At 56.4% G+C, this 57,671-nt stretch carries 26 protein-coding genes (2 of these 26 cut by a window edge); 18 read left to right on the top strand and 8 right to left on the bottom strand.

The features are described 5' to 3' along the window. On the top strand, positions 1 to 1,749 hold the 3' portion of the coding sequence (ftsH, locus tag CEE69_RS08525) for an ATP-dependent zinc metalloprotease FtsH (protein WP_099260461.1). 441 nt of this gene lie to the left of the window's left edge; the window shows 1,749 of its 2,190 coding nt (coding positions 442-2,190); its start codon lies off the left edge, out of view; its stop codon occupies positions 1,747 to 1,749. A gap of 196 nt (positions 1,750 to 1,945) precedes the next feature. Further along, the gene (locus CEE69_RS08520) at positions 1,946 to 2,812 is read left to right on the top strand and encodes a hypothetical protein (RefSeq protein WP_233215054.1); all 867 of its coding nucleotides are present in this window, start codon (positions 1,946 to 1,948) and stop codon (positions 2,810 to 2,812) included. Between the two features lie 81 nt (positions 2,813 to 2,893). On the opposite strand, the gene trpA is transcribed toward CEE69_RS08520, so the two are convergent. The 4 genes from trpA to CEE69_RS08500 all read right to left on the bottom strand — a co-directional run bounded on the left by trpA (position 2,894) and on the right by CEE69_RS08500 (position 7,926). Then, positions 2,894 to 3,730, bottom strand: coding sequence for a tryptophan synthase subunit alpha (gene trpA, locus CEE69_RS08515; protein ID WP_099260267.1), 837 nt, complete (start codon positions 3,728 to 3,730; stop codon positions 2,894 to 2,896). Positions 3,731 to 3,793: 63 nt separating this feature from the next. Further along, entirely contained in the window at positions 3,794 to 4,273 is a 480-nt protein-coding gene (locus CEE69_RS08510; protein WP_099260460.1) for a hypothetical protein, read from the bottom strand. A gap of 91 nt (positions 4,274 to 4,364) precedes the next feature. Continuing rightward, on the bottom strand, positions 4,365 to 5,666 hold the full coding sequence (locus tag CEE69_RS08505) for an outer membrane protein assembly factor BamB family protein (protein ID WP_099260459.1): 1,302 nt from the start codon (positions 5,664 to 5,666) through the stop codon (positions 4,365 to 4,367). A 328-nt stretch (positions 5,667 to 5,994) separates the two neighbouring features. Continuing rightward, positions 5,995 to 7,926: a hypothetical protein gene (locus tag CEE69_RS08500; protein WP_233215053.1), complete on the bottom strand. Its 1,932-nt coding sequence runs from the start codon at positions 7,924 to 7,926 to the stop codon at positions 5,995 to 5,997. Positions 7,927 to 8,323: 397 nt separating this feature from the next. Between CEE69_RS08500 and CEE69_RS08490 the strand changes: the two genes are divergently transcribed. Beyond that, on the top strand, positions 8,324 to 9,496 hold the full coding sequence (locus tag CEE69_RS08490; RefSeq protein ID WP_099260264.1) for a hypothetical protein: 1,173 nt from the start codon (positions 8,324 to 8,326) through the stop codon (positions 9,494 to 9,496). A gap of 5 nt (positions 9,497 to 9,501) precedes the next feature. On the opposite strand, the gene CEE69_RS08485 is transcribed toward CEE69_RS08490, so the two are convergent. From CEE69_RS08485 to CEE69_RS08470, 4 genes are all read right to left on the bottom strand, one after another. Next, complete coding sequence (locus CEE69_RS08485) at positions 9,502 to 11,061, bottom strand: hypothetical protein (RefSeq protein ID WP_233215052.1); 1,560 nt, start codon at positions 11,059 to 11,061, stop codon at positions 9,502 to 9,504. Between the two features lie 301 nt (positions 11,062 to 11,362). Further along, entirely contained in the window at positions 11,363 to 13,402 is a 2,040-nt protein-coding gene (gene metG / locus CEE69_RS08480) for a methionine--tRNA ligase (protein ID WP_099260262.1), read from the bottom strand. A 152-nt stretch (positions 13,403 to 13,554) separates the two neighbouring features. Continuing rightward, positions 13,555 to 14,322: a PIG-L family deacetylase gene (locus tag CEE69_RS08475; RefSeq protein WP_099260261.1), complete on the bottom strand. Its 768-nt coding sequence runs from the start codon at positions 14,320 to 14,322 to the stop codon at positions 13,555 to 13,557. 69 nt (positions 14,323 to 14,391) lie between these two features. Continuing rightward, entirely contained in the window at positions 14,392 to 37,533 is a 23,142-nt protein-coding gene (locus tag CEE69_RS08470) for a tandem-95 repeat protein (RefSeq protein ID WP_099260260.1), read from the bottom strand. Positions 37,534 to 38,280: 747 nt separating this feature from the next. On the opposite strand from CEE69_RS08470, the gene CEE69_RS08455 reads away from it, so the two are divergent. The 15 genes from CEE69_RS08455 to CEE69_RS08385 form a co-directional block, all read left to right on the top strand. After that, on the top strand, positions 38,281 to 38,760 hold the full coding sequence (locus CEE69_RS08455) for a type II secretion system protein GspG (protein WP_099260458.1): 480 nt from the start codon (positions 38,281 to 38,283) through the stop codon (positions 38,758 to 38,760). A gap of 5 nt (positions 38,761 to 38,765) precedes the next feature. Beyond that, complete coding sequence (locus CEE69_RS08450; protein WP_099260258.1) at positions 38,766 to 39,497, top strand: prepilin-type N-terminal cleavage/methylation domain-containing protein; 732 nt, start codon at positions 38,766 to 38,768, stop codon at positions 39,495 to 39,497. Between the two features lie 23 nt (positions 39,498 to 39,520). Further along, complete coding sequence (locus CEE69_RS08445) at positions 39,521 to 40,012, top strand: type II secretion system protein (protein WP_099260457.1); 492 nt, start codon at positions 39,521 to 39,523, stop codon at positions 40,010 to 40,012. A 40-nt stretch (positions 40,013 to 40,052) separates the two neighbouring features. Next, the gene (locus CEE69_RS08440) at positions 40,053 to 41,099 is read left to right on the top strand and encodes a prepilin-type N-terminal cleavage/methylation domain-containing protein (RefSeq protein ID WP_099260257.1); all 1,047 of its coding nucleotides are present in this window, start codon (positions 40,053 to 40,055) and stop codon (positions 41,097 to 41,099) included. Next, positions 41,083 to 42,888, top strand: coding sequence for a type II secretion system minor pseudopilin (locus tag CEE69_RS08435; protein ID WP_099260256.1), 1,806 nt, complete (start codon positions 41,083 to 41,085; stop codon positions 42,886 to 42,888). Before CEE69_RS08440 ends, CEE69_RS08435 begins: the two co-directional genes overlap by 17 nt. Positions 42,889 to 42,903: 15 nt before the next feature. Then, a complete protein-coding gene (locus CEE69_RS08430) occupies positions 42,904 to 44,523 on the top strand; it encodes a type IV pilus biogenesis protein PilM (protein ID WP_099260255.1) in 1,620 nt (539 codons plus the stop codon). After that, entirely contained in the window at positions 44,520 to 45,923 is a 1,404-nt protein-coding gene (locus tag CEE69_RS08425; protein ID WP_099260254.1) for a hypothetical protein, read from the top strand. The genes CEE69_RS08430 and CEE69_RS08425 overlap by 4 nt, the downstream gene beginning before the upstream one ends. 128 nt (positions 45,924 to 46,051) lie before the next feature. Beyond that, positions 46,052 to 47,542 (top strand): transcription termination factor NusA, encoded by a 1,491-nt coding sequence (gene nusA, locus CEE69_RS08420; protein ID WP_099260253.1) that lies wholly within the window; start codon positions 46,052 to 46,054, stop codon positions 47,540 to 47,542. Between the two features lie 260 nt (positions 47,543 to 47,802). Continuing rightward, on the top strand, positions 47,803 to 50,916 hold the full coding sequence (gene infB / locus CEE69_RS08415; protein WP_099260252.1) for a translation initiation factor IF-2: 3,114 nt from the start codon (positions 47,803 to 47,805) through the stop codon (positions 50,914 to 50,916). Between the two features lie 152 nt (positions 50,917 to 51,068). Continuing rightward, a complete protein-coding gene (rbfA, locus tag CEE69_RS08410) occupies positions 51,069 to 51,482 on the top strand; it encodes a 30S ribosome-binding factor RbfA (protein WP_099260251.1) in 414 nt (137 codons plus the stop codon). A 13-nt stretch (positions 51,483 to 51,495) separates the two neighbouring features. Continuing rightward, positions 51,496 to 52,791 (top strand): hypothetical protein, encoded by a 1,296-nt coding sequence (locus tag CEE69_RS08405; protein WP_099260250.1) that lies wholly within the window; start codon positions 51,496 to 51,498, stop codon positions 52,789 to 52,791. Between the two features lie 84 nt (positions 52,792 to 52,875). Further along, the gene (locus tag CEE69_RS08400) at positions 52,876 to 53,616 is read left to right on the top strand and encodes a YebC/PmpR family DNA-binding transcriptional regulator (RefSeq protein WP_099260249.1); all 741 of its coding nucleotides are present in this window, start codon (positions 52,876 to 52,878) and stop codon (positions 53,614 to 53,616) included. A 38-nt stretch (positions 53,617 to 53,654) separates the two neighbouring features. Continuing rightward, positions 53,655 to 54,980 (top strand): glycoside hydrolase family 55 protein, encoded by a 1,326-nt coding sequence (locus tag CEE69_RS08395; RefSeq protein ID WP_099260248.1) that lies wholly within the window; start codon positions 53,655 to 53,657, stop codon positions 54,978 to 54,980. Positions 54,981 to 55,236: 256 nt separating this feature from the next. After that, on the top strand, positions 55,237 to 56,940 hold the full coding sequence (locus CEE69_RS08390; protein ID WP_099260456.1) for an efflux RND transporter periplasmic adaptor subunit: 1,704 nt from the start codon (positions 55,237 to 55,239) through the stop codon (positions 56,938 to 56,940). After that, positions 56,937 to 57,671, top strand: the beginning of a protein-coding gene (locus CEE69_RS08385) for an efflux RND transporter permease subunit (protein ID WP_099260247.1). Its footprint extends 2,520 nt past the window's final position; only the first 735 of its 3,255 coding nucleotides appear in the window; its start codon is at positions 56,937 to 56,939; its stop codon lies beyond the right edge, outside the window. Before CEE69_RS08390 ends, CEE69_RS08385 begins: the two co-directional genes overlap by 4 nt.

Raw genomic sequence — 57,671 nt, 5'->3', positions numbered from 1 at the left:
AAAGCGTATACACCAAACCATCCCAGCGAAAAGGAAGCCGCCGAAGAGGTCAACTTCCGAACGATTCGCGGGTATCCCAACGACGTCATCGCGGCGGAACTCGAAGCACTGCTCCAGCGATCGGGCGTCTCGTGGGACAACGATCGACCCAGTCGCTTCCTCGAAAACCACTGGCCTGAATTGCTGATGATCGGTGTTTTGGTGGCACTCGGCATCGTGATGCTTAAACGCATGGGCGGCGTCGGTTCGCCGATGTCGTTCTCGAGAAGTCGCGGAAAGCTCTACAGCGAAGACGATCTGCCGACCACATTCGACGATGTTGCCGGGATCGAAGAGGCTGTCGATGAAGTTCGCGAGGTCGTGGACTTCCTTAAAAACAGCGACAAATATCAGAGTCTCGGTGGCCGCATTCCCAAAGGTGTCTTGCTGGTCGGTCCTCCCGGAACCGGAAAAACGTTGCTGGCGAAAGCGATCGCGGGAGAGGCCGGCGTGCCGTTCTTCAGCCTATCCGGAAGCGATTTTGTCGAGATGTTTGTCGGCGTCGGTGCCGCTCGTGTCCGCGACATGTTCACCCAAGCCGTCAATCGTGCTCCCTGCATCATCTTCATCGATGAACTGGATGCACTCGGCAAAAGCCGTAGTGGAAGTGTCGTGGGCGGACACGACGAACGCGAACAGACGTTGAACGCCTTGCTGGTTGAAATGGATGGTTTTGATTCCAACTCAGGCGTCATCGTTGTCGCTGCCACCAACCGTCCGGAAACCTTGGACCCAGCCTTGCTGCGTCCAGGACGTTTCGATCGTCACGTTTTGGTCGACCGTCCCGATGTGGCTGGTCGCGAAGAGATTTTGGCGGTTCACGTCAAAAACGTGAAGCTGGACGAGACAGTCGAGCTGAAAGGCATCGCTTCGATCACCAGCGGTTTCGTGGGAGCCGATCTTGCGAACTTGGTCAATGAAGCCGCTTTGTTGGCCGCTCGCAATGGAAAACCCGCGGTTGCGATGGAAGAGTTCAACGAAGCGGTGGAACGTGTCACCGCTGGTTTGGAGAAGAAGAAGCGGGTGATGAACGAAGACGAGAAGATTCGCGTGGCATATCACGAGTCGGGACACGCGCTCGTCGCGGCAGCACTTCCCAACACCGACCCGGTGCACAAGGTCAGTATTATCCCTCGTGGGTTGGCGGCACTCGGGTACATGATGCAGCGTCCCGAATCAGAACGCTTCTTGATGACGAAGAGTGAACTCGAGAGTCAAATGAAAGTCATGCTAGCGGGCACGCTGGCGGAGGAAATGATTTTTCAAGACATCAGCACAGGCGCTCAGAACGACCTGGAACGCTGCACCGAAACGGCTCGCAGCATGGTGATGGACTACGGCATGAGTCGGCTTGGTCGAATCAATCTTCGTCGCAACACACGCAGCCCGTTTCTTGCTGGTTCAGGTGGCGGTGACTACCAGATCATGCACAGCGATGAGATGGCCAAGATGATCGACAAAGAAGTTTCACGAATCGTCGATGACATGTTGGCGCAGACTCGCGAAATTTTGGAACAACGTCGGGATGTCTTGGAAGCGGTCACGCAGCGATTGTTAGAGGTCGAAGCGATCGACAGCGAAGAGTTGTTGCGTTTGATCCAGGAAAACAGTCGCGGGCCGTGGTTGGTCCCTGGAACCGTCACGGAAAAACCAAAAGCGAAAATTGTGGCGAGAGAAGATTCGGAATCTGCACAGTCGAATCGCTCGTAGTTTGCGGGTGATTTTTGCAGCTTTGAAGCCCACGCGGCACTGCTGAACGAGAGTGCGTGATTGTGAATCCGGTCTTTCGAAAAAGATCGCGAATTTGTTAAAGCCCGATGCGGCAAGCGACGACATGCGTCCGCCTTGCCGTTTTTTCATAAGCAGATGACACGCAATCGGGCGTTCCAAGATGCGATTCAATTGGATGGCGAAGAATACTATCGGGCGGACGTGTGCCGGCCTCTCGGCGGTCACCGTGCTCGGTCTGTTGACTGGTTGCCAGCAAACCAACGGAACCACCGGCGCTCCGATCAGTATGCTTCAGCCTGGCCAGACTCCCGTTCAGAGTCCAACGTTGCCGACCCTCGGTGCGTTTGGCGCCTCGGCACGTGTGCCACCTCCCGCAACCGGTTCGTACGGCCAAGTGAGCGGGACCCCTGCGGCTGCGGCCAACTACGCCCCGACCGGAAATTACAACTCCAGTTCCGGCAGCGTGATTCCGATAAGTCACAACTCTGGTGATACCGTCGGATCAGGGATCGCACAGGCGGGCGGGGTCGTGCCCGGCTCGATGACATCGGCGGCACAGAATCCAAACCAACAGTGGGTCGAAACGAACGCCGTTCAGTCAAACCCAATGATGCCCGCTGCAACCGATGCCTCCACTGGAGTTCGCAGCGGCGGCATGCCGGTGATCGATTTGACGGGCGCTCCACCGCCACCGGGTTATGTCCCGCAAGTTGCGAACTCGTATCCCAACACAGGCTCGTACCCGGCCGCGAATGTGATGGGAGCAAATAACATCGCGTCGCAAATGAACGTGGGTTCGACGTCGTTACCCGGGCAATTGCCAGTCAGCCAATTGGTGCCATCCGCTCCTCCTGCTGTGCAAGCGTTGCAATGGAACACCGCGTCAGCACCCGTGCAGTCGCCTCAGGATTCGTTTCAAGGGAACGTCGCGGTTCAGAGCAACGGGAACATGAACACGGCAGTGTCGGGACAAGCCGCCGCCAATCAGCCAAGCTTTTCGACAGCTGATCGCCCTGTTCAGTGGCGCACACCGAACCGCTGAAGTTGGATCGCACATGCAGGTGCCGTTCCCGCGAACACCTTCGGTGAAAACAAATTGAAGCATCGCGAAGAGCGAGAAAGCCTACGCGGCGTCGATCGCACTTCGCAACGAGCGACAGAACTCGCCAGCTTCTTCGGCGCCCGCTTTGACAGGATCGTTGCCTGACTCTTTCGCGTTGGCGACCGCATCGGCAACTCGCCGGACAATCGCGGAGCCAACAATCAAACCGTCCGAGACGGGAGCCAACTGGGCTGCTGTTTCTGGTCCGCTGATCCCGAAACCGATGCAGATCGGCAGTTCGGTTTGCTCTCGGAGCCAGCCGACATTGTCAACCAAATTGGTCGGCAACGCGGTTCGTTCTCCGGTGATCCCGGTCACGGAAACGTAGTACAGGAATCCGCTGGACAATTCCGCGATTCTGCATTGGCGGTCTCGCGTCGTGGTCGGCGTGACCAACTGGATCAGGTCGAATCCTTTCTCACGACAGATCTTGCTCAATTCGTCAGCTTCTTCGACCAACAGGTCCGGCACGATTGCACCGCAGTATCCCGCTTGCATCGCTTGATCGACGTACTTGGCCATCCCGATCCGGTAGATGATGGAATAGCTGACCATCGTCACACGAGGCATCGCATCGACGTCGGAGTTTGCTATCAGCCGTTGGCCCAAATCCCAAACGTGTTGCAATTTGAATCCGGAATCGAGCGCCCGCTGATAGGAGGCTTGGATGACGGGGCCATCGGCGATCGGATCGCTGTACGGGACACCGATTTCGCAAAGGTCTGCGCCGGCCCGGCTTGCTGCCGCGATGACCGCTTCTGTTGTCTCGATATTAGGGTCGCCCGTTGTCAGGAACGGCATCAAGGCTTTGCGGTTTTGTCCACGCAGAGATTCAAAAAGGCTTTGCAGAGGCGTCATGGATGGCGGATCGGCGTCAGGATGTGCGGGCGAAACTGGTCACGGCGAATTCTGCCGCCAAGCCTAGATTCCCGCGTGCGGATCGGCAACCAAGCCGCCTCCGAAGACCGGCCGGGTCGGGACCGGATGAAACCGTGGCCAAGGCACTTCGGGTGGCTTTTCTGGTTCCGACTGAACGCCGCCCGTGATCGGGTCCAGATCCAACGGCATGGTGCCGTCGATCACACCGGAGCCAATATTCCCATCGTGCACAGTGCCGGTCGTGTCGCACATCACGCCATGTCCATCTGTGGGGACAATCACGGCACCATCTTCGATCAGACTTTGAGTGTGCTGAGCCGCCGTGTGAGGTCGCCCACGACGCCAATCGCCGAGCAATCCGCCGTGGTCGTCTGGATCGTGCATTCGCTGGCTGGGGACTCCCAACGCCACACATCCGCTCATGCTAGCCAGTACGCAGACCACCAAGCATCGCGTTAGCGAGCGAGCGATCCGGACGCGGCTGGTCCGAGCGGGGCAATCCTGGCGATTGGAATGTGGCATAGCCAGTTGATCGACCGATCCATCCAACTTCTTTAGAAAAAATTACCCAATCAGAAAAGTCGGACTGGGGCTCTCACGCGAGCGAGTGGGCTCAGCGAATGCCGACGGCAATCAAATATTCCTGACGCTCAGCACCTTTTCCGACACCCGTTCGAATCACAAGTCGGTCATCGACTGGGACCGGCGTCGCGAAAATGGAATCACCCGTTTTGTTTTCGGACATCAGCTCGAATCTATCCGGGCTGGCTTTGAAGACGAAAATGGTTCCGTCCTCTGACCCAACGTAAACGCGATCGTTGACCAACATGGGAGACGCGCTGATTCCACCGCCGAACATTCGTGATCGCCACATTTGTTTCCCATCCATGGTTCTCCAGCAGTAGGCCACTCCCGTGTCCGCCACCGCAAAGACGTAGTTGGGAATCGTCAGCAACGACTGCTCGTAGCATTTGACGTTGTTTTCCCACTGCACGTTGTTTGAGCTTCCATCACCCAGGATGCACCACGTTCCCGATCCGGGATTGCCGCCACTGGTCATCACGCGGCGGTCGTCCCAAACAACGGTTCCACAAATCGCGGCGGTGGTCGTGTCAACTCGCCAGAGTTCCTTTCCCGTAGCGGGGTCGTAGGCGTTGATCATGCCGGCACCCGAAATCAAGACCATTGGTTGACCACCGATGGTTGTCGCGATCGGTGTTGCGAAGTTCAGATTGGATGGCCGATCGACTCGCCACACGATGCCACCGGTTTGAGTGTCGAGTGCAGCCAAGCAACTGTCGGCACCGTCATACTCGGCAGCGACGATCAACAAGTCATCCACCAAGATGGGACTGGATCCGTATCCAAACTGAAAACGAGAAGGACGGAAGTTGGCAACCTTCTTTTGCCAATTCTGCTTGCCGTCCAGGTTCAGCGAAGTGACGACGATCGCATCGTCCGTGTGGAACGAGACATAAACATTTTGTCCGTCCGATGCGGCGCTCGGCGAGGCGTAAGAATTATTCGAATGGATCCGATCGGGCAACGTTCCACGATGGATCACCCAGTTGTTGACCATCCGACCATCGGCTCGATTGCATTTGACCAGCCGTTGGGTCTCGTCGTCGGCCACGGCCGTGGTCAGGAAGAGATGATCGCCGACCACGATTGGTGTTGAGTGCCCTCTACCCGGAATCGCAGTTTTCCAAACGACGTTTTCGCCACGTTCCAAGTCCCAACGTACGGGAGCGTCGGCATCGGCGGCGGCATGGTTGTTCCCATCTGGGCCTCGCCACTGCATCCAGTCCTGCGCGTTGCTGTGCGAAGCAGAATTCAGATTGGATGTCGCGAACAGCAGCAACGTGATGACGTTCCAAGTGCGAGTCGAGCGCGGACCTTGAGCGATGCGGTTCATATTCGAATCCAATGTCGAAGAAGAGGTCGAAAAAGAGCTTGTGAAGAGAAGGTGCACGCCAAAGGCTCGCGTGCGGTGTCGAAGGCGGATGCACGCTGCCATTGGAGCACCAACGAAAATTCGCTCAAGATCATTTGGAGCTAAACAAGACGGAGCCAGACTGAAGTTCTGTGTCGAACGCATGTGTGAGTCGGCGGACTTTTCGAGAACGACCGCATCGCCGGCGTTTGTTGCGTGATCCGGCAAACTGCAACGTCAAAACGAACCGAGGTTGGTGAGCTGCTGCTACCAACCTCGCGATGGACGATTCGTTCGTTACGAAGAGAACTCAGTTGACCCCTGGTAGGCCTTCACCGGGCAAACCAGCATCAGGGCCTTGGCCGCCAGGCAATCCAGACGGAATACCCGCAGCTGGTAGATCATTGGAAGGCAAACCATCGCCGAAACCTGGCAGACCGATGGAGCCACGATCAAATCCGCCTTCATCGTCTTGGTCGCCCGACAGTTCCACTCCGGCAAGTTTGGCCAATGCGACACGTTGTTCTTCAAGAGATTCCATCCACTTCTTTTTGTCGTCCAACATGTCGTCGTTGATGGCTTCTGCAATGGGACGAACATCGTCCATCCAAGACGTCAAGACGCTCTTGTCCTCATCGGATGCCGCGGAGATCAGTCCTTTCGGGTCGCTCGGAATCTCTGCCTCACGCGATCCAACCGCTCCTTGCATCAATTGTTGCAGGACGTAAGTGATCCGCCGGCGGGAAAGCGCTACTTCAGGTGGTTGCGGTTTCGCCGCTGCCATGCCGCCCATCATTCCCATGCCTCCCATCATCATTGATTCCATTCCCCTGTCCATGTCCATGTCCATGCCACTCATCATCGATTCCATGCCCATGTCCATGTCCATACCACCCATCATCGAGTCCATGCCCATGTCGCCGCCCATCATGCCGCCGCCGGTGCGGCTCTTGTCTTTCTTCTTCTTTTTCTCTTCTTTCACGCCCAAGAATGTATCCGGACTTGGGGGTTGCTTGACGGCCATCTTGGCCGTCCGGTCGAGGGCCTTCAAGCGTTTCAATTCTGATTCGACGGTGTCAAAGGCACGCCGTGACCAGCTCTTCAAAACGCCTTCCGTGTCAGCGACTTGACCGTTGAGTTGTTCGGTCATGTCACCCAGTTGCGCCGCCGAATACAACGCAATCAAGTCAGGCTTTTCTTCGTCGGTGCTGATCGAAATCAGTTGCTTGCCGAGGGATGTGTCATCGGGCGTGCTGACGTAGTGCAGGATGTCGACAGCGGACCGCTGCAAGTAAGCGTGTGCCTTCGGATCCCGTCCTTCGGGAGCTGGTGCATCCAACAGGTCTGTCATCAACTGAGTCAACTTGGCTTTTGGTTCGGCCGCCAACGAGGTGAACCCGTACATGGCAACTCGGTGCAAGGATTGCAAGGCTGCCGCGCGAACGCCGTCCACTTCTTCTTCGTTTTCGTAAAGTCCAACCAAGGTGTTGAAGAGGTTTGGGTAGACCGCCGCCAAAGGAGTTGGTGGCCGTCCAGTTGCACCATCGTAGGGCCTGCTGTCCAAACGGCCCAGGACTAGGACGGCATTGATGCGAGCGGCAGGGATGTGATTGCCCGACGCAACCTTCGACATCCCACCGTATACATACCCAAGCAGGGATTTGCTGCCGGGATTGTTAATTCGCTGAGCGTTGGTGAGTGACTTCTCCAGCGAAGCCAACATCGGTCCCATCTCGTTCAGGTTCTCCTTGCGTACCATCCGGTAGGGAACAATTCGTTCAACGTAAATCCGTGCGTTGTTCTTCAAGCTGGCAGTGAGTTGCTCTGGTTTTCGCGTCGTCGCAAGAGTTTTCGCAGCCCGTTCAAAATTGGAAATTTGTTCTGGCTTTGCTCCTGCGACCGCTGCGTCTTCAATCACCTCGTACTTCTGAGCCGACGCAATCCCGCTGAAGAGCCAGCACAGCACCATGACCACGCACAGGATCCAAATTCGTTTGGCGCGTTGGTGGTTCGATTCCTGGCCTGAGGCGGCTGAATTCGAGTGCGCCGAACCCAATTGCGCAACGGCAGCAATCGGTCCAGATGAATCGGAAGGAGACGAGGTCGATGTGGCGTGTCGCAAAGGAACACCTTCGGTGAGAAGAGCACGGCCGAATAGGATCGAAACACGAACGTTTCGCGGATTCTTATTATTCACCGAGTCACCGTCTCCCGTCAACGAAAATCCCGAATGTGAGCGCATTTGGGCATTTCGCATGGCTCGTCGCCGTCTGTCGGACACTTCGGTTCGAAGGCAACAAAAAAAGGCGAGGCCGGCTCCGAAGAACCGACCCCGCCTCGCACGGGGGGACGCTTAATATTTGGGTAAATCATGGTGCAGAGTGCGTCCCTCCGACACAGATAACCATAGTTCCGTTCCTGCGAATTTCGAGCAAACGGGCCACGGATTCTGGCGTTCTGAAGCACTCCATCCGTGACAGTGCTGGTTTGTAACGATGGAATCGATTTTGACGATTGAAGCCGCCGCTCAGCTTGTTTGATCGGAGTGTCCCGCCGCAAAAGTTTGCCAGGGCAAACCGGATCGATTGGAGTGCCGGTGAAAATGTGCCGATTGTTCCGGTTGGAGGGGGGCCTCCGTCATGGATCATCGTTTCGCCCGCGACACCGTCGTTCAGGCCGCGATCCATGTCCATTTCAATCCTTTGGGAACGGAAGTGACGGAAGTAGCAATGCAGAGCAACACCAACCGTTGGGTCGGCCATTTCGCACTGCGAACTGTGGGGCCGGTGGAAAATCAGGAGCCGGTGGCAAGACGCTGGCGAACCGCCTTCGTCGCAGGCGTCGCAGCTTTGGCAAGCGTGTGTGGCGGAGACGCCAACGCACAACGTCCGGTTGTTCCCGGAACGGGAACGGAACTGGTCGGCGTCGCCGATGACTTCGAAGACGAATCGTGGCGTTATGTGCCAAACAATCCCAAAAGCACCGAGGACATTGATGAGAATCAACGTTCGCCGATGGGAAAGAGCACCAACGGTCGTTGGTACGAAGGCATCAAACGCGGCCATCCAGATGTGGTCGAACGCGTCAGCACGCCCGCCGGTGGATTGCCCGGCAGCAAAGGCGCTCTGCTGATGCGGAGCAAGTTCACGGGCATCCCTGGCAATGCCAGCGGAACAATGCACCAAGATGACTTCATCGCCAATGTTCAATATCGATTGAAACGACGCATCGACGTGTCGGAAGTTCCAAGTGTCACGACGCGAGTTTTCCTGCCGCCAGTGGCCGAGTGGGAAAAACGTAGCGGTCCACACTTCGGTTTCCGATTGGCTCTCGAAACAACCGCGATGATCGAACAGGAAACAGGGTTCTTCAAGCTCAAACGAAAAGAGATGGGCAACGAGATCTACTGGCCCGGTTTGTTCATCGAGTTCGAAAGCAAAGCTGACAGTCGAAGCCGCAGCGACGACTACGCTTACCTGCGTGTTCGTAGCAACCAACGGGGATCTGATTTCCGCGGCCCGCAGATCACCACGACCGGTTGGTGGACGTTGGGAATGAGCGTCACTCCAGACGGAATGGTGCACTACTACGCTTCGCCGGGTGTCGAGGATCTAACGGAAGAAGACTACATCACCAGTCAGTTTCCGTACGGTTACGAAGCCGAACGCATGCGGACGTTTTTCTACAACGTGTGCAGTGCGGATGACGGGCGTCGATGGAGCACTTCCTTCGTCGTCGACGATCCAAAGGTGTTCTTAGTTCGCCCCAAGGGCAAGCAGATGGCACGACGCTCCAGCAGCAGTCGACGCTGAGAAGCTCAGTGGAGTTGTTCAACGCGGCACGGATAGAACGGCCGCGAATGTTCGACCAAGTCCAACATGGTCTGGTCGTTCATCGAGCCAGACACCGGAACGCTCTCATTGCTGATCGCTTTTCGATAAGCGTTCAGCAATTGTTGCCTTTGGTTTTCTGAACCATACTTCGTTGCGACAATGTTTCGGTTGTGATCGATCGTGGCTGAGCTGCCCATCATCACCAATGCATCATGCAAAGCTGCATTGCGTTCGCAAATTTCTTTTGCGAATCCAGCGTCGGTCGCGAAACGCTTGAGCACGTCAGTTTGCAACGAAGGAGTCAATCGAGCGAAATCGATCCAGTCGGCCGCGACTCCGGTTTCTCGTTCGCAAGCGGTGCCCGAGTTCTCAACTTCGGCTTGGGAGCGGACGCCCTTCCATGCGTTGATTTTCGCTTCTCGGAACTGCTGTTCGGAGTCGGCGATCCATGACTTCGTTCCTGGAATTTGGATCGCTTCGTAGAGGTGATCCAGTCGCATTCCACGGTCGACAAAATCCCTGGTCACTCCCGGCAGATTTCGGGCGACGACGCTGCGGGATGCCAGCCAAGGTTCGAGGAAGACCATCCCGAAACCTTCCGCTACGCTGGAAGAAACGACGACGCTCGCGGCTGATAGATTGTCAACGAATTGAATTTCTTCGTGATGAGCGGCATCGAAAACAATGTTGTCGACGCATTGCTCCGCAACGGATTTCCACCGTTCGTAGGATTTCTTTTCCATGGGTGTGTCTGGCATCAACGTCATCGCACCGACGGTCGGTCCTCCGGCCAGTTGGCACATCAACAGGAACTCGCCCAAGTTTTTTCGGCGGATTCCGCGAACCGGATACAGCATCCAACGAAAGTCAGAAGGCAGGTCGAAAGCTCGCTGCAGCTTTTGAGTCGCAACGTCGAAATCGGGTAAGTCGTCGCTGGGAAGACGCACGCTGTTCGGCAACACATCAATCCGAGATCGATGAATTCCAAATCGCTCGAGTGTTTCCGCATCACCGGTCGTCAACGTCGCGTACGACAATCGATCTCCGTTGGGGTACAGAATCGCGTCGAGATCTTGTGGACGATCGCAACCGTGGGCCTCTTTCAAATACGCCCAATTCTGCGGGCGTTGATCCTCGGCAAAGTCATGGATCTGCATCAAGCAGGAGTAGCCCAATGAAGCCAGCTCTTTGATGACTAAAGGCGAAGCAGCGTTTTTACCAAGACTGTGATTGTGCCAGTGAACGACGGTCTGCTGACGAGACCATCCTACATGTTGGCAGCACTCGTCCAATTCCCGTGCCATCTGGTCAGCTTGAGCTTGAACACTCAGCGATGCGTCACGAAGCGAATCGTATTCCAAGGACGGAATGGTCCAGAGCAAAGCCGACGAACGAGTCGCGTCTTGCAAACCAGATTGGCGAGGTCCGCTAACAAGAGCCACCTCATCAATTTCACTGGATTCTTGCAGACAGTGAGCATGATTGTCGACCACCTGGGTCACGCCGCCCCGTTCGAAATGACAATGCACAATGAGAATGTTCATCGCGGGAACTTTCATCGGCTGTCTGGCTCAAAAGGGCAAGGCGTATCAGTGACGGAGGTCGCGCAGCGTTGCTGGGCTCTTCGACTCGCTTCGCTCACCCTCTCGGAGGTCGTGCAGTTTAACTTCACCCTCCCTTTGGGAGGGTCGGACCGCTTCGGGCCGGGGAGGGTTACGCGATGCATTCAATGCTGGGCCCTCCCCTCAACCATCACCCTCCCAAGGGGAGGGTGATGGTTGAGGGGAGAAGCCGCTCGCTTGGTGCGATCTTCTTCACAGGCTGGAAGCCTATGCCACACCGGGGTCAGTGCACTCGTTGACCCGGCAGTGCGCCGTCGTCGATCCCGAGCACAAAGACTTCTTCGCCGCCAGGACCGGCAGCGGTGACCATGCCTTCGCTCAAGCCAAAACGCATTTTGCGAGGTTTGAGGTTGGCGACCATCACGACCAACCGACCAACGAGCTTTTCAGGGTCGTAGGCCGCTTTGATTCCGGCGAAGACTTGGCGGGTTTCGTCGCCGCCCAAACCCAACGTCAACTTCAGAAGCTTGTTGGCTTCCGGCACGTGCTCGGCGTTGAGGACGCGAGCGACACGCAGGTCGACCTTCATGAACTCATCGATCGTGATTTCATCAGCGAGCGGTTCATCCTTGAGCGGTTGATCATTGTCGTTGAACGGGTTGGTGGTAACAGCCTCGGTGTCTTGAGCTGCTTCGTCTTTGCTTTCTTCCATCATCGCTTCGAGATCCTCGGTTTTGACACGGTCCATCATACGTTGAAATTTATTGACGCCACGATCGGTCAGTGGCGTTTGGCTTTGTTCCCACGACGTGATCGGTTCCCCGAGCAAGTCGCCACATTTTTTTGCCAGTTCGGGAAGGACTGGGGCCAGGTAAACGGCCAGTTGCCGAAACAAGTTCAATGCGACCGTGCAAACGTCTCGCAGTTCATCTTGTCGATCAGCGTCTTTGTTCATCTCCCATGGCTTGGCGTGTTCGACAAACGGGTTTGCCGCGTCGGCCAATTCCATGATCAAACGCATCGCTTTGGAATATTCGCCGTCTTCATAGGCGGATGCGATTTCGTTGCCTTTGTCAGCACCGGATTGAAACAGCCCACCATCTTCGGGATACGACGGTGACAATCCCGTGCGGCCGGCGAATTTCCCAACGCGGCTGGCCAAGTTGACGACTTTGCCAACGAGGTCGGAATTGACCTTCTCGACAAACTCGTCGACTCCCAGGTCCAAGTCTTCGACTCGCGATGACAACTTGGTGGCGTAGAAGTAACGCAGTGCCGACGGATCGATGTGCTTCAAAAATGTTTCGGCTTTGACGAAGGTGCCATCGCTCTTCGACATCTTCTTGCCGTTGACGTTCAGGAACCCGTGAATGTGAACTTTGGTGGGCAGTGAGAACCCAGCCGTTTTCAACATCCCAGGCCAAAACAGCGTGTGGAAGTAAGTGATGTCTTTGCCGATGAAGTGGTGGACTTCGCAGTCATCGCTCTTCCACCAATCGGCCAAGTTTTCTCCGTTGGCATCGCACCATTGTTGAGTGCTGGCGATGTAGCCAATTGGCGCGTCGAACCAGACGTACCAGTAATTGCCCGGTGCATCGGGGATTTCGAAACCGAAGTACGGTGCGGGACGACTGATGTCCCAATCGCGAAGTTCTTCGGCTAAGAAGTGCCCCTTCAAATAGTTGGCGGTCTCAGGTTGCAGAGCCCCCGAACCGGATACCCATTCGGAAAGGAAACCGTGCAGCTTTTCCAGTTGCACAAACAGGTGTTCGGCTTCTTTGATGACTGGCGTGGCACCGCTGAGCGTGCTGACGGGATCGATCAGTTCGATGGGGCTGTAAGTGTGTCCGCAATTGCAATTGTCACCGGCTTGGTCGGGCGTGCCACACTTGGGACATGTGCCGCGAACGAAACGATCGGCCAAAAACGTTTCGGCTTCCGGGTCGTAGAGTTGCTCCACACTTCGCTGGACGACCAGATCCGCATCGCGAAGGGATTGCCAAATTTGATGACAGAGCGTGCGGTTTTCTTCGCTGTTGGTGCTGCCGTAATGATCGAATTCGATTCCAAAGCCCGCGAAATCTCGTTGGTGGGCTTCGCTGGTTTCTTCGATCAATTCAATCTCGGAACGACCTTCGCTGCGAGCACGAATCATGATCGCGGTGCCGTGGGTGTCGTCGGCACAAATGTACAAACAACGATTGCCGCGCAGTTTTTGAAACCGGACCCAGATGTCGGTCTGCAGGTATTCCACCAAGTGACCGATGTGGATCGGGCCGTTGGCGTAGGGCAAGGCAGCGGTAACGAGCAGACGACGCGTCATGAAAGCAGTTGTCGGTGAGTGGATCGAGGGCTTCAGCGATACCCACGACTCATTTTCGCGACGTGGGGTTCACCATCCGAGGTCGCGATTGTGACAAACGACCGCTGGATCGAACAGCACCAGCCACCGAAGACGCGTTTGTCACGTTTCGATCAGAGGTTCATGACCGTCTTGACCAAATCACTGACCGAATACGGGTGAGCCGAGGCAAAAGCTTCTCCAGCCCAACATCCGGCTTGCGATCCGGTGACCAAAGCTGCGGCTCGCACCCGTTCGGCAATTTTCGGTTTGTGAGCAAATTGGCTCTCGTAAGCCGTGATCGACGCGAGTTTCTGCTCCAGGCAATCTCCAATGTCAACGATCAAATGATGAGATTCACCCGGCATCACGTCGGGCTCGAATGCCAATCGGAAATACAACTGACGAGCAACGGCGTGGACGGGGACCCCGTCAAAGTGTTCGTCCCAACGACAAAGTCGGCTGTAGAACACGGCCGCGTCGGTGATCTGCATCGCTTGCCAATGGTCCGGGGAAGCCATCGGAGTCTTTTGACCAAAGCCAATCACAATTCGCGGCCGGAAACGACGGAACTGCCGAGCCAAAGCGATGCGAGGGACGAACCCGTCCATCAGAATTCGATTGGGGAGGTTCAGTTGAACTCGCGCGTGAACGCCAAGGCACTCTGCCGCTCGAACTGATTCTGCCATCCGAGTTTCGACGTCGGGGCAATTCGGCGTCGGTTCTCCATCGGTCAAATCAATGATGCCGACGTGGTAGCCCTGGCGGACCATCTTTGCCAGCGTTCCACCACAAGCTGATTCGACATCGTCCGGATGAGCACCCACCGCAATCACATCGAGTGACTGCGCCGGGTCTTCTGGCACGAGAAGATCGCTCGGTTCGGGAATGGCTTCGTTCATGCCAACCAGCTTAGAGCCACGGGCATCGTCGAGACAGGTCCCAACGACGCCCGCTTCATATGTGCTGGACTAGAACAATTCTCGCACAGCGGCATCCAAATTCGATTCCAAAGAATCTGAATCATCGCTTTCACGATTGGACTGCTCGTTGGCGATCAAATCAATCAAGTCAACTTCCGATCCGGCTGCAGCTGATCCGACGACCTTGGTTGTTGCTGAATCAACCGATTCAGCAGCGATCGAGGTTGAAGCACCCAATCCAGCGGATGCACTGAAGTCGCCAACCAGAAGGTCAGTGGCTTCACCGGCAGGTTCGCCGAATCCAGATTGGCTTTGTGCGTTGATCTCGTTGATCACTCGCAGAGCATCCAACGACGAGATGAAGCCGTCACCACTTTGGTCGTAGTAGAACTGCTCATTCACGCCATCGTTGGTTCCGATTCCGAAGTCATCGTCAGTGACCGGAATGTTCTCGCCACCGGAGTTGCCGCTGACTTCATTCAAGCGGTTGATGACCAACAATGCGTCCAATGCGGTGACTTCGCCATTGCGGTTGACGTCGGAGAAGCTGACCGGGTTCTGCAAACGACTTTGAACCGTGTTGAGGTTCATGCGAGTCGGTGCACTGCGGTTTCCGTTGACGTCCGCGACAGTGAAGATCAAGAAATCCGCTCCGACGTAACCGTCGTCTGGCGTGTACATGATCATGCCATCGACCACTTCCGCACTGCCGTTGGTTGGCTGGGTCGTGATCAGAATGGACGACAAGTCCAGGTCAAACGCAGTGTTGAAACTATCGGAGATGTCGATCGCACCGGTGCGTCCCACGGATGTTCCCGCGGTGATGTCCGAAGCCGTTGGGCGTCCCTGAAGTTCAACCGAGGCTTGAGCACTGGCTTGGCCCAAGTCATCCGCGATTGTGTAGGTGAACGTGTCCACACCAGCGAAGTCAGGTCCGGGCAAATACGTCAGCACGCCGTTATCGTCGGACAGCGTTCCGAACTGAGGTTCGACCACAATCGTCAGCGATGAGCGATCCAGCGTTCCGTCGATGTCCGAATCATTGAACAACGGGTCTCGCATTTGATCCAACACGGTCGTGCCAACCGACTCGATGAATACGCGGTCGTCGACAGCAACCGGTGCATCGTTGCGACCTTGAATGGTCAGCGTGACATTCGCGGTCACGACGCTGGTCACACCACTGTCGTCTTGCAGACCGTACTCGAACGTGTCCGTTGCAGTTTCACCTGGACGGAGTGACTGAATCGTGTCCGATCCCATCGGCGTGTAAGAGATTTCGCCGGTCGTCTGATTGACATTCACGATCGCACCCAAAGCTGTCGTGGTTTGCAATTCCACGAAGCTGAGGATGTCGCTCAAGTCAGGATCGCTGTCGTTGGCGAGCAAATCTTCGATCGTGAAGAACAGCACTGCGTCTTCGGTGGTGGTGAACGAGTCATCCACAGCGACCGGAAGGTCGGGCTGGTCCGTGATCGTGATCGACAAAGTGACCGGCTGGGAACTGCCAGCGAAGACACCATTGTCGAAGTCTTGCAACGTCACGGTGACGTCAGTGCTGCCCGCCGCATCGGGAGCTACGCTGAAAGTCAGCACACCGCTCGGGTCGATCGATGGCAGCACTGTGAACAAATCTTGATCTTCGGCCGGTACTTGGACCAAGAACGCAACCGTTTGATTGCCTTCGTTGCCTGGGCCGGCGGAGACATCCGTCGCCCATGGCTGTGAGTAGGCGCCACTATCTTCCAGCACGGTCACGGCCGGACCGGCGGTGAAGGTTGGCAAGTCGTTCACGTCGGCGACGGTCAGAGTGAACTGAACCGGATCGCTTTCCCAAACGTCTCCGTTGGCAAGATTGTTCGGGCCACTGTCGACGGCGACCAATTCGTAAGTTGCCGAACCACTGTTTTCGTCCGAAGTCATGAACTGCAACGATCCATCCGACAGGATCTGCAACCCAGTTGGATTGCCAACCGAGGTGGTGAGCAGATCGGCGTCGCCACTGACATAGGAGAATCGATATTCAGTGATTGTCTGAGGGGCTGAGGTTCCCGTTCCGTCGAACTCGTCCACCGCACGGCCACCAGAGCCGGTTCCGGGAGGTCCGACCAAGACGGTGCCGAGCCAATCGGGAAGGGTGACCGTTCCAGCACTTTCTTCGACAACGATTGGTGCCAGTGGCGAAATGATCGGCGCGTCGTTGACCGGAGTCACCACCAACGAAATCGTTGCCATGGTGGTTCGCGAAGCGTCGCCATCGCTGACTTCATAGACGAACTGATCGGTGCCAACGAAGTTCAATGGTGGCGTGTAAACGTAAGACGTGGCACCTGCACCGTTTGGCGATGGTGTCAACGAACCGCCCATCGCAGTTTGCAATGGCACGTTGACCGCGGACAAAGTTTGCGAATCGTTCTCGTCCGGCAACCCATCCACTGGCGATTCAGGGCCAGCGATAAAGTTGCCGAGCAACGAACCATTGATCACACCATCAACTGGAATGTTCAGCGTGATGTCTTCGCGGCTCACGATCGTGGTCGTGTCACCCGTTCCATTGGCTGGGATAGGTGCATCGTTGACCGCGAGCACGTTGATGGTGATTCGGCGAGCCAAGGACTCATTCAAATCGCCACGGCCGAAGTTCGGGCCTTGTCCGTTGTCTTGGCCATAAATGTCAAACACGAATTCGCCGAACACGCCCGGGGCGGCTTGGAAAGTCAGGTGGCCAGCAGGCACGATGGTCGGAAGCGTCGTGAACGCTTGCGTCGCCTGGGTGCCAGTCACGTTGACGGGTTCGATCCGATTGAACGATACGGTCTGAGCCGCAGTCAAGCTGAACTCGTCGTTCGCGGTCGGTGTTGGTCCGCCGAACACGTTGAACGCAAAGTCATTGCGGACAAACATATTCGCGTCCTCGCTGACATTGATCACGGTTTGTGCAATGTCAAATACGGGACGGTCGTTGACCGGATTCAGAACAAACTGAATGCGGCCTGTGCGTGTCAGCGGTGACGTGTCCAGGACTTGGTCGCGAATGTTGAAGTTCGTGCCGTCATCAATCACCTGGTAGGTGAACGAGTCGGGCAGGTTGTTCAACGAGTTGACGTTGGTCGGTGGCGTGTATTCCAGCGAAGCCGGCGTCGTACCGTTCTCTGGAATGTAGGTCACCGATCCGCCCAGCGTGGTTGGCAGGGTCGTGAACGGAACCAAGGCAACCGTTTGTCCGCCACCGAGAGTGCCATCCGATTCGTTGTCTGGCCCGGCGGTGTAGATGTCTAGCAAGCCTGGGCGTGCACCATCGGCTTCCAATGGAATCGAGTAGGTCGTTCCAGTGGTTCCGTCGTTGGCAGTGTTGTCCTCTTTCATCGTGACGATCAGGGTGCCGTCCGCAGCGATTTCATAAGCGTCGTCGATGGACCCGGTCTTTGGTGTCGGTGCGATGTCGGACAAACGAGGTTGGTCGTTGACCGGACGAACGTTTACTGTGACCGTCATTTCGGTCGACTTCGGAGTGAATGGATCGGTGTCCGACACTCGGTCTGTCGCTGTTATGACGAACACGCCCGTTCCAACCGCATCAGGTGATGGGTAGACCGTCAGTGTTCCGTCATCAGAAACTTCCGGAGTGAAGCCGGGACGGAACAGATCGGTGACGCTCTGGCTGACGTATTCTTTGAAAGTGAAGAAGACGTCTTGGCGATCGAATTCATCCAACGCTGTGGTTTCGGCCGGATCTCGTCGAGTCGCCCAATCAGTCAAACTCGTCCCACGGTTGTCGTCGCGTTCGCGAATGTCAACCGTTTCACGGAATTCAACTCGAGGAGCATCGTTGACCTGGATAGTTCGGATCGTCACACGACGTGATTCCGAACGGTTGTTCGATCCAACACCACCAACAGTCGTGTAATCCGCTTGTTGGAATCCAGCGACCGGGGGAGCCATTTGTCCGTTGATGTAATCGGAACCCGGCACCGAGGTTGCTCCAAAATCTTCGACGATGTAGCTGAATCGCTCGAAGTCCAAAAACGGGTCTTCTTGGTTGTAGTCAACACTTGGCAAGTATTGGCCACTGACGAACGCGCCCGAGGCGTCGAAGTTGAACGTGACCGTGCCAGTTGCGAGAGGAATCTCGATACCGTCCAGGTTGTCTCGGCTGACGACTGTCGGTGTGCCACTGGAATTGGTGACGGTGAACTGAACGACCCGGAGGTCTTGTTCGTCTTCGTCAAACTCGTTCGTCGTGACGACGCCATCGGCAAAGTCTGCTGTCTGAGCGTCACTTGGATTGCCTTCCAAGAACGTCTCTGGAGTCAGGTCGAGAACGGCAACCCTGCCGGTTGGTTGACCAGTGATTGGGAAGTACTCCTCGACTTCGTTGACTGTCAATTCGCGATCGTAAGCGACCGGTTGATCGTTGACCGGAGTGATGTTGACCGTCAGCGTTCGAGTGATGCTGCGTGGATCATCTTGGATGGAACCCGAGATGTAAGACTGACCATCGTCGGTCATCGTCAGAGCAAACACAGCGTAGCCGTAGGCGTCCGCGTTGGGTTGCAATTGCAGCACGCCAAATCGATCCAAGATTGGATCACTGGCGAACATGCCCGATGGCGACGAGATGACGCTGACGCTGTAGCTCAGTTCTTGAACCGAACGTTCGTCCAACGCGGTAGCCCGCCCTGGATGAATAGCCTCAGGCAAGCCGTGCACCAACGGGTTGTTGCTGCCGATGACTTCTCCACCGTAGATGTCATAGAAGACGGTGTTGAATGCACCACCGGCATCGTTGATGTCTTCGGCGAACGTGACGGTGTCGAAGACGGGGAACTCAGGCACATCGTTGACCGAACGTACTGTCAGAGTCATGTCGCGAGGCTGAGAACGATTGTTCGATCCGACGCCGCCCACGGTGGTGTAATCGATCGATCCAGTTGCATCCGGTGTTGGCCGATCGCTACCAGGGATCGAAGTTGGACCGAAGTCCTCGACAACGTATTGGAAGACCTCTGTTGGCTCGAAAGGCAGCTGGTCGTTGACGTCGATGCTCGGCAAGTATTCGCCTTCGAGGAATTCGCCGGTCGTCGAATCAAATTGGAATGTGATCGTACCGCTGAGCAATCCGATTTGTGTTCCATTGACGTAGTTGCCAGCGTTGACGACTAGCAGAGAGTTGTCGTCCAGCGTGACGGTGAACTCGACCACACGAAGGTCTTGCTCGTCTTCGTCGTATTCTTCAAAGCTGACGACGTCATTGGAGAAGTCGCTCGCTTTGGCGAGTTCAGGATTGCCTGTTGTTCCGCCCAGGAAATCTTCTGGCAAAATTTGCAAGCGAGCGACCGAGCCTGTTGGGAGATCATTCGGTGAGGAGAACTCCTCCACTTCAGTGACTTCCAGATCTCGGTCGAAGCTCACGGGAGCGTCGTTGACCGGGGTGATGTTGATGGTCAACGTTCGCGTGATACTGCGAGGCGAACTGATCAGGCCTGCGGCACCAGCGTCGTAGCTTGCACCGTCGTCTGTCGCGGTGACTTCGAAGACCGCCCAGCCGTATACGTCGGCCCGCGGTGTCAGCGTGAGGACACCGAAGTCATCCATCGTTGGCAATGTTTCAAACATCCCCGAAGGCGATGAGCTAGCCAGTGACGTAAAGGTGTAGGACAGCGATTGAGTCGGGTCGAACCCGAGTCCGTCGCCACGCTCGTCAAACGCAGTGTCGCGGCTGACGAAGATCGCTTGCGGACGCATTGGGTCGGCGGCGTCGTAGTTCGCAACCAAGCCACCGGCGTAGACGTCGTAGAAGACCGTGTTGAAGGAGGCACCCGTGTCGTTGACATCTTCGACGAACGTCACCGTGTTGAACACTGGGAACTCGGGCACATCGTTCGTTGCCCGTGTCGTCAACGTCATCGTTTGTGGAACCGAACGATTGTTCAGCCCAACTGGAGGCATCGCACCATCGTTGGTGTAGTCGACTTCGTCGGTCGCACCGCCGTTGATGAACTGCGATCCTGGGATCGAAGTCGTTCCATAGTCTTCGATGACGTAGGTGAACTGTTCGTTGGCGGCGAACGGGCTTTCTTCGTTGTAGTCCACGTTCGGATAGTAGATGCCGCCTGTGTAAGCACCGCCTGCACTGATGTCATCGAAGTTGAACGTGATGCGTCCGGTCGCCAGTGTCAGTTCGACGCCGTTGTTGTTTTCGGCGTCGACAACTGCAGTGGAACCATCGGCCAGCGTGACCGTGAACTCGACGACTCGGAGGCTTTGTTCCTCTTCATCGAATTCATCGACGGCGGCAACGTCATCGGTGAAGTCGCTTTGTTCTGCCAGTTCTGAATTCTCAGTGGTTCCACCGAGGAATTGATCTGGAGTGAGGTCGATCGAGGCAACGTCACCGGTCGGGCGGCCGGATCCGTTGGCGAATTCTTTGGCTTCAGTAACTTCCAACGCGCGGTCAACCGTGACCGGTGCATCGTTGACTGGTGTGATGTGTACCGTCAGGGTTCGAGCGACACTGGCGGGGGGGGCGTCGTCGACCAACATGCCAGTGTCTGGATCGTAGGACTGCCCATCGTCCGTCATTGTGACTGTGAAGACGGCGTAACCGTAAGCATCGGCCCGCGGAGTCAGCGTGAGAACGCCGTACTCATCCAGGACGGGAGCAGATTCGAACATTCCGGCTGGTTCATACAGCGTGGTGTAGCTGTAGGTCAGCGCCTGAGTCGTGGGAGCACCGCTGCTGTTGCCACGCTCGTCTTCGGCGGTTGCCCGGCTGACGAAGATAGCTTGCGGCAGGTTGTGGACAGCCGGGTCGGCCGACGCGATGACGGCTTCCCCGTAGATGTCGTAGAAGACCGTGTTGAACGCGTCGCCAGCGTCGTTGATGTCTTCGGCAAACGTCACCGTGTTGAACACTGGGAATTCAGGCACATCGTTCGTTGCCCGTGTCGTCAACGTCATCGTTTGTGGAACCGAACGATTGTTCAGCCCAACTGGAGGCATTGTACCATCGTTTGTGTAGTCGACTTCGTCGGCCGCACCGCCGTTGATGAACTGCGATCCTGGGATCGATGTCGTTCCAAAGTCTTCGACGACGTAGGTGAACTGTTCGTTGGCGGCGAACGGGCTTTCCTCGTTGTAGTCGACGTTGGGGTAGTAGACACCGCCGGTGTAGGCACCGCCTGCACTGGTGTCATCGAAGTTGAACGTGATGCGTCCGGTCGCCAGCGTCAGTTCGACGCCGTTGTTGTTTTCGGCGTCGACAACTGCAGTGGAACCATCGGCCAGCGTGACCGTGAACTCGACGACTCGGAGGCTTTGTTCCTCTTCATCGAATTCATCGACGGCGGCAACGTCATCGGTGAAGTCGCTTTGTTCTGCCAGTTCTGAATTCTCAGTGGTTCCACCGAGGAATTGATCTGGAGTGAGGTCGATCGAGGCAACGTCACCGGTCGGGCGGCCGGATCCGTTGGCGAATTCTTTGGCTTCAGTAACTTCCAACGCGCGGTCAACCGTGACCGGTGCATCGTTGACTGGTGTGATGTGTACCGTCAGGGTTCGAGCGACACTGGCGGGGGGGGCGTCGTCGACCAACATGCCAGTGTCTGGATCGTAGGACTGCCCATCGTCCGTCATTGTGACTGTGAAGACGGCGTAACCGTAAGCATCGGCCCGCGGAGTCAGCGTGAGAACGCCGTACTCATCCAGGACGGGAGCAGATTCGAACATTCCGGCTGGTTCATACAGCGTGGTGTAGCTGTAGGTCAGCGCCTGAGTCGTGGGAGCACCGCTGCTGTTGCCACGCTCGTCTTCGGCGGTTGCCCGGCTGACGAAGATAGCTTGCGGCAGGTTGTGGACAGCCGGGTCGGCCGACGCGATGACGGCTTCCCCGTAGATGTCGTAGAAGACCGTGTTGAACGCGTCGCCAGCGTCGTTGATGTCTTCGGCAAACGTCACCGTGTTGAACACTGGGAATTCAGGCACATCGTTCGTTGCCCGTGTCGTCAACGTCATCGTTTGTGGAACCGAACGATTGTTCAGTCCAACTGGAGGCATCGCACCATCGTTGGTGTAGTCGACTTCGTCGGCCGCACCGCCGTTGATGAACTGGGATCCCGGGATCGATGTCATTCCGAAGTCTTCGACGACGTAAGTGAACTGTTCGTTGGCGGCGAACGGGCTCTCTTCGTTGTAGTCCACGTTCGGATAGTAGACACCGCCGGTGTAGGCACCGCCTGCACTGATGTCATCGAAGTTGAACGTGATGCGTCCGGTCGCCAGCGTCAATTCGACGCCGTTGTTGTTTTCCGCGTCAGCGACTGCGGTGGATCCATCGGCCAGCGTGACCGTGAACTCGACCACTCGGAGGCTTTGCTCTTCTTCATCGAATTCATCGACCGCGTCGACGTCATCGGTGAAGTCGCTTTGCTCCGCCGAAGCCAGCGGTCCATCTGCACCGACCAAAAAGTCATCCGGAGTCAATTCAATTCTTGCCGGATCAACACCGGACGGCTGCCCTGTGACATCGTCAAACTCTTCGATCTCCTGAACTTCCAACTCCCGATCAAACGTGACTGGTGCGTCATTGACTGGTGTGATGTGGACCGTCAGGGTTCGAGTGACGCTAAGGGGGGGGACGTCGTCGACCAACATGCCAGTGCCTGGATCGTAGGACTGCCCATCGTCCGTCATGGTGACTGTGAAGACGGCGTATCCGTACGCATTGGCCCGAGGAGTCAGCGTGAGGACGCCGTACTCATCCAGGACGGGAGCTGATTCGAACATGCCGACTGGTTCATACAGCGTGGAGTAGCTGTAAGTCAGAGACTGAGTCGCGGGAGCACCGCTGCTGTTGCCACGCTCGTCTTCGGCCGTTGCCCGACTGACGAAGATGGCTTGCGGCAGGTTATGGACAGCCGGGTCGGCCGATGCGATGACGGCTTCCCCATAGATGTCATAGAAGACTGTATTGAACGTGTCGCCCGCGTCATTGATGTCTTCAGCGAAGGTCACCGTGTTGAAGACTGGGAACTCGGGCGTGTCGTTCGTTGCATGTGTGGTCATCGTGACCGTCGCAGCTTCGCTGGTCAGGCTGCCGTGACCAACACTGTTGAGTGACTCGCCTGGGAAGTTGCCTGCACCAGGAACTGGAATCTCAGAGAAGTCTTCGACGAAGTAGGTGAACAGGTCCGTGGCGTCGAACGGTGATTCTTCGTTGTAGTCCACGTTGGGTTCGTAGGAACCACTGACAAACTCACCGCTGTCCGCCAGGAAGTTTCCTGGGTTGGCCGGATCGGGGACCAGCGAGAATGTCAGCGACAGTGTGCCTCGCGCTGTGGCCAACGTTTGAACCGGAGCCAAACCGGTGACTGCGTCGTAAGTCAGCAGTCGTGCGTCAACGGATGCAGCGGTTGCGTCGGGCAAGCCGATCTTGATGACTCGCAAATCCTGTGCGTCTTCATCGAAGTCGGCAGGGAAGTCGACAGGTGGTGTGACCTCAACTGCGGAACCCGCTCCACCAAGTCGAAGCAAGTCATCTTTGGAGAAGTCCTTGAATCCGGAACCATCGCTCTTGGAAACCGGATTCGCCTCGCCGGTGCCATCTTCGTCCTCTTGGTACTCCAGCAGATCCAATGCCAGATCGTCCGCTTGTGGCGTGTCGTTCACCGGTTTGATCAGAATCCGCACGGTGGCGGTATGGCTGAGGGGGTCGGGCTCTTCGAGCATCGATCCAGGCATCCCTTCGGGGCCCAAATCAAACGTGATGCCGCTGTCCGTCACCGTGTAGGTGAAAGAGTCTTCCCCATAAGTATTCAGTGCTGGCGTGTAAACGATGTCGCCGTTGGTGTCGATCGAAACCGTTCCACCGAGCGCACTGGTGGCACTCACGGCAGTCACGGTCAGTCCCGCGTCGTTGGTATTGTCGTTCTCGTCAGTTGCCGAGTCACGAGCTTCCTTGTCATTCGCGATCAGGTAGGCCTGAGGGATGACCAGGGTTTGGTCTTCCGTTGGGACTGGGACGGGAGCCACGGGATTCAACGGATCGGGGCCAATGAAGAATGCGTTCCATTCCGCGTTGTTTTCGCTGATCAGATCTTCCGCAGCGACTGGAGCGTCGTTCTTCGGTTTGACGTCGATTTGCGCCGTTGCTTGGGCGGTCAGCTTGCCGCCGATGAAGGATGTGTCGTCAGAAGAATTGACCAGGTCCGCACCCGGATTCACGAGTACACCATCGTCTTCGATCGTGAACTGGAACTCGTCACGCAACAGCGAATCACCGTTCGGATTGTCTTGGTTCAAATCTGTGTCGGCGAGATACCGGATTTCGTCGAGAACCGTGCCATCCCAGATCGGGATGATCCGACCGCGAGGAGTCTTGAATCCATCGACAGGAACTGTCGTTGCGGAGGTAATGTCAGTCGTGAGACCGCCAACCGTCGTGTGTAACGCGACAACGTCGAAGGATTGGATGGACTCATCCCAAGGAGCAGGCTGAGTCGAGCCATCGGGGAGCGTCAAGGTGAACTCTCGATCGCCGTCACCAAACGCACTGGCTTTCAGTTGTTCAGCGGTGAAGGTTCGCTCGGTGTCCTCGAGCGCCAACAACGTCAGGTTCTCAACCGAAGGAACATCGTTGACGGGGTCGACATTGATCGTGACAGTCGCAACACCAATTGGATCGCCGTTGATATCCAGGACTGGATTGTCGACCAACGTTGCCTGATCAGCCAGTCGGTAGGTGAACGTGTCGATGCCGGCAAAGTCGGCTTTGGGAACGTATTGGAAGTGCCCCGTCAACGGATCAATCGAGAAATTCTCGGCATGCGATGGTCCGTCCATCAACACCACGGTTGTGGGAGCAAACGGAGTGAGCAAGTCGTCCGCAGCAACGGTGGGACCAAACAAGACCGATGATAATCCCATTTCTGCAGTCAGCAAAGATTGGTCTTCTAGGATGTCGTAGCGATCGTCTTGCGGGGTCGGGATCGGGGCCGGGATGATTTCGACTTGATAGTCTTCCACTTCGCCACCAACCGCCAACCCGTCCGAGGACAGACCACCTTCGGGTGAGATTCGGAAGCGTGCCCAAGCCAGACCACTCGACGCAGTGGTGGGCGTCACGATATTCAGAATGTTGTCGCCGGCCGACAATGGGATGCTGCGGAAGATTTGTTCGCCGCCGTCCTCGGATGAATCACGTGGATCAAACAGTTGGTTCTGATCCCAGTCGATCCAGGCGTCCAAGAAGCCACCGTTCGGAGCGTTGACCAAAATCGATGCGCCATTTGGATTGTTGGGGTTGAGGTATCCCAAAACTCCGATCGATACGCTGTTGGGATCTGTCAACGAATCCACAAACACCGTTTGAGTGGTCGCTTGATTTTCGAGGGTCACAAGGCTTCCGGCGAACGTTGCCGAGAAATTCGTGCCAAAGCCGGCCAATGCTTGGTCGATGCGAGCGGCCAAGCGAGCGGCGATATCGTTGACTGTGTCGGCTGCTTCGAAGCGGACTGCGATCGTTCCAGAAGTCGAGGCTTGCTGACTGGTCGCCGCTGGATCCACAAGCAGGAATTCAAACGTCTTTGAACCGGCGGAGGTTCCGAGGTCGATCACCACTTGATCACCACTTGCCGGGATGGCCTGGACGTCGATCACGACTGGGTTGGCAGGCGACGTTGCGACAACCAAGGAGGCTGGATCGGAAGGCGTGATGGTGATTTCACGTTCCGTGTTGGGGGAACCGATTCCGACGCCGTCTTCGTCATCGAAGTTTGTCAGCGATAGCGACGGTTGAGTTGTGGGAGCGATCGCCGATCCTGATGTGAACTCCACATCAAAGGCCAGGCCGAAGTCCTCAAACATCTCGGCAATCGCATCGTGCACATCCGAAGTGAATGCATTGAGTTGGTCCAGCACTTCACCGGGGTCGGTCAACAGCGTGTCATCGAAGATGACAGGCAAGTTCCCCGATTCGGCTGAGCGTCCAACGGTGACGAATTCGAATGTCACCGGTCCACGAGGGCTGCCGATGTCAATGGTCAGGGTGTCGCCGAGAACGGGCATTTGCACCGCTTCCATGATGCTGACGCCACCGGTTGTGACGGGCGTCTGGAAGGCACTCGTTCCCAGGGTGATGATGACCGGGAGTCGATCGTCATCTTGTGCACCTGGTGAACCGGCAACCGCCGCATCGAGTTCTGAGTCGATGATTTGTCCCAAGCGAATTTGACCACCGTCAATGATCGCATGGCGTGCACCATCGGAATCGAGAATGGTTCCAAAACCATCGATTGCATCGCCGTAATCCAGGTTTACGGTTGGCAGGATGATCGTGAACTTGGTCGAACCATCCTGTTGATTTGGCCGCAGCAAGTTGCCTGCCCGATCCGCAATGCGTTGATTGTCCAAGAAAATCTCGTAGACACCATTGGGTTGCCACAGAGTCGTCAGAGGAGTCAGGCGAAGTTCACCCGTCGAGCCATTGAAGCCCAGTTGATAGTCAACACCTTCCACCAGTTCGATATTGTTACGGCGAACAAGGATGGCGTCCCGATCGACCGTCGCAGGATCGATTCCGGTACCTTCGAACGGTGAGTTCTCGTCGCGACCATCGCCGATCAAGATTGAGAAGACGTCCAGAATCGGATCGTCAAGCGAGACAACGGTGGGGTTAGGATCTCGGTCCAAACCAGCATTGTCGTCGTCGATTGGTTTGAGGAGGACAGCGTAGGGAGCGTCCGTGTCCGCCCGATCGATCGCACCTTGGTCGATGAACGGATCTGCACCGCTACCACCACCGGATTGACCGGAGTCAACTCGAAGCTGCCCAAAGACATCTCGCTGCGGCGCGTCGATGTTCGAACGGGCGATTCCAAGTTCCGTTTTGAACGTGACAAAGTCCAGCCGGTCGGCCAATGTTTCTTGCGAATTGTCGATGGCCGCCGAGCCAGCGGCTAGGTAGTAGTTTCGCGAAGAACGATCAATGAACAGCGGAGCATTGGTTCCTGCCAACTCGGGGTTGGTTCCAGTGGTGCCGTTGTTGGCATTGCCTTGGAAGTAGTTTTTGCGAACCACTGTGTTGGTGGCATTGAAGCCTTCGACATCAATGGCGGTGCCGAATTCAGACAGAATGTTGTTGATGATTGTCGGAGCAGCTTGCCCAATCACATCAATGCCGGTTCCGTCGCCAAATCCAACCAGAGTGTTGTTGACGATCCGACCAAAGGGAACGGAACGCCCTGCTTCGGTGGTCGTCTCGCCCGCGAATCGGATGGCTGATTCACCGGAGATCACATTGTTTTGAATGACCACGCCGGGGACCAAGCGAGGCGAGTTCAGCTGCGGGAAATTGATCAGCGAGCCCTGGTGTGGAACTCCTGTTTCTTCCGCCGTGCCAGGTTGAATGTCAATCCCGACATCTTCTGAGTCGGAAATGAAGTTCGAGTCGATGATGAACATGCCTTGTTGACGCTCACGGTTTTGATCCGCCAACAAGCCGGTGGTTCCCCCAAACATGCTGACACCATCTTCCGACAAAATGTGTCGGTCGTTGGTGTCAAAGGGTTGGAATGAGAAGCCGAAATCAGGCAGGATATTGCTTTCTGCAAGTGTTGCGTACTCATCCACCCGTCGGATTTCGACTTGATAGGGACCCGACAAAATCTCGGGGTTGCGATTCGGATCGCGGTTGCTGAACCGGGCGTCGTTGAGCAAGGCAGAGGTGCCCGCATCCGTGTTGATTTCTCGTGTTCCACCTTGAAGTGCGCCCTCGACCGTTGGGACTCGGTTTGGCACCGTGACCATTTCACCCCGCTCGGCGTACCCAACGATGATGTCATCGATGTAGAAGCCTTCGAAGAAGTTGTTCAGGGTTGCGTTGGAACGCGAGTCTGAGGAAATCTCACCAAACGCAGGCGGAATGCCATCGCCAGCGATTCGACCGGAGGTGCTGAAGTCGAATCGTAGTTGCAAACCAACTTCTCCCGCGAACGAAGACAAGTCGATGCGAGCTTGTCGCCAGGTTCCTGTGTTGTCGAACAGTTCCTGAACGACTTGTGCGTCTTCGTCACGAGGCGTGGTGCTGTTCAAACCAGCGTCGGAGAGATGCGAGATGAATCCGGGGAGTTCTGCTGTCGGGTTCTGTGACGGATCCGCCACACTCAACGCCGAGTTGTTAGTGGCAACCAACTCCCATTCTCCCGTCGACGGTCGCAGCACGAAGACTCGCGCCGCGTCACGGAATGGATCTTGACCGTTCGCAGTCGTCTCACCCGGGTGGTTTTCTGTTTCGAGGAAGTAGTTGACATAAAGCGTGGGTCGGTCTTCCGCCACCGATCCATCGAGGTTAAACGAATTGGAAACCAATTGGCCTTGGGCACCGCCTGCCAATGCGTAGGTGTTGACGACCGCAGGGTTGGAGGTCAGGTCGCGATGCAGTTTCTCGGAAAGCCCGAATTGGGCATTTTCCTGGCCATCGTAGGTGATGTATCCCTGGGTCGTGTTGTCGAAATCGTTGGGCGCAATCCACTCTTCGAGTCCGAAGTAGAAACTCGCACCACCGCTGGCTTGGGAGAACTCCCGGTCCCCACCGACGGCTCCGGCTTCGCCATACGTCTGATCAATGTCGCCAGGCGTCCGAGATCCGTCGGGCGCTTCATTGATCCCGTGTCCGACATCATTGGCGCGCCGAGTGGTGGGGTGCCAAAGGTTCAGATCCAACGGGCTGAACGCGAGTCCGACCGGGTTGTCACCGTTGGCAGGTGCGATGTCGTTGAAGACAACGGAATCTGTTCCACCCGCGAAGATGTTTTGCAAGATGCCATTGAAGTCAAACGCGTACAAGCGACCACCGGTCGTGGTTGCGAACAGCATGTCAGCATACGCACCGTTCTCGACCGACTGAGGACCGAGTGCGAGAGCGCTGAAGTCGGCTCCGATAACGGTGTTCAGAAGGGTGGCGTCCCCCGAGTTCTTGTCGATGGCAATGATTTCACCAGCATTGGTGACGCCGTACATCTGAGTGGGTTCGACTGGATCGTCGAAGCTAATCCCAGTGACGCGACCCGCCAATGCTGTCCCGGTACCGGCGGTGTAGTTCAATGCGCCAACGTTATTCGCTGCTGTGCCGTCGTTCCCATCCCCGTTGTTGTTTGCGTTTCCACCATAGATGGAAGCGGTCACAATCTGTCGAGCGTCAGCATCGTTGTTGATTGCATTCACGATCGCGGCCGCACTTGGCCCTCCCGTTCCGTTGGCATCGGTGCCGATGATCACAGTAATCGTGCGTCCTGCCACACTGACGTTGCCGATTCCGGCTTGGTTGCCATTGTTGGGACGGCTGATGCTGACCGTGAAATCTCCGTCCACACCAGGCTGATTGGATTGAATCCGAATGTTGGTCCGGGCGACGTTGTTTCCGTTGGTGAACACCTGGAAATTCGCGGTCGCATAGGTCGCTCCTGGCAGATTGATGTTGCCCATGACGCCGTACTTGACGTTTGCGCCTGTGTTGGGACCGGACGCAGCGGCGGCAACCGGGGAAGCGTCCCCGTCCGAAGTGGCTCGATAAAGCTTCGACGATGCGTCTGATTCTCGAACCACATAGTAGAGGTCGTAGCTTGGATCGCTGGTGATGTTGCCGGTGCGTTCAAATGTCAACGCATCGACTTCATCCGAGTTGGTGAATTCTTCCAGGCGAGGGTCGTTGAGGGTGGAACGATTGCCCGGGGCGGTCAAATTTGCATTGAGATTCCGAGCGTTGATCGTCGGCGTCTCGCCCGGAATGTTGTCCTGGCTGACGACCGTCAGCGCGCCGGTCGCAGGATCGATCTCGACCAATTGGCCGACCGAGTCAGCGACGTTGGTCTGGCGTTGGTACCCGAACATCCGGCCATCGCTGCGGATGGTGATGTCTTGGATGTCATTGTTGTTGGCAGACCAGTTGTTCGGTGACACCGGCCGTGTGTACGTCCCACCGTTGTAGGCGTCCGCGATGTAGAGTTGATCGTCCGCATTGGGCAACGGGCGGTCAGTGGCAACGTACAGCGGCACGTTCTCGAGCGTGAATGCTGGCAAGTGGGATTCGACATCCGCTGCCGTGTCGATGTTGAAGATCGACGTTTGTGGTTGGATGTTGATGCCATTTGGGAAAAATGGATCCAGTGGGATCGTGTTGTACCCAGAAAATCCAATGCGATCTTCCACCACTCGGTCAACGGAATTGATTGGTTCCAGACGAACGTAGCGGTTGTCCGCATTTCCTTCGGGGACAAAAATCTCACCCGACTCGGATTGAACCGCGCTATCCGCGACTCCGTCTCCATCGTCGTCCTGAAGGAAGTGACCGAGGTTGTCATATTGTCCCATCAAGGCGCTTGGTGTGACGCCGTTGCCCATGATCGCGATGTAGTACTCGCCACCGGTGGTCAAATGGACGGGGCCGATGTAGCCGTCCTTGGTGCCGAGCGATCCACGCGACAGATCGTCAATGTCTGGGTCCGAGTCAATCGTGTCCGGCTGATCGTCAGCGATGTTGGAGTCTCGACCGACGAAGATCAACTGGCCATTGCCGTCATAAACAGCGAGCGTCGTGTCACCACGGTTCGCCTTGTCGGCGTAGTCCATGTCAAAGACGACAGCCACGGTGCCGGCAGAGTCGTTGACGCCGCTGATCACTTGGATGCCCGTTTGAGTCGCGTCAAAGCGATACCAGTCGACGTCCAGGTCGCGATTGGTCACGCCTTGCTCGGTCCCCAGGTTGCCTGAGATCGAGATCGCTGCCATATCGCTTTGCAACAGACTTTGCAACGGTTGAGCCTGCGCGAAGGTGTTGTTCGGCGCTGCCTGGACTTCGCCCGCTTCACCAAGGATGTGACTGCGAGCAGGCAATCCACTGACGTCGATGGCTGTGGTGGCGTATCGCATGTCGGCGTACTGAATCGTACTGCCAGGGTACTCATCGACTTGTTGCAATCGGATTTGCAGGTGGTATTGGCCACTGCTGACTCCATCCAGAGATGTCGGCGTTGATCCGAGAGAACGAATCCGCACAAAGTATCGCCCCACGGTGTCCGGGGTTCCTGGCAATACAAAGTGCATTCCGGCGTCTCGGAAGTTCTCCGAGTTGAAATCACCACCCAGCAGCGGGTTCTGTTCCAGCGGCAACGCATTCAGCGTGCCGGGCAGATTGGTGTCGGTGGAACGAAGGGAACGCGCGATGACTGTTCCATTCGCATTCAAAACTTCAATGACTGTGTCGAGAGAAGTGTCGGTTCGGTCGATATCCAGCCAAACCGGCGTGCCCGCCGTTCCCTCGAAACTGTAGACGTCCAGATCATTTGGAGAGTCAGGGCTAATGAACCCTTGGACTTCAAAACCGAGGCGTCGATTCTCGTCTCCGCTTTTCTGATCCGGGGCCAACGTGCCCACGAACTGGGCGACACCTGGGAAGGCATTTTCGTCCTTGCCTGCCGTAAGGGGCGTCTCGCGTTCGCGAACGACGGCGACATTTCGATCGTTGCTGAATTCGTCGAACTCAAAACCACGCCAATCACCCTTTTGCCCCCCTGTCTGACCATCGTTTCCGGTGTCGTACAAGAACGCACCATTCGGTGTGAAGCCAGCACCCACCGAATCGTCTTGCAGGCTGGTCAAGATCACGGGGAAGCCAGGTGAACCGGAAACGGTCACGGTGCCCCCGATTCGGTCAATGATTTCGGCAGGTGTGCCGGTGGCCGTGAAGCCAGCGTTGTTGCCTGACAACTTGACAACCAACGAATCGCTGCCGCTGCTTCGCAGCGTCAGCCCACTGTTGGAATGATGGTTGCCCACCGTGATTTCGTTTTGCAGGACATGAACGATGTCGGTGTCGTCCCAGATCGACTCGGTTGTAAGGACTTCGCCCCGCACCAACATTCCGTTGATGCCGTTGTTTTCGAACTGGTTCAGTCGAACCAAAGGACCGACGTTGTCATCAAATTCCGCGAACACGTCCAGGTTTCCGGTGCTCCGCCCGTAGTCAGGTTGGTTGGAGAACTGCAGCGAGTTGGCATTGATGTTGATTGCGGGGCCGGCGTTATCGACGATCTCGTTGCCAATGATGATGGGCTGAGCACCGCGAACGTAGATCGTGGCAGCGTCGTTGGCGCCACGGCCGTTTCGAACGCCGGTCGCATTTCCGTCTGCGTTGTCACTGATCAGCGAGTTTGTGATTCGGACCTCCGCTTGATGAATTTCAATCACATTGAAATTGGCGGATCCACCTTCGATGGACGAGTCGCCACCGCCGTAGGAAATGATGGCGTTGTCAATGCTGCCAGAACTGGTGTATCCAAAGTAGAAGCCACCCCAGTCGCCTGCTTGTCCTGCTGAATTGGGCGTGTTCGTCGTGTCATAGACACCGCTCCCGCCATATCGATCGTCATTGATGGACGTGAAAATGACAGGGCGATTCTGGGTGCCTTCGGCGATGAGGGCTGAGCCTCCCGCCTCGGCTTCGATTCGTGATCCCGAGGATTTGATCACGATGCCTGGATCGACCAGCAAACGCCCGGAATCGCGAGCGGTCAATTCGCCGGTGACTTTGTCGAGATAACGCCCACCCACGTTGCCAGCGATCACGAGATTTTCGGTCAACACGTGTGCGATATCCGTGTCATTGAAGCGGCCTGGTGTGGTCAGCTTCGTGACGACTTCGCCATCCTGTGTTTCAATTCGAATGAACAAACCATTGATCGTATTGCCGGACAGGTAGTTGCCGACGATTTCAGGGCCGATGCGGCCATTTGATTCATCGAAACTATCAGGGCTGGCTGAGACCGCCGCACTGTTGCTGTCGGTGATTTGGTTGAACGCAATGGTCGGCCGAGCGTCGATGATGTGAATCGGGCTGAAGGAAGCCTCCGCAGAATCGACGAATACCTTGCCCCCACCATGACGAATGTCAGAGTGCGAGATGTAGTTCAGGAACATTCCCGAGGATTCCAAATCGGAATCATCACGCAGAACGATGCCGCCAAAGTCACCTGCTGCCGGTGGATTGGCTGCCGAAGAACCCGTTGAATTGCCACCAAATGTGCTGTCGAAATAGGATCGCAACCAGACCGGTGTGTCGGGGGTTCCCAGGACCTGCAAGGCAGAGGCAGATCGATCGATGTCAATCGACGAAGAGCCAACATCAAGATTGGCTTTGCGCATTTTGATCAACGCACCCGCGTCGATCATCGCGGTGACGCCCTGTGGGACACGGAAGTCGGCCCCGTCCCGTAGTGCTGCGCCGCTGGTCGCCGTCCCAATCAGATAGGGCTTGATATCCGCGGTGGTCGACGGGTCGCCGTCGGCGTCATTTCCGATGATCCGAACCAGGTTGGGAGTGTTCAGAAGCGTGTCCGATCCCGACAGGTCCAGACGATCGATCCCGGTCAATTCAACGGTTCGGCCGACCACGGTCGCAACGCCAGGAAGGACGGAGTTGATCGCGTTTGCAGCTGCAGTGGCCGCATCCTCTGGTGATCCACCGGGGGCAAGGGTGATTCCACCAGGGCCGAAGTCAAAGCTTTCGGTCACGGGTGTGCCACCAATCGTTTGAATGACCTCAAACGTATCGGTGGCGTCTAGCGTATCGAGTCCCACCGTCGGGAACACAAGTCGTTCTCCTGCCCGCTGGAGCGCCTGGCCGATGTTGTCGAATGCGTCTCCAAGAGTGCCTGAGCCATCCAGTGCTGCCGCGTTCGGGTCATTCAACCGATCGACGAACACAGTGGTGTCGGCATCGCTGGCTTGGAAGTAGAAGGAGAACACGCCACCCGGCGTTCCATCACGATCACCATCGATCGGAGTGCCGTCCACATCTCGAAGTACCGATGCCGATTCCCCGTGGAATTTCAATTCCAGTTCATACAAGCCGTCCGTTGTTCCACCAAAACCAGAGTCAGGGACCAGCGGGTTGTATTCTTCGTTGTCGGTGCTGCTGACTCCGATCAGGTAGGTTCCTGCATCCAATTCCACATTCAGGAACGAGTCGTTGCCAAAGTAGCGGTCATTGCGAGCAACGATTTCAAGCGTTCCATCGTCATTGACTGCGAACAATGTCAGGACCGTGCTCAGGCCGCTTGGAGTCGACAATCGTTCGGCGAAGGTTTCCGCAGTGAATTTGCCTGTCTCGCCAACAGCAAACTTGTAAAGATCGATGTCAGTTGCATTGGGAGCGGAAACCCGCTGCAGGTGAACGATATCATGATCACCCGGCAACACGTCGTTTGGCACGGCAGCGCCTTGAACGGATGGGATGTCATAAGAGTGGTTCAGGCCCAAGGAGTGACCAATCTCGTGCATCATGGTTTCTGTGAAACCATCGCCAAAGAATCGGTTGGATTGGTTGTAGATGGAGCCGTTCAAAATCGCGAAGGTGTTGTTGGCAAGGCCTGCAACCCCATCGTTTGGACCGAGTCCTGGGGAGACTGCCCGGAAGTCTCCCTTTCCAATCATCAGTTGATCTGCACCGGGTGTGGTCTCAGATGTTTCAACGAACTCAAACCCTGAAAGACTGGCGTAAATATCAAAGAGAGTGCGGACAATCTCTTTTTCTTTTTCGGTGATCAGGTTGATGTAGTCTTGTCCGTTGGTATCCGTTCCCAGCGTGCTGGGGAAGTAATAGCGAACAATGCTGATTGCCGAAGGAAGCTCCAGGCCGACTCCTTCGTTGTTTCCGACATGTGGTTCACGCTGAATCTCACGGTGCCCTGGTTCATCTTCGCTGCCAACTCGTTGAGCAAGCGGAACAGATTGGACCTGGATTTGTGAGGAAATTCGGACCCCAGATGCATCCAGTGTCACGGGGCTCGCTGGTGTTCCAGTCAGATCGCTGGCTGTCAGGAGAGTCGAGTTGTCATCGTCGCTGGTGAGTGCTGAGCTTGGAACGATAGGTGATCCACCAACCGGTGTTCCTGCTTCCCCGATGTCCAGGCGGTAGTTGCCCTCTGGGATGGGAGAGGAAAACAGGAGCGTGACCGTTCCGACCGCCACGTCATACGTTGCCAGATTGGGTTGCAAGGGTGCAAGCTGGTCGTCCGACTTGTCCGCGGTAGCGCGGGTATCGACTAGGCGATAAAACGCGGGGTTTTCTGCGTCACCAACGTCCAGCAACTGTCCGTCGAAGTGAACGACGACGGTATCAGATTGTTGTGTGAGAACGCCCTTGGGGTTGGCTTGGGTCGCGTTTGAGCGAACGATCGGTTGGGGGACGACCGCGACAACCTGGGACCCGCGGTTGAGCCGAAAGGCTGTTTCAAAGTTGTTGCCGCCGTCAAACGGAATTCCGGCGCGGCTTTGCAGAGGCGAGTTGCCTTCGCCGACCAGAACGATTTTATAGAGGTCATCCGGGAAACCAAACGACGGATCGAACGCGTTGTGAGCTGCACTGCTGGCTGGACGCAAGACGATCTGCTGCAGGTTGCTGGCTTCGATGCTTCCCGATTCCAGCAGTCCAACGTATCCCAATTCGACTTGGATATCGTCGTCGATTGGGTTTCCGTTGACGTCCAGGTTGGCTGGGTTGGGGCCAAAGATTCCGTCTTCGCCAGCGCGAACCAATTTGACTGTGTCTGCGTTGATCGTGGCTTCGTCTAGGTCCGCCCCGCCGTTGAAGAACAGGTTGAATTCGTTGGGGGCGGTCTCAAGGGTGTCGCCGTTCTGGAGCAGTCCCGAATCGTCAGGGCGAATGGCGAGCAAGGTTGGTCCTACCAACACTCGAGCCGAATTGCCCACCGACATCCGATAGGCTTGCGAATCAGTTCCCGAGTACGCCGAAACTTCGATTGCATAAGAGCCTTCTGCCAACTGAACGTTGGCGCGGAATTCTGCGTTGCCCAAGGTGTTGTCGTTCGACAATGAAATTTCATTGCCATTTCCGTCCAGCAAGCGGAACTGCAAGTCTTGCTGACGCTGACGGTCAACACTGACTGGAGGATCACCACCTTGTTCGCCTTCCTCGTAAGACGTTCCGACTGGAGTGACAACCAGATCGATTTCGGTAGGGTTGTTCAGTGTGAATGCGAATACATCCACGTCGGAGTTGGGACTGTCAATCGACACATCGGTGATGGTCTGGGCAGCAAGGTCAAGCACCCCCAAATGGACCGCACTGGCGATGGAGTCGTTTGGCTCCATTGCGTCGCCATACAACATATTGATGTTGAAGATGTCATCTTCTTGCGGACCGTAGTAGTTTGCACTGATGAATGGTTCCATCAGTTTGGTGCCATTGGTTGGCATCACGTGAGCCAATCCCAGACCGTGGCCGATCTCGTGAGCGAGAATGTTTGTCAATTCGATGTTGAGATCGAAAGCAGAGTTGGCTGTGTCCGAGTAGTAGCTGTCGGAAGTGTCGATGATCATGTCACCATCGAGCCCGTTGGATCCGAAGCCATACGGTGGGTAGTTCGCGGCGAGAACGTTGTAGTTCCCGTCGATCGCTGCGCCAGCAATCCGCAAATCGGCCCGCACGTCAGCTTCGCCGATGCTCGCCGCCCCTGCCCATGGTGATTGATCGTCGTCGTCTTCGTAAACAAAATTCAGCCCGGTTCCCTGTGACCAAACGTCATACACGTTGGCAAAGATATTGAACCAGGGCTTCTCGGTGATTTCGTTGGTCGCTCCGCTTCCGTAGACGCCGTCAAGGAACGAGACCAGTTCACTGTTGCCGGTTGTGTTCCCCGTGTTGGGGTCCAGCATCGGCGTTCCATCGGGAACGATGCTCCAGGTCAGCGTGATGGGGTCGCCTAAGTTGGGTGCCCCGTTTGGATTCAGTGCCGAGGTGCGCCAACGCAATGGGTCCGTTGGATTGAAAAGGATGGGTTGAAGCTGAGGGCCAAACTGAAAACCTGGCAATTTTGTGCCAGATGTGATCGCGGCATGGTTGTCGCCGTGCTCCTCATGCCACTGCTCAATGGTTTCGCTCGGTGTGCCAGGAGCGAATACCGGATGAGCGATCAGGCCCAACTCCGCGGCGAGTAGTTCTCGTTTTTCGAGGGTTTCGTGGTTCAGGCGGCGGTCAGCGGTCTGCCATTTGCTTCGTCGCTCGTTTCGGGCTCGGCGGGATTTGGAGTGCTGGCGGCCCTTCGCTCGTCCATCCGATGGCGAGGAGGCGTCTGAAACAGCGTTGCCCAACAAAGTCTGAAAGCGTCGAAGCGTCATGAGAAACTCAAAGGATGAAGGGATCCAGCCACGGTCACCGTGACAGCGAAGCGAATCGAAATAATCAATAGAAAAGAATGAAAATGTCGTTCTGAGCAGATTCTTGTACCCCGATCATGGTCGTTATCGGAGCGCAGTGGGGGCCTGCCGGACGTCTGAAGATAATTGGATTGTCAACTCGGCGGCGAGAAACTGCTCAGAAATTCGATCAATTTGTCGTCCCAACCGTTGCAAACCAAACGGCCGAAAGCCCCCAAAAGGACTCGCCGAACCGCCCAAATAGAGTCCAATGCCGAGTGCCAATCCATCACGGGCCAGATCAGGGGATGCTCCTGGGTACCGGATTGGTGGGATGCCGACGCCTCGTTTTTTGTGAAATTCGACGCGGTTTGAACTCTGGAAAACGACTGCAAAGGAGCGACTCTTTGTAGTATCGAAGATGCCGCGTTTTTCGTCCTTCGCGTCGAACCGGAGGTGGGGCCAATCGGCATCGTGCGACCTCCACTGGGACCAAAATGAACCGGCTTGAAACGAACTCGCAACGGGCTGTGTGCTGATGGTGCGAATTGGGGCGGCGGTTGCAAATCGTCCAACCTGGCCGGATCCACGAAACTTCAGGGCTGGCTTGGGGTTCATTTCAATGTACGCTTGGAAGAATCCCCTCGCCCTCGGGCGGCCAATGTGCCAGCCGATCAGCCGGGCGGGAATCCTTCCTATCCATCCCACCTTTGCAGAATGTCCCGATCCATGATGCTCACTGATCACCACTGTGTGGCTCACCGAGCCCGTCGCCAGCGAGCGACTTTGACTTCCCCTCGCACTCGTTCCAGTGTGACCGCCGCTCGTGCCGGCTTCACGTTGTTGGAACTGTTGTTGGTGCTTTCGATTCTGGTCGTGATCGGCGGGATCGTGCTGGTCAACATCACCGGTGCCCAAGCCGAGGCGAACGCCAACGCGACGACGACCCAGCTCAACTCGCTCAAAAGCAACATCCAGATGTATCAAATCCGGATGAACTCGCTTCCCGAAACGTTGGAGCAGCTTCGCGATGGGCCAAGTGACTCGGCCAAAAAGGCCAAGTGGGTCGCTCCCATCATCACCGAAATCCCGGCGGATGCCTGGGGCAATGCGTTGACTTACAGCGTGAACGGAAACACGTTCGAAATCCGCAGTGGCGGAATTGACGGACAAGTCAACACGGATGATGACATCATCATCTCAGGCTGATCGCGATGACGCATTCGCCTCGCGCAAAGATCCGTTCGCGCACCGGGGCCGTCTCACACACGGCCTTCACTTTGTTGGAACTGTTGCTTGCGATGGCGGTGTTTGCTGCCATTGCGGCGGTGGTCATTCCGACGGCTGGTGCGTTGTTGTCGGATCGCCGATTGGTTCGAGGGACAGACCAGCTTGCTGCTGAGATGACTCGATTGCGGGTGCGTGCGATGCGCGATGGCCGAGTGATGGTTCTTCGTCCGGCGGAGGCAAACTTTGTCGACGCGGAAGGTGCCAGCCAATCGAATGCTTGGATTGTTTCTCCGCTGGGTTCCGCCGCCGACGGAACGCAAGCCGCCGATCAATCGGGTTCTCAGTCGTCGTTGTTGTCGGGAGCTTCACAAACACTTGACGCTTCCACTGTGACACCGGTCGAAGCCGACGCGAGAGTCATTCAAATGCCTGAAGGAGTGACCATCACCACGGTGCTTACATCGCCGGTTGGCGGTCAGGGAAGCACTGAAGCGGCGACGTTGCTGATCAACGCGACGGAATCGACCACGGCAACGGTGCCGGACACGGATGGCGAAGTAGTTTTGACTGCCTCTTCGGATTTCCCACCCATCTATTTCTACCCCACTGGCCAAACGAGCAACGCGCGAATCACGCTCAGTCACATTGAGGTTGGCTCGGCAGCCGTTTTGCTGCGTGGTTTGACGGGTGACACCAGCGTCGAGGTGTCACCGTGAGTTCACCTGTCGTCGTTTGCCATTTGCGAAGCCGATCTGGCAGTGGATCTCGTTGCGGATTCTCATTGCTCGAGATGATGTTGTCGCTCGCGATTCTAGGTGTGTCGCTGGGCATTCTTGCTCAGATCGCCGGAACGGGAACGGACGCCGCTCGCGAAGCGCGTGACCTCAGCCAGGCTCGGTTGATCGCGTCTAGCAAAATGTCCGAGCTGTTGGTTTCGGCTTCCACCGGAATGTCGCCCGCGGCATCTCCCGCGACGCCCGTTGAGGCGATGGACACCGATGCGACGACCATGTTCCAAGTTCAGGTCGATGTCGTTCCGGCTCCGATGGAAGGCATGTTGGCCGTCCGAGTCAGCGTGGAAGCCTTGGACCCCGACGGTGGTCCTGCCCTCGCAACTTACTCACTGACTCGTTGGATGATTGATCCTTTGTTGGGCCTGCAAGAATTGGCCGAAGAAGAAGCCGCTTTGCGAGAGGAGGAAGCCAGTGCCGAGTCTGCATCCATTGAATAGTCGCCGCTCGTGTTGCTCGATCTCTTCCGAGCAATCCAGTGTGTCTTCACGGGCCGGTTTCACCCTGCTCGAGATGTTGTTGACGCTCGCGCTCAGCGTCGTGTTGATGGGACTGATCAGCGGCGCGATCAATTTCTACGCTCGTGAAATGGACAACGCGGAGCAACAGTTTCGCGAGGCTCAGCTTGCGTCTGCTTTGTTGCAACTGATCGAAGACGACTTGCGAATGACGTTGGTCACTCGCCCCGTTTCCACCGAAGCGTTGTCGGAAGTGTTGGCTGCCGCGGCCGCTCCATTGGAGAGTCTCGGTCTTGGTGCAACGGCTGAGGAAGGTGGTGAAACTGACGACTCTTTGCCACCGGATGACCCCGACTCGCTCAACGGCGATCCGACGTTGGAGACTGACACGAGTTTGGAAACGGGAGTCGTTTTGCAGTCGCCTGGGTTGATCGGCAACGAGACCCAATTGCAGATCGATATCAGCCGTTTGCCGAGTTTGGAGCAAACCGCGATCGATCCCGATTTGGCGATCAGTTCTGGCGTGGATCTGCTGGATCGACCCAGCGATATCAAAACCATTTCCTACTTTGTCCAAGTTGCCGGATCGTTTGGGATCCAGGACGAGATGCAAAAGTTGGCCGCGACGGATGAGAATGCGGCGGCCGGAACCACGTCCACGGGAGGCGGCTTGGTTCGTCGCCAGTTGGATCGAGCGATTGGTGTTCAAGCGTTGTCGACGGGCGGATCATCGCGTTTGGATCAAACCGGCGAAGTCATCGCTCCCGAGGTCGTCGCGATCGGATTCGAATACTACGACGGAGTGAATTGGTTGCCGCAGTACAGCACTGATGAGATGGGTTATTTGCCCCTCGCGATTCGCGTGCGTTTGCAACTTGAACCGATGGCGACCTCCGGTGGGGCGGCAACCGCGGATCAGACCAGTCCCACATCGATTGGATTGACCGAAGGACGAATCTTCACGCACCTGATTCGTCTTCCCATGTCGTTTCCAGAGGACGGAGAAGCCTTGCTCGAAGAGCAGGAAGCCGCCAGCACCACGGAGGCACCCGATGTCGTCGCCGAATAAGCCTTTGCGAAACGTCGAAGAGTCGTTGAGCGATCCAACCGTTGCTTTCGCCGCGAAACCTATTGGACGCCAGAATCGTCGACGTGGGTTCTTTTTGGTGTTGGTTCTGATCGTGATTGCGGTCGCGACGATGGCGGTTTACTCGTTCACCGATTTGATGATCGCGGCGGACGAGACTGCTTATCTGACTGGCGATTTGGTTCAAGCAAGAGCGACGGTCGACTCCGGAATCGAAGCGGTTCGTTTGACATTGGCTCAGCCGTCATCGCTGCGTGAAGATGCGGGCGGCGTCTTCAATAACCCAAACATGTTTCAGGGAGTGCCGATCACTGATGGATCGCTGGGCAACCCGACCAGCAACTTCACGGTGTTGGCTCCCGGTCTGACTGAAATGGGAACGCTCGGTGGCATTCGTTATGGCTTGCAAAACGAATCGGCTCGTTTGAACGTCAACGCATTGGTCGTGCTCGAGGAAAACTCAGAAGCGATCAGCATGTTGACGGGTTTGTCGGGCGGCAGTGTCGACGCGGAAGGTATCCTTGGCGGTGCGACTGCTTCGGAAGATTCAGATGTGTCAACGGAAAACATCGCCGTGACGTTGTTGATGACGTTGCCGGGAATGGACGTCACCATCGCCGACGCGATCTTGGATTGGATCGACGAAGACACCGAGCCGCGTGAGAACGGTTGCGAGGATGAGTATTACACTTCGCTGGCCACACCCTACGCCGCAGCCAATGGTCCCATTCAAACGGTCGAGGAACTGTTGTTGGTTCGCGGTGTCACGCCTCAGTTGTTGTTCGGGGCGGACAGCAATCGAAATGGCGTTTTAGATTCCGACGAACAACAGCGCTACGCCGCCAGCATCGAAACACCGGGCGTGCTTGGATGGGCCAGCTACTTGACCGTGCACGGGGCCGAAGCGAACAAGACGATGGATGGCGATTTTCGAGTCAACATCAACGGCGATGATCTGGAAGTGCTCTACGAAGAACTGATGACCGCAATCGGTGACGAAGTCTTCGCATCCTTCATTGTCGCTTACCGCATCGGGGGACAGTCATCGCTGGCCGACTCGGTCGCCAGTGGTGCGAGTGCGGAAGCGTTGGCAGCTCAAGGCATCGCAGCTCAAGACGCGGCGAACGCTGACTCCGAATCCGAAGGAACCGTTCTGCCCTGGTCCGTCGACGCGTTGGCTGCATTCGATTTGACCGGGGGAGCCGACATTGAGTTCAACCAGGTGCTTGATTTGATCGACGCGAAAGTCACTCAAGAGCAAAACGGTGAGACCGTCACTTACACCTCGCCGTTGATCGGAGAGCCAACCTTGCTGGCTGAGTTCCTGCCGTTTCTGATGGATCAACTAACGACGCAAGACGGCGACGTTTTGCCGGGCCGAATCAACCTGAACGAGTGTCCGGCGGAATTGCTGATGGGAGTACCGTTGGTTGATAGCGATACGATGACCGCCATTCTCGAGGCGCGTTCACAAGACAGCGGCGGAACGACTTCCGACCGGACTCACGAAACTTGGCCACTCACCGAGGGTTTAGTCACCGTGGACCAGATGCGAGCCTTGTTGCCATTGGTGACCGCTCGCGGTGACGTCTTCCGGGCTCAGGTCATCGGCTTCGATTCGGGCTCCGGTTTGGCCGCACGTGGCGAAGCCATCATCGACGCAACCACGCCAAATCCACGCATCGTTCATTACCGAGACCTGACCCATTTAGGTCGCGGGTTTGATCTGTCGGTCCTGGGCGGAAACATCGTGGTTCCGGACAACAACTGAGTAAACTATTGCACCATGACTAAAAAAGTAGCCGTCGATTGGGACGAACAGCAGATTCGCATTGTGGTCGGAGAGGTCTCCGGCAAACAAACGCGAATCGTTGATGCCGCGATTTTGCCGATTCAAACCGCCGGTGTGGGAACCACGCTGCGCAAATGGATCCAAGAACACGGGCTGGAAAAATCGGAGTGCTTGGTCGCGGTTGGACGCGATTCGGCAGAGCTTCGTCAGATGGAATTCCCACCGGTGCCGGACGAAGAATTGCCGGACATGATCCGCTTTCAGGCGGTGCGAACTTTTGCGTCCGCCGGCGATAGCGCGACGGTGGATTACTTGCCGACCAGTCGCACCGAGAAAGGTGTCCGGGCGATCGTTTCGGCAACCGGTGCGAACAAGCTTGATCCGATTCGCAAAGCGATCAGCGAAGCCGGCATGAACGTCGGGCGGATTGCACTGCGTCCGATCGCTGCTGCCGCGCTGTATCAGATCATTTTAAGAGACAAGACCAATGATTCGACTCGATCGACGTTGGCACTGATTGACTTGGTCGGCGACGAAGCCGAGATCGTTTTGTTTCGTGGCCGCGATGTTTCGTTTGTTCGGTCCGTCCGTTTGCCATCGCAATCGCCTGCACGAGTCAATGCGTTGGCCGGTGAGCTTCGTCGCAGCATGATCGCGTGTGGCGCGTCGGGTTCCCCATGTGACATCGCAATTTGGGGAACGCCCGATCGCCATCGCGATGAGCTGGATCAGCTTGCCGATCGCTTGGATCAAGGTCAGGACACGCCATCTGAAAAGCGGTTGATCAACCCACTTCAAATTGTCGACTGCGATTCATCGGTGGAGCCTTCCGTTGGTGAAACCGTCGGCCGTTTGGCACCACTGGTTGGATTGCTGGTCGCGGATGAAGCTCATGCGGATCGCCTGATCGATTTCGCGAATCCGCGAGAGTACATTCCGCCCTCCACCAATCGTGGCAAGATGGCCGCGATGATTGGTATCCCTGCCGCACTGGTGCTGGGGTTGGGGTGGTTGTTCTGGAGTCAGCTCAGTTCGCGTGACACTGAGATCGATCGATTGGAAGCAGCCAATGCCCAGATGCGAGACCAAGTGAAGACGGCCGACGCGAGTGTGCAACGCACAGAGCGGATTGATCAATTCCTCGACGCAGATGTGAACTGGTTGGAAGAGATCGACCGTTTGGCAGGAGCTCTGCCGCCGTCGGATCAGTTGATTCTGAAACAGGTTTCCGCTCAGTCAGATTCTCGCCAAGGTGGTGGACGGATGGTCGTTTCGGGGTTGGTAACATCGCCTGATGTGATCGACGAAATGGAATCGTCCTTGCGAGACGAATCGCACCGCGTTGTGGGCGATGGGGCCAGTCAGGTCGATACAGAAGATGCCTACCGCTGGCAAATTCGTGAAACGGTGTCTGTCGGAAGCGAAAGCGTTCGTGCAGATCGTTACGAGCGAATTGCGAAGCTGGCGGAAGAGGAGACGGCCGCCGAATCCACGAGCGAAGCGGAGGGCGAACCGAAGCCGGACCCCGATGGGACGCCGCCTGATACGGAGACCCAAGAAGCTTCTCAGTCTGCGAGCCTCAACGTGAACGTTCAACCGGAGGTGCAGTCATGACTCAGCGCGAACGCTTTTTAGCGATGGCCGTTGGCGGCCTGTTTGTGGTCATTGCATTCCAGTGGGGATTCAATCGCTACCGAGACGCGATCAAGTTCCGCGACAACCGCTTGGCTGGTCTGCAGAACGAAGCGAATACACTCAATGAAAAGATGTTGGCCGGTGCTTACGCCGATCGTCAAATGGGCGAGTACATGGTGCGTTCGTTGCCGAGCAATCCTGAACGAGCCCAGAGCACCTACCAATCTTGGTTGCTGGGAACTGTCCGCGAAGCCGGATTGAAGGACGCCGGTGTCGACCCGGTCAGTGACGCACCGGTTGGCGACCTGTATCACCGCTACGGTTTCCGAGTGTCCGGCAAGACTTCGTTGAATGGATTGGTTGGCTTGTTGCACGATTTCTACGCTCGCGACTACCTGCACCGAATTCGCGAATTGAATTTCGGGCCATCGCGAACGGGCGATTTGAATGTTGAGATGACGATCGATGTGATCTCGCTCAGCAACGCGGCGATCGATGCCAAGATTCCAGATCGAGAATCGTGGCGCATCGCACAGTCGCTCGACGAAACTCGCGAGTCGATTTTGAATCGCAACTTCTTTCAGCCTCCAAACCAGCCACCGGTTTACGCTGGCGATGCAACCTTGGTTGCCGTCAAAGGTCAGAAGACCGATGTTCGGTTGAAGGTGGACGACCCGGAAGGCACGGACGTGAACTATGAACTGGAAGGCGAGTTGCCAGAGTGGGCGAGCTTCAGAGCTGACTCAGGAACGTTCACTTTTGACCCGCCTGCTGATCCAGAGAACAGTGAAGGTGAGAACGGCGAAGACGCGGGTGATGGTTCTGCTGAAGTGAACTCGGAACCCGTGAAGGTTGTTGTTCGAATGACTGACACGGGGTACCCGCGACGTCAGATCGAGAAGACGTTGTTGGTCAAACTCGAGAATGCTCCTCCGCCAAAAGAACCGGATCCGTTGCCGCCGAAGTTTGACGACGCGACGCAAACTTACCTGACCGCGTTGGTTCAGGGACGCAACGACTGGACGGCTTGGATGAACGTTCGCACTCGTGGTGAAACGTTGAAGCTGCAGATCGGAGACTTGTTCGAGATCGGTTCGATGAAGGGCAGCGTCAAATCGGTTTCGGCTCGTCTGGTGCTGTTGGAAATTGACGGGAAAGAGTACGAGCTGCGACCTTCGGGCAAGTTGTCGGAAGCTGTTGCGTTGAAAACCGCCGAGCCATCCGAGGGCGAGGCTTCCGCAGCGGAAGAGTCCGCGACCACTGAGCCATCCGCGACGGAAGATTCTGCGCCGTCGGCTGAGCAATCAGAGCCACCGTCCGAACAAACGGAAGGAGCAGACTCATCGACGGAGCCAACCCCACAATCACGGTTGGATTGACCCCAGTTCGGATTGACAATCGAAACACCGAGCGATAGTCTCGGTCCATCAACCAGGGAAATCGTTCGCCCGGGCCGATTCGGTCCGGGCTGTTTTTTTATCTTTTCGTCTCAAGACTTCTCATCGCCATGAATCCGCAAGACATTTTGCGATACGTCGATTCGCTGCATCGCGATAAAAACATCGACCCCGAACTTCTGTTTCAGGCGATTGAGTCGGCCCTGCAGAGTGCCGCGAAGAAGCAGTACGGCGAAGAGTCAGACGTAATCGTGTCGATCAGTCGCGACAACGGAGCGATCGCTGCAACCTTGGCTGGCGAACCTCTCGGCGATGATCAAATCGGTCGAATCGGAGCTCAGACGGCAAAGCAAGTCATCATCCAAAAGGTCCGCGAAGCAGAACGCGACGCGTTGATGTTGGAATACCGCGACCAGATCGGTGAGATCGTCAGCGGAATGATCGGGCGCGCCGACGGCGGCGTCGCAACCGTTAACTTGGGCAACGTCGAAGCCATCCTGCCGCGTAGTGAACAGATTCCTGGCGAGAGCCTGCATGCGAACGAACGCGTCCGTGCAATCGTATTTGAAGTCCGTCCATCCGGTGGCAACCGCGTTCGCGTTGTGTTGTCTCGCACCCGGCCACAGTTCGTCCAGCGATTGTTTGAACAAGAAATTCCAGAGCTGAATGATGGCGTGATCGCGATCAAGTCGATTTCCCGCGAACCGGGTTATCGCAGCAAGGTTGCCGTCAGCAGCGAAGATCAGCAGATCGATCCCATCAGCGTCTGCGTCGGTTATCGCGGCAGTCGCATCAAAGCCGTTCGCGAAGAATTGGCCGGTGAGCACATCGACGTGGTTCGCTATGACAGCGATCCCGAGATCTTGATCCCCAACGCATTGCAGCCCGCTGAAGTCGACCAAGTTTTGTTGTGTGACATGATTGGTCGCGCGATCGTCTTGGTTCAAGAAGACCAGCTTTCGCTCGCGATTGGTCGTCGTGGACAAAACGTGCGTCTGGCCAGCAAGCTTTGCGGTTGGGACATCGAAATCATGACCAACTCTGAGCTCGAAGAACAAATCGAACGAGCCGTGGGTGGATTCAGCCAGATCCCAGGCATCACAGAAGAAATTGCTCAGGCATTGGTCGAGCAGGGCTACTTGTCCTACGACGATTTGTCTGTCATCGAACCCGATCTGTTCATGGAAATGAGCGGATTGAGCGAAGCGGAAGTCGATCGGATCGTCGAAACGGCGGAATCCAACGCGGAAGAGGCCGAACAGGCTGCCGCGGAAGAACGCCGCGTTCGAAGAGATCAAGAGCGAACCGACCAGAGTGCTCCCGCCAAGACGAAAGCTCCGGCTCCCGAGGCCGCTGCGGAAGAAGCAACTGCTGAAACAGTGGAAGCTGAGAGCACCGACGCAGCCGAAGGCGACCAGCCTGCTGCGGAAGTTGCGACCGAAACACAGGAGGCTACCTCCACCGAAGAGGCCCCCGTCGAACCCGCTGATGAAGCCAGCGAGCCAGTGGCGGAAGAGGGCGAGGCTGAATCCGTTGAATCGGAGCCAGTTGCCGAGGCGATGGAATCGTCCGAGGCCGAAGGTAACAAGCAGGAAGGCTGATGAGCCGTTTTCAAAAACGGTCCTCGTACGCTATCCTAACGTGGGACAGAAGCAAAGTTGGTCTTTGCAATCGTCCTTGGGACAATTTGAACGCTATGAAATTCCCCGTTGTTTTCAGCGAGTTTGGTGCTTTTTCACCGACTGGCGGTAGCAACGATGGAGGTCTTTTTATGCGATTTTGACGAACGAAACCACGAAGCCGCACCCGCAAGGAATTGCGAGCGGACTTCACCTATCGAATTTGACAGGATCTCGACCCAGTGCCAGTACGCATTTACGCGCTCGCCAAAGAACTGAATCTCGACAGCAAAGAACTCGTTGATGTGGTGAAAAAAGCCGGCATCACGGGCAAAGGTTCCGCGCTGGCCAGTCTCTCAGATGATGAGGCCCAGCAAGTGCGAGGTCATCTCGCCGGTTCCGCTGCGAAGTCTGAACCAAAACCCAAAGCTGCACCTCCGACGAAGGATACGCCCACGGCTCCCGTCGCACCCGTTCGAGACTTGAGCGGAGCGACCGGTCGAAAGCCATCTGCGATCAATGTGGGACGCTCTGCCAAGCCCGCTGAGGCTGCCGAAAGCCCCGCCGCACCGGTGGAGCCCGTTCGCGACGGAGGCCGCCCGGTCGGCAAACCCGCACCGATCGTCCGCACGCCCAAGTTGGCGCCCGCACCCGAAGCAAAAGCTCCGGAGCCCGCACCAGCTGACAGTTCGCCCAAACCCGAAGTTCGGCTGCCAAAAACTGGCGGTGTTGGAACGGGCATGGCGTCTCCAAGTGGACGTGGGATTGGCATGGGTGCGAAAACGGATGGTTCTTCGACCAAACCGGACTCGGCCGCATCCGCGCCCAGTGTCCCTGGTCCAAAATCGGATTCCGGTGGACGCAAGGCTCCTGAGTCCCCCAAGCGTGAATCGGCACCAGTCGCTTCGTCGGACGACGATGGTTCGTCCAACAAGGGCGGTGGATTGGCAAGCCGAATCGCGGGCCGAATGGGGAACAACTCCTCCGGCCGTGTCGTTCCCAATACACCCGGAACGCCATTGTCAGCCGTTCGTCGCGACTCCGCTTCGGCAGGTGGAAAGATGCGGTCGCTGGACCGTTCGCGAAATCGCCCTGAAGAGGGTGGCAAGCCCGGCGAAGCTGGCAAGTCGAAGAAACGTGAACCACGGATCAAAGTGAATTTGGCTCAATTGCCAAACGCACCTGCCAAGCCAGCTGCTCCGACCGGCAGTTCCGGCCCGGCGGCGCAAAAGCCAGATATCAAGCTGACTCGTGATGTCATCGAAGGACACAAGCAGGGCATGAAGGCTCCGCTTGCTCGTCTGGAACAAGACGAAGCGGACAAGAAGCAGCGTGGCAAGAAGACAGCGGAAGGCACCGTTGGACTTGCGGGACGCAAACGCATCATCGACGAAGACGAAAAGCCAAAGAAGAAGGGCTTGGCCGGCATGGCCAGTGCTCGGGCCGAACGTCAACGCGGTGGCGGTGGTCGTCGGATCATCGGTTCCGATGGCGGCGATCGTCATCACTACCGACGTTCGCGTCCTCGGATCCGTCGGAAGGGCGTCAACACCGCGGCACCTCGGAAAGACAAGGTTCAGATCGAATTGCCGTGTACCGTTCGCAACTTCTGCGAAGCATCCGGGTTGACCGTCGCTGACGTGATGCGAACCCTGATGGGCATGGGCATGATGGTGAACATCAATGCCGACATCGATTTCGAAACCGCCGAACTTCTCGCGACCGAGCACGATCTCGACATCGAGTTGAAGGCTGCTGAATCGCTCGAACAAGAGCTGATCACCGAAATCGAAGAAACGGCCGACGCTCCAGATACCTTGGTCGCTCGACCGCCTGTGGTGACTTTCCTCGGTCACGTTGACCACGGTAAAACCAGCTTGCTGGATCACTTGGTTGGCATCAATGTCGTCAAGGGCGAAGCCGGCGGGATCACCCAGCACATCCGTGCTTACAAAATTGATAAAGACGGCCGCTCGGTCACCTTCGTCGACACTCCTGGTCATGAAGCATTTACCGAAATGCGTGCCCGTGGTGCCAACGTGACCGACATCGCGGTTTTGGTTGTGGCTGCCGATGACGGCATCATGCCGCAAACCGAAGAAGCCATCAGCCACGCGAAAGCGGCCGAAGTGCCGATCGTTGTCGCGATGAACAAGATCGACTTGGAAGGCGTGGATCCAAACCGCGTTATGACTCAACTGACCGAGCATCAGCTCACTCCTAGTGAATGGGGTGGCGATGTCGAAATCGTTCGAACCAGTGCCACACAAGGCACCGGGATGGATGAGTTGCTGGACACGTTGCTGACGATTGCTGAACTGAACGAGTACTCCGCGAACCCGAATCGATCGGCGTTGGGCGTGTGCTTGGAATCGGAACAGCAAGGTGATCGCGGTGTGGTCGCCAAACTGATCGTTCAAAACGGTACGCTTCGTGTTGGTGATATCTTGGTGTGCGGTCCGGCCCACGGCCGAGTGCGTGCGATGCAAGACACACTGACGGGCAAGTCGATCACGGAAGCTGGTCCTAGCACGCCAGTCAGCCTGATGGGCTTGGATACGCCTCCCGGTGCCGGCGATCGTTTCCACGTCCTGAAAGACATCTCGCAAGCACGCGAAATTGCGAATGCTCGTGAGGGTGAATCAAGCCGTCAGAGCCTGTCAGGGATCACGACCAAGGTCAGCTTTGACTCTTTCCAAGAGATGTTGGAAGACGGCAAGCTTGGTGCTTCCGCTGACAACGTGAAGTTGAACTTGATCATCCGTGCCGACGCCCGTGGTTCGCTCGAAGCGATCGACAAAGAGCTGAGCAAATTCGATCATCCTGAAGTGGAAATTCGAGTTCTGCAACGCAGTGTCGGTGGTATCTCATTGGCAGATGCAACGCTCGCAAGTGCTTCCGATGCGGTCATCCTGGGCTTCAATGTCATCCCCGATGACAAAGCTCGATCGTTGGCTGAAGAACGTGGTGTTGAAATTCGTCGCTACGACGTCATCTACAAATTGACCGATGACATCCGTGCGTTGATCGAAGGACGCTTGAAACCGGAAGAACGTGTGGTCGAACTCGGCCGTGCGTTGGTCAAGCAGGTCTTCTCGATCAGCCGAGTCGGCACGATCGCAGGTTGTTACGTCGCTCAAGGTTCGATCCAGCGGAATTGCCGGATTCGAGTCAACCGAGACGGACGAACGATTGGCGATTATCAGCTCGACACCCTTCGCCGGATCAAGGAAGACGTCAAGGAAGTGCCACGCGGCATGGAATGCGGTATCCGTCTGCAAGGCTTCAACGACATCAAACAAGACGATGTGTTGGAAGCTTACAAGATTGAAGAAGTCGCTCGAAAACTAGATTGATTTTCGAGTCGGAAACTGACGGCATATGGCATCGATGTGTCGTCAGTGACCATCACGGAATGAATTCAGTCCTGCAATCGAAGCGGGCTCCATCGCCCGCTCGTTGTTTTTTCTGATGCGATTGCACGCTCCTCTCTGTTGAAGTTTGTCTTTTGTCCAGTCGACGTTTGCTCAAAGCCGCCGAAGCGATCCGCGAAGTGGTCGCGAATGCGATCGTGACCGAAGTTCGCGATCCGCGCGTCCGTGATGTCACTGTCATCGGCGTGGAGGTTTCACCCGACATGCGTGAGGCCAAAGTCAAAGTCAGCGTGATGGGCGACGAGACGCAAAAGAATTTGTCATTGCGTGGTTTGCAAAATTCGGCTGGCTTCCTGCAAAGCAAAATTGCCAACCGAATGGACACCCGCTACACGCCAAAGTTGCGGTTCGAGGTCGATCGAGGCCAAGAGAACGCGATGACGGTCGGCGAGATTCTTGCCCGGATTCGGCAAGAAAAAGATGGCGCGACCGACGATCGTGACCAAAATGATTCTGGCGATGACGCCACTCCCCACTCAAACGATTGATTACCGCATTTAGATGTCAGCCACTAACCGCGCGAAACTGATTACAAAGCTGCAAACGGCTTTGAAGAAACACTATGACGTGGCCCCGGCCACTCCGTCGCGTCCGCTCCTCGAGCACGCGCTGTATGCCTGCTTGCTGGAAGATTGCCCCGCTGATTTGGCCGACGAAGGCCTCGCGAAGTTGGAGCAGGACTACTTCGATTGGAATGAAGTCCGAGTCACCACGGTGACCGAGTTGGCGACCGTTCTGTCGAGTCTGCCGGATGCGAACAAAGCTGCTCAGCGCCTGAAGTCGATCCTGCAAGGAATCTTCGAAGAGTTTTACAGCTTCGATCTGGACCACCTGAAGAAAGAGAATCTGGGCAAAGCCGTTGCAAAGTTCGAAGGGATGTCATCGATGACTCCGTTCGTGCTCAGCTACATCATTCAACATGGCCTCGGCGGTCATTCGATCCCGATCGATTACTCCGCCATGGTCGTGATGTTGGTCACCGGGATCGCCAGCCAATCAGAAGCAGCCGATGGTCGGGTGCCGGGTCTCGAGCGAGCCGTGCCGAAGAGCAAGGGTGTCGAGTTCGCTGCCCTGATGCATCAACCCGCCGTCGATTTGTTGATGGATCCGAAGGACAAGAAAGCTCGGACGTTCCTCGAGTCGGTTGCCAAGGGCAGCTCCAAAGAACTCGACGAATGGTTGACCAGCAAAGAGGCCGCGATCAAGCGAGTGAAGGCTCGTAAGAAAGAGGAACGCGAAGCGGCCAAGCAGGAAGCCGAAGCGGAAGCCGCCGAGGAAGCGGAAGCCAAGTCGGCTGTCTTGGTCAAACGCAGTGCAAAAAAAGGCAGCCGCGCAACCAAGCCAGCGGTTCCGCAGAAATCGGCTGCCGAACAAGCCGCTGAGTCGCAAGCACGGTTGGCTGCTGAAGCGAAGAAGGCCGAAGCAAAAGCGGCCGCCGGATCGAAGTCAGCCAAGAAGAAAGCAACGACCGACAAGTCCGCTGGTTCTGCAAAGGGTTCGTCTTCGTCCACCGCGAAGAAGTCGAGCAAAACATCGGCTTCGAAGACTGCGTCCAAGTCGACTGAAACGACCAAATCGGCCGGCAAGAAGTCTACGAAGACATCGGCTTCCAAGAAGGCTCCTGCGAAGAAGTCCGGCAGCAACGCCAAACCGAGTAGCACGAAAGCTTCTGCTCCCAAGAAGTCAGCGAAGAAAAAAACGACCACGGCCGCTAAGCCCACTTCGACCGAAGCCACTGGCTCGACTGCTGGGAAGAAGGCCACCAACCGAAAATTGACGAAGCGGAAACCCCGCTGACCTCGATGCGGATCGGTCCGAATCCGATGGACTCGATCGCATTGCATAGAACAACGATTGATCCAAACGGGAAGGACAACACTGATGGCAGGTCACAGTAAATGGGCGAACATCCAGCACCGCAAAGGGCGAGTTGACGCCCAGCGGGGCAAGATGTGGAGCAAGCTCAGCAAGGCGATCATTGTTTCGGCAAAGATGGGTGGTGGCGATCCTGCGCTCAACATCCGATTGCGGAAAGCGATTGATGACGCCAAAGCGGTCTCGATGCCAAAGGACAACATCGAACGGGCCATCAAGCGTGGCACCGGTGAGCTGGATGGCGATGCCGTTGAAGAAGTGCTCTACGAAGGTTACGGCCCCGGTGGCGTCGCCGTGATGTGCTTGGCACTGACTGACAACCGCAACCGGACCGCTCCTGAGCTTCGGACGATGTTTGGAAAATTCGGCGGCGAGCTCGGTAAAACCGGATGCGTGTCGTACCTCTTTGAACGCAAGGGCATCTTCGTCTTTGGTGACGGTGCGGACGAAGAGAAAGTCACGGAGCTCGCTTTGGAAAACGGAGCGGACGACGTGGAGGTCGACGATGAAGGCAAGATTCAAGTGACTTGCACTCCCGAGGCTTTTAGCGATCTGGAAGTCGCGTTCGACGAAGCGAGTATGGACACCGAAGTCAGTGAAGTCACGCAGGTCGCCTCCACCAACGTGGATTTGGACGACAGCGTTTCAGGCAAGGTTCTGTCATTGCTAGAAGCTTTGGATGACCACGACGACATCCAAACCGTCAGCACGAACGCAAACTTTCCTTCCGAGTCGGTTTCGGAATAGAACGTCGGCGTTCATCGCTTATCATGTAGGCATCCACCATGCGAGATCGCATTCTCTTCTTCGGCATGGTGTTGACGCTTGGTTTGCTTCCGGTCGAGGATGCTCGATCGGATGATCCACCGGTTCCGGAAATAGAAACCCTCGGACCGAGTGAGCGAACATCCAGCACGTGGATCGTCGGCGATCACGTTCTTGAGAAGTCTCGGTCCATCAACGCCACCGATTTCGGTTTGAGTGCGGGCTCCGATTCAGACCAGTCCGTTGCGTTGGCGAAGGCGATCTCGCACGCAGCGAATTCACCCGGCATCGACACGGTTTACATTCCCTCCGGAACGTACCGGTTCTCTCGGCCAATCCAGTTGCGTTCGGGCGTCAACCTCATCGGTGATGGAGTCGGCAAAACCATTTTGGAAAGCCGCAGGCTACGCTCGTATCTGCTGAATGCGCGGCGGATCAACGGGAGCAAAGCCTTCGTCACAGGACTGACGCTACGCAATCGATACCGCACCGTGGCGATGTACGAGGTCAGCAACCTGCATTTTCACCATGTTGAGTTTGCGGGCGGAATCGTCCGGCTCGAAGGTTGTTCGGACATCTCGTTGGAAGGCAACTTGTTTCGAGACAATCTCGGTAAATCGGGCTATGCCAGCGACAACTGCGATCGCATTCGGATCGTCCACAACCGATTCGACTCGATCGAAAACGGTAGCATCAATCTCAGTCGTCATCGCGATTGTTATGTGGCTTGGAATGAGATCACTGCGGAGAGTTTGCTGGATTCCGGGTACGCGGGGATCCGCTTGCCGAATGATGCGATGAACAATTTGGTGGAGCACAATTTCATCGAGAACCACGGTCGCGGGATCTTTGTTCTGTCTTCCTCGGAAAACAATGTCATCCGGAAGAACGTTGTCCTCGGTTCGACCAAGCAGGGTGTGCTGATCCAATCGTCCGACAATCGATTGGAATCGAACGTGATCGTGGATGCGGGAGAGCAGTCCATTTATGTTGTGGACGCGGTCGCAAGTTCCTCGCCGACGCCGTCGATCGCGGATCACAACCAACTCTTACGAAACCTGGTCTACGACACTCGCTCTCAACGTGGTGATCGCTTCATCGCGCTGAAGGTTTCGACGGAGGGGAACACCGTCGTCGGAAACGTTGTTTCGAGCGAGCATGGTCGCGAATTCAAAGCGATTCAGTCCGGCGGCGGGAATGTCGAGCGTGACAACGAGTACCGACGCGATGTTGATCAGGATCAAGTTCGATCGTTGGTGAAATCCATCAAAGAGCGAGTGGCAGAGCATCTGGAATTGGATGAATCGGGCCAAAGCAGCGTTCTGGACTCATCAGGCGGCCGGTGAAATCGCTTCGTGCCGCCCGTCCGTTGGGTCGGGCGAGGCGGATTTGAGTGACAAATCTCACCTGAACCGACTTTTTCACGGAACATAACGCTCGACCGTGGGTTTTAATGGGCGTACCTGACTGCGCTTCTTGCTGCGCGGTTGAGTTTTCGAAATGAGCGTTCCGGTTCTCTGGGCGCCAAAGCAGTTTTCGATCGAGAAATCCGGCTTCCGGCTGATTAGCGACCATGATTCACCCGTCTTTCCCGCGAATTTCATGACTCACGTACCTGACGTTCAATCGCCTCAGTCAGCTTCATCTGGATCGCGCCGATCGACTGACCTTGAGCCGAGTTCTGCTCCAACCTTTGAGTTGGATGCTAGCGAGGCAGCGGCTGCGAACGGTAGCGGTTCAGCGGCGACTTCCGAGATACCTCAGTCGGCGACTGGGACGCACTTGGCATCCAGTGAGTCGTCGGCGGGACCGGCGTTGGGGGACACTCAGCCATCGTCGCCGCTCCACTTCGTCGTCAATCTGGTCGTCTCGGCAGCCGTATTGGCCGCAGCAATCTACGGCTACACATTCCTGGGTGAACGTCAGCGTCCGCAGCGTACCAAACCGGCCAAGTCACCCGTAACGATTGTCAGCACCAACGACGTCCGTTTTCATAGCGGACCCGTGGTGATCGATGTCAATGGAGTGGTCGTTCCTTTGCGTGAGCTGCGATTGGCTTCTGAAGTTGCCGGCCGCGTGGTCCAGTTGTCTGAGAACGTTCGTGCCGGTCGAAAGGTCAAAACGGGCGAGGTGCTGATCCGACTCGATTCGACTGAGTACGAGTTGGAAGTGAAGCGTTTGCAAGCTTTGGCTCAACAAGAAGCCGCTGAAGAAAACTCCGTCCAGGTCGGCATTGAGAACACTGTGGAGTTGCAGTCTTTGGCCCAGAAGCAACTGGCGATTGCTCGCCAAGAACGCGAACGAATTAACTCGCTCGTTGCCCAGCGGGCCGCATCCGCTTCCGAAGTTGACACCGCTCGCCGTGCTGAGTTGGCTGCGGATTCATCCTTGGTGGAACTCGAAAACCGTCGGCGTGAACTGACTGCTCAGTTGCAGTTGGTAACGGAGAAACGATCGCTGACGGAAGTGTTATTAGAGCGGGCCCGGTTGGATCTTTCTCGCTGCGAGATCCAATCGCCGATCGACGGGCGCGTTGTGTCATCCGAAGTTGAGGAGCAATCGTTCCTGCCAACGGGGACTCCGTTCATCACGATTGAAGACACGTCAGCCGTCGAGGTTCGGGCGAGTCTGACCGCGGATCAGATGTTCTGGATTTGGAATAGTCGATCCGTTTTGTCGACCTTGGCTGCGAGTGATCCTGATCAGGCGGAAAAGGCGGTTTCTGATGCTGACCGTATCAATTCGGCGGTGTCGGCGACGATCTCCAGCGTTTTCGGATCGGAATCCCATCAATGGTCAGCGGTCTTCGAACGCCTCGATGGGGTTGGCATCGATGTCAACACCCGGACTTATCCATGTCTCTTCCGGGTGGAGTCCCCAGAGTCATCCTTGGAAGGCAGTGCGAGTCGGCAATTGACCCGTGGGATGTTTGTTGACGTTTCGATCGAAACTCAACCCAATCAACTACTCTTTCGTGTGGCTGAATCGGCCGTTCGACCCGGCAACCGACTTTGGTTGAACGTTGATGGAAAACTGCGAATCGTTCCCATCACGATTGTCAGTCGGACTGGTGATGACGTCGTCGTTCAAGTTCAACCTGAACTCGATCATCTGTGCACCTTGGCATCGACCCGAATCATCGTCTCGCCCATCAGCGATCCGATCGAAGGAATGCCTTTGGGCGGGCAAACGCCATCCAATGCAGAAGCGGGACCAGACAAAACAGGGCAATCTGCTTCGCCGGCGATTGGCGATGCGACGTTGAATCCCAATCAAGCGAACTCAAGCTTGCGGGCTGACGGATGAAATCTCTGATTGCTTGGTCTGTCAAAAACTGGCAGGCGATGAACGTTGTGATGGTTGGTGTGCTGTTGTTGGGGGCGTTCAGCCTGTCGCAGTTGCGTCGAGATTTTTGGCCCGACTTTGAGCTGTATGTGCTGTCGATATCGGTCGAATATCCCGGTGCCAGCCCTGACGAAATCGAAGAAGGCATTCTGGAAAAGATTGAAGAAGCGGTTCGCACGGTCGATGGCGTTGATGAGATGACGTCGTTGGCACGCGAAGGCATGGGGACGGTCACCCTGGAACTGGATCCGGATGCGAATCAAGCCGATGCCCAGCGTGTGCTCACGGAAGTCACGACGTTGATCGGACAAATTCCCAGCTTCCCTGAGCTGGCCGAAAAGCCTGACATCCGGATGAACACAAATTTTGTGACCGCGATTCGAGTGGCGGTGATGGGGCCAAAGGTGCCTGAGTTCTCGGATGTCGCCGACGAGGATGAATCGAGTTCTAGCGATGTGACCCGCGGCCCTCCGTTCGATCATGCGGAAGCCAAAGCGGAAGCGGCACTCGCTCTTCGCCGCGTCGCAGAACAAATTCGCGAAGAGATTCTTGCGTTGCCGTCGGTGTCCGTCGCGGATTTGGTCGGAACACCCGACTATCAAATCGACATCGAGATCCCTGAAGACACGCTTCGCAAATACAACTTGTCATTGCAGAGCGTTGCCCAGATCGTACGTGCAAACAACGTGGAA

Source organism: Rhodopirellula bahusiensis (genome assembly GCF_002727185.1).
In the GTDB taxonomy this organism is placed as follows: Bacteria; Planctomycetota; Planctomycetia; order Pirellulales; family Pirellulaceae; genus Rhodopirellula; species Rhodopirellula bahusiensis.
The sequence above is the reverse complement of the archived record's forward strand: the minus strand, read 5'-3'. Positions and strand labels throughout refer to the sequence as shown.

What these genes read in the sequence shown, in the direction of transcription:
- CEE69_RS08520 (WP_233215054.1), top strand. Translation starts at nt 1,946, where the DNA reads ATGGCGAAGAATACTATCGGGCGGACGTGTGCCGGCCTCTCGGCGGTC.
- trpA (WP_099260267.1), bottom strand. Translation starts at nt 3,730, where the DNA reads ATGACGCCTCTGCAAAGCCTTTTTGAATCTCTGCGTGGACAAAACCGC.
- CEE69_RS08510 (WP_099260460.1), bottom strand. Translation starts at nt 4,273, where the DNA reads ATGCCACATTCCAATCGCCAGGATTGCCCCGCTCGGACCAGCCGCGTC.
- CEE69_RS08505 (WP_099260459.1), bottom strand. Translation starts at nt 5,666, where the DNA reads ATGAACCGCATCGCTCAAGGTCCGCGCTCGACTCGCACTTGGAACGTC.
- CEE69_RS08500 (WP_233215053.1), bottom strand. Translation starts at nt 7,926, where the DNA reads ATGCGCTCACATTCGGGATTTTCGTTGACGGGAGACGGTGACTCGGTG.
- CEE69_RS08490 (WP_099260264.1), top strand. Translation starts at nt 8,324, where the DNA reads ATGGATCATCGTTTCGCCCGCGACACCGTCGTTCAGGCCGCGATCCAT.
- CEE69_RS08485 (WP_233215052.1), bottom strand. Translation starts at nt 11,061, where the DNA reads ATGAACATTCTCATTGTGCATTGTCATTTCGAACGGGGCGGCGTGACC.
- metG (WP_099260262.1), bottom strand. Translation starts at nt 13,402, where the DNA reads ATGACGCGTCGTCTGCTCGTTACCGCTGCCTTGCCCTACGCCAACGGC.
- CEE69_RS08475 (WP_099260261.1), bottom strand. Translation starts at nt 14,322, where the DNA reads ATGAACGAAGCCATTCCCGAACCGAGCGATCTTCTCGTGCCAGAAGAC.
- CEE69_RS08470 (WP_099260260.1), bottom strand. Translation starts at nt 37,533, where the DNA reads ATGACGCTTCGACGCTTTCAGACTTTGTTGGGCAACGCTGTTTCAGAC.
- CEE69_RS08455 (WP_099260458.1), top strand. Translation starts at nt 38,281, where the DNA reads ATGATGCTCACTGATCACCACTGTGTGGCTCACCGAGCCCGTCGCCAG.
- CEE69_RS08450 (WP_099260258.1), top strand. Translation starts at nt 38,766, where the DNA reads ATGACGCATTCGCCTCGCGCAAAGATCCGTTCGCGCACCGGGGCCGTC.
- CEE69_RS08435 (WP_099260256.1), top strand. Translation starts at nt 41,083, where the DNA reads ATGTCGTCGCCGAATAAGCCTTTGCGAAACGTCGAAGAGTCGTTGAGC.
- CEE69_RS08430 (WP_099260255.1), top strand. Translation starts at nt 42,904, where the DNA reads ATGACTAAAAAAGTAGCCGTCGATTGGGACGAACAGCAGATTCGCATT.
- CEE69_RS08425 (WP_099260254.1), top strand. Translation starts at nt 44,520, where the DNA reads ATGACTCAGCGCGAACGCTTTTTAGCGATGGCCGTTGGCGGCCTGTTT.
- nusA (WP_099260253.1), top strand. Translation starts at nt 46,052, where the DNA reads ATGAATCCGCAAGACATTTTGCGATACGTCGATTCGCTGCATCGCGAT.
- CEE69_RS08405 (WP_099260250.1), top strand. Translation starts at nt 51,496, where the DNA reads ATGTCAGCCACTAACCGCGCGAAACTGATTACAAAGCTGCAAACGGCT.
- CEE69_RS08400 (WP_099260249.1), top strand. Translation starts at nt 52,876, where the DNA reads ATGGCAGGTCACAGTAAATGGGCGAACATCCAGCACCGCAAAGGGCGA.
- CEE69_RS08395 (WP_099260248.1), top strand. Translation starts at nt 53,655, where the DNA reads ATGCGAGATCGCATTCTCTTCTTCGGCATGGTGTTGACGCTTGGTTTG.
- CEE69_RS08390 (WP_099260456.1), top strand. Translation starts at nt 55,237, where the DNA reads ATGACTCACGTACCTGACGTTCAATCGCCTCAGTCAGCTTCATCTGGA.